The organism is Shewanella electrodiphila (assembly GCF_023283985.1).
GTDB classification, from domain to species: domain Bacteria; phylum Pseudomonadota; class Gammaproteobacteria; order Enterobacterales; family Shewanellaceae; genus Shewanella; species Shewanella electrodiphila.
The window spans coordinates 576,713-634,383 of record NZ_JAKIKU010000001.1 but is presented as its reverse complement, the minus strand read 5'-3'; the positions used below and the strand labels follow the sequence as shown (position 1 = coordinate 634,383).

Below are 57,671 nucleotides of genomic sequence, written 5' to 3'. Positions count from 1 at the left end.
GATCAATCCATAACTATTGACGATATGGCAGCTCGTGTCGGTATGAGTAAAACCGTCTTTCATCGAAAATTTAAAGAAGCAACCACTATGTCACCCATTCAATTTTCGAAACTAACTCGCTTGAATAACGCTGCAATGAAGATTGCTAGTGGCGCAAACGTAACTGAAGCGGCAATGCAGGTAGGCTATGTGAGCTCTTCGCAATTTAGCCGTGAGTTTAAGCGACAGTATGGGCAATCCCCAAAGCAATGGAGCAACACAAACCTATTGTAGCTTTATAGTATGCTGATTAGTTCAGCAAAGAAGTGCTATCTGACATTAATAAAAGTACGTCAATGTGAGCATGCTTGTTCAGTGAAGAGTATCTACTCTAAGCAGAAAAGGGGCAAAAACGAGTTACTAGCATCAGATTTGTACTTCATCAGTATTGGCTCTGTTAATGAGAGTCGTCACTTCAATCTAATCCATTGCCTGCCGCTGGGATGTTCAGGATGAACGGAATGTCGCGATCACATGGATGTGAAAAAGCGGCCTTTTGTGCAGATACATCCAAGACACGCCGTAAACACATCCCTGTGGGCTCTGCGAAAACATCCATGTTTTCGAAGGTCTTGAACGCATCTACACTGGGTTTATTGTCTCTTCGATTTGACTGCATTGGTGATAATTTAAAGAGCTAAAGCTAGTAGAACTTACATTTAAAAGACTCCATTTGAATTGAGGCAAGTAAGAGAATCGCGTGAGTCCAGACATGGATGTCTGGCTAGCTTTCGAGGGGAAGGGTCACTCCTTGGCATCCATGCCATCGTGACATTCATAATTCCATTTACTTCAGACACACCATCGTAAGCGTTAGTGATTTTGTAGCTTGCCGAAGCGGACTCAAAATGAAGTTGAAAGCTGGATGATTCTCCGTTGGAAATTTTTCTGTTTAAATTTCGTCGGAGCTGCGGGGCCTAATTCTTTAATAAAGAGTAAAGAGGGAGTCGCAGTTCACTCCCTTTTAGTCTGGTTTGGGCGAAGCGCCACGACTTTGATTTTTAAATGATAACTTCAAAATTTGAAACAAGTTTTAGGGCAAAAACGAGTTACCAGCATCTGCTTTGAAAATAATGATGGGTGTCTTAATTGTTTTAATTGCCTTAGTAAAGCAACCCGCTTCGACGACTTTACTGAAATAGCGTATTGCACATAGATGATCCAACAGGCTTCCCCATCAAATAAATATCTGAGTAATTATCACCCCCATTATTGTCTTTAAAGCAATAGTGATTGGTTTTTTTCCATATATATAACCTGATTAAAACAAGTAATAATTGGTTTAACTTAAACATTGCAACTATGACCTTGTTGCAGCGTGATACAGACTGGACGTTAATTGCGCTTTGCAGGCAAAAGAAACCACCTTCACGTTTATGATGGAAACTTATTTATGATGACTTTGCACGGTTTTGCCGCTAGCAACTATTACAACCTAGTGAAACATGTACTGCTACACAAAGAACTACCGTTTGAAGAAAACCTAATTTACGGTGGTAGTGATGAGTTAATGGCAATTAGTCCTGCCGGCAAGATTCCTGTGGTCACAACGGCTGAAGGCCTTCATATTTCAGAGTCGAGTGTGATTTGTGACTTTATTGAAGAGACCTACCCTGACAGCCCTCTCTACCCTGTCAATGCCACAGAGCGAGCGGTTGTGCGTCAAATTATGAAAATAGCAGAGCTTTATTTTGAACTACCAAGCAGACGACTAATACCTTATGCATTGTCAGGCACCGCAGCGCCGGAAACGGTTAAAGCGGAAGTTCGCCAAGTATTAAACCGTGGAATAACAGCCTTAAGTCGCTTGTGCCAGTTTTCACCTTGGATAGCAGGTGAACAATTCACCATGGCTGACATCTATGTTTATTACGTAAACACCATCGTTAGCGCTTTTGGTTCTAGCCAACTTGATTGGGACATACTTGCAGAGGTGCCTGGTATGAAAGATTGGAACGCTTCAATGAGTCAGTCCGCCATTGCTCAAAGCGTTGAGGCAGATCGCCTGGCAAACATGCCCGAGTTTCTCCAAAAGGTAAAAGCTCAGTTTCAAGCAGCAAATGCTGAATAGTGCTTAGCGATAAAAACAACCAATACTAAAATATTGACTTAAATTAATTACCAACAAATTACGGCCAATACAATCACGTTATTGGTTCAACGAATTTAGTTATTTGCAGGAGCAAAACGGCATGAAAGATACCAACATTCAACTGACTTCAACAATCAGCCAAGATAATAAATTAACCCTGGCTTTAAAAGACATCGAGATGCCACAACCTTCTGCCAATGAAGTGGTTATTCGCATTGAGGCAGCACCATTGAACCCGTCAGATTTAGCCGTTTTGTTCAGTGCTGCTGATATGACAACTGCGGCTGAATCAGGCTCAAAGCAAAGCCCTGTCATTACAGCTGATGTTCCCGCTAAATTCATGCCTGCGGTTAAAACCCGAGTGGGTAAGGCAACTCCAGTTGGCAATGAAGGTGCTGGAACTGTCGTTGCAGCAGGTTCATCGCCTGCGGCGCAAGCATTAATGGGTAAGACTGTTGCAGTCATTGGTGGTGGAACTTATCGTCAATTTATATGCGCTAATGTGCAAAGCTGTTTAGAGTTAAAACAAGGCACTACGGCTAAAGAAGGCGCATCTTCTTTTATTAACCCACTTACCGCATTAGCGATGGTTGAAACCATGCGCGCTGAAGGCCATAAGGCCATCATCCATGCGGCAGCTGCGTCTAACCTTGGTCAAATGTTAAACCGTATTTGTATTGCCGATGGCGTCGATTTAATTAACATCGTACGTAAAGCAGAACAAGAAACGCTGTTGCGTGATATGGGCGCAAAATATGTTGTTAACTCAAGTAGTGATACCTTTCTTGCTGACTTAACTGCAGCAATTATTGAAACGGGTGCAACGATTGCGTTTGACCCCATTGGTGGCGGTCAATTAACCAGTGATATTCTTAACTGTATGGAAGTTGCTGCGGCGCGTGATATGACAGAGCACAGCGTATATGGCTCAGACATTTTCAAACAAGTTTATATTTATGGCGCATTAGACCGTAGACCTATTACGCTAAATCGTAACTTCGGTTTTGCATGGGGTATCAATGGGTTCTTGTTATTCAATGCACTCGGTAAACTAGGAACTAAAACGGTGATTGCGATGCGCCAACGCGTTGCAGAAGAGATCAGCACCACTTTTGCTAGCCACTACACACATGAAGTGTCATTAGCAGAAGTATTAAAATTACAATCGATAGCGTCTTATTCTAAACAAGCGACTGGTGAGAAGTACTTAATTACACCTCAAGGATAATCAGGCATTAACTGATTGAATAAAAGCAGAGGACGATTATAGAACTCTGCTTTTTATTTGGTAAGCTCTCTTTTCTGAGCACGGCACCAATTAGAAAAAGTAGTTAAAATGCCTAGAATTGAAATGTGATGAGCTAATACTCTAGCTTGGAAAGGGACAAACGAGTTACCTGCACCTGCTTTATAATTCATCAGTATTGGCTCTGTTACTGACAGTGATTACTTCAACCTAATCCATTGCTTGGCGTAATAAATGTATAGAATATAAAAATGCACCAACCACATGGTCAATGATGTTCCCAACATCATAATGACATTTCCCAAATCCCTATGGGCCAGATATGAACAAGCGACCTTATCTGCAAATACAACTACGACACGCTGCTTTGTTCATATAAGTTAACAGTCTCTGAAAGTACAAGCCTCTGAAAGTAAAAGTCACTTAAAGTAAAAGCCCTTAAAGTAAAAGCCTCTGAAAGTAAAAGCCCCTTAAAACTCGGCATCACAAATAATCTCCATATTCTACGACCCATTCGGCATCCATGAATCTCTCATCACGCGTCAACTTGGAACATAGTTGCATAATAGTCATTGATTTAACTCTTCACGAATAAATAATCCCTTTTTGCAATTTGCAAAACGCAATAACAAGCATCAAAACCGTGTTGCAAACAGCAATTAACCTCATTGCAAACAGCAAACCATCAAACAAAACCGAAAACTAAAACCGATAAACCCCTGATTCATAACGATATAAAATCTGGCACGCTAACTGCAATATCTAATTACAAGCACAAGAGCGTCATTTCAATCTAGGAGCACGTTATGAAATTTGAATTAAAAGTTGCCCAACATGCCAGCGTAGTGACCCTACCAATCAGAATGTTTATGGCGCACACACCGACTTATAGAGCGGCCCTTATCGATTACATCAATAGAGGTCATACCCGTTTAGTCATTGATATGCAGCACCTTGAATATATCGATTCCAGTGGATTATCTGTGCTGATTTCAGCGCGTAATCAAGCGCTGAACTATCAAGGAAACATTGTTCTCCTTTCACCATCACCCGCAGTGAGATCATTGATTGAATTAACCCGTTTACATCATATTTTTGAAATATTTGAAACTGAAACACTGGCGTTAGATTTTTTACGTCACAGCAGCATTGTTGAAGAGTCTGACTTTGATAAAAGAGTCATCGCCGATTTAGCTAGCTAAATAATGTCAAAGAAATTTGTTCTAAACCGTTCTAAACTCAACGTAAAGGGAATGACGCAATGAAAACGATTAATACATTAATTTCAGTCGCTATGATCGCAAGTTTAACCGCTTGCGTTACCCCTTCGCAGCCAGCACAACAAGACGTTTGTGATTTAGAAAAGCAGTTAACAAGTTGTCATTATTTTGGCCAGCAAACGCCTTATAACAGAAAAGTCAGTGCGGTTACCTCAAACCACACAACCTTTCCTACGGCGCCGATATTTGGCAATAAAGCCATGGTAGTCGATACAGAACAAGCATTGTCATTATCTGTTGGTGATAAAGTTTCAATTAACATTTTGAACGGCGAAGAGTTCAGTAAAGATGTTGAAGTCGATGCCGATGGTAATATTTATCTACCCTACTTACCTGCCATTGCAGCAAAAGGGTTAACCCTTAAACAGTTAAACCAATTAATAAATGACTTATTGATAGATGAAAACTTAATGCTGGCACATGCGGTGCGCATCAGTATTTTACCTATCAGCTGGGCACCGATTGAAATCACCACTTCAGGTGCGGTATTTGAGCCCGGCCAGCATATGATCAATAAAAAACTACCAATAGAATTAAAAGATGACGGTAGCAACTATGCCGGTGATCAGGCGATAAAACGTAGTGTCGGCGCCGCAGTAAAATCTTCAGGTGGTGTTCGCCCTGATGCCGATATTTCAGCGATAAAAGTGATTCGTGATGGGCAGGTTTTCAATATGGATTTACGTGGTATGCTAACAGGTGAAAAAGTACCCAGTATGACATTAATGGCTGGGGATCATGTCCATGTTCCATCAACACATTCTTTTAATGATCAACTCGCTAGACCATCGCAATTGACAGCACCAGGGATTAGGGTATTTATGTCAAACTTAACGCAGCCAGCAAGCTCAAATAGCCAATCAGCGGTTGATCGTGAAGCAACTCGTTTCCCTTATGGTACCCGTTTATTGAATGGCGCCATTGCAGCAAACTGTGTCGGTGGCGCGCAATCAACCAATGCTAGCCGTTACGTCATATTAGTTACTAAAAACCCACTATCTAACCAGATTGATATTGTTGAACGTTCTATTGATGGACTGATTCAAAGTGCATGGAATGATCAATCAAACCCAGTATTACTCCCTGGTGACGGGCTTGCCTGTTATGACTCACGTGTGACCAATATGCGTGAAATTGCCAGAACAGTAACAGAGCTAGTGGTACCAACAACACTTATTGGATGGTTGTAAGGAGTGAGTAATGAGCCGGATTCATGATGAAAAAAAGACTCAGAACAGCACGGATAGCACACCTAGCAACCCGGCCATTGAGCAAGCTATTGCAGCAAGCGCAACTGATTCAGAACAATCAAAAGATAATGGGCACTACACTGCAGATGAAACCGTTGAGCAAACCAGTTTCTCTGAATTAGCCTATCTATACTGGATTAAGCGTGCAACGCTAGAAGGCAGTAAATTAACCCCAAAGCTGCGTAAGCGTCTATACCTTAAAACAGCGTTTGGATCTTTATTGATAATCTGGGTATTTGCAGCCATTTTTATCTACCTTGCGCCAACAAACTATGTCAGTAAATGGGTATTAATTCTGCCTGGGGCTGCAGCGGGTTCATCGCTGAGTTTAGATAGCTTAGGCCAGGCAAGTACATCAAGTATTTCACCTTATATGAGCTCAGCAATTGATCCCCGTGAGAACTATAAAGCGATTTCGATGAGTACCTTGCTGATGGAAAGTGCAGCCCATTACCTTGATCTACCCACATCGGCAATCAATAAACCCAAACTTAAGTTACCAAGCCAAACAGGTTTGATGGAATACAGCGTAAAAGCAGCAACGCCAGAAGCTGCACAAGAGCGCGGCTGGGCAATGTATCGCTCATTACAAAATATCTTAACTGACTTACGCGCAGATGAAATCGGTTTACGTGAGGTTGGCATTAAAAGAGGCCTTAAAAGCTATTCAACTCGCGTAAAAGAAACCCAAAAGCAATTACTTGATTTTCAATCTGAACGCGGTTTAGTCACGCTAGATCAATTTAAAGAGTTGGCGATTACTATCGAGCGATTAAGGCACAGTAAAGTCACCATTTTAGCTGAACTTGAAGGCCTTAATGCCAGTTATATTTTGTATGAAAACCATTTAGGCATTACAGATGCCCAAGCTGCTATTTTATTAAAATTGAACAACGACAAACTATTCCAACAGTTAGTTGAAAAACATAATGCGGCAAACACCCAATATATAGAAAATGCAGGTCGCTTAGGTACAAGGCATCCAGTGTTGGTGTCATTGCAGGCTGAGTTAGATAGTATTTTAAAAAGCATGAAACAACGGTTTAAAATCATTATCGGTTTTCAAGATGATGACTTACTTAACCTGTTAACCCTTAATGATGTCGATGGCCGCGCGGAAATGATGCAAGAATTCATCAGCATTGCATCAAACCGTAACGCGACACAGTCTGAAGTCGACTCATTAACCTCACAGATCAATACCTGGGAGCAACGTCTGCAGCACAGTAATGATGACGCAGCAAAACTTGCCGACTTACAACGAGAACATCAATTAGCCTCTGCAGTATTAACTTCTGCAATGGCAAAAATGGATGTAGGTAAATCGGATATTTATACCGCTTACCCAATGTTGCAATTATTATCAGCGCCCAGCTTGCCATCTTCTCCCGATAAGCTTGCCGTCATTCTTATTGCGTTCGGCGGATTGTGCGCCTCATTCATGTCACTAGTAGGATTATGCATTTTATGGATTCGCAAACCATTACTGCGGAAAATGTTGACGAAAAAATCATCTACAACTGCATAAGTTTTAGTTACTTATTTTGGTTGTTAGGTGCGTTATATGTCATTGCACCAGTGATTGCTTGGATTCTATTTTTACGCTTACTTTATAAAAAACTCGCTCGCCAACCAGCGTCGCGCATTAGCATTAGCCATTATGTTTGGGTGTTGGGCATGTGGGTCATGTTAATCGCATTGGTAGTCGGCCATCTGCAATTTGGCCTTGGTACGGGCAAATTAATAAAATCATCAATCGGTTGGGCTAAAGGCTGGGCGTTACTGGCAATATTTCCACTTATTGGTTGTATGCCTATCAGACCTGAAATCATTTATCGCGCCAGTTGCCGCGTTTGTAAGCATACGGTAATTCTATTCCCTGTATTTGTAATGGCTTGGGCAGTTGGATTACCCAGCACGTTATATGTTTCGCCATTAAGTATTATTGGTGGCCCCGGTCCTGAGTTTTTCAGCGTGAGTTTATACGAAATCGACCCTGGTAGCGGTGTGCCCCGCTGGCGTTTATTCACTCCATGGGCACCTGCTTTAGGCATGTTAGGTAATTTATATTTTATTTTTGCCTTACAAGAGAAAAACCAAAAATGGAAACGATGGGGTCTTGCTGGCAGCCTGCTCATGATTTTAATATCGCAATCACGTTTAGCTATTGCGTGCTATTTAGCCTTAATTGGTTTCTTCGCAACCTTACGTTTTGTTCGCTCTCCTTGGTTGTACCTATTACTCGCTCCTGTCATGTTATTTGTTGGGGTCATCGGTGAATCATTGATAACAAAAATAGAGCAAAGTATTACTGCGGTAAAAGCAGCGCGAGCAGGTTCCACTCGTGTCAGGCAATCATTAGCAGATATCGCTGTTGAGAGATGGATGAACGAAGCCATCTATTTCGGACATGGGATTGTCGAACGTGGGCCTCATATGGTGGAATACATGCCAATTGGCTCTCATCACACTTGGTATGGGTTATTGTTTGTCAAAGGTGTAGTAGGCGCTATTGCATTAGCGATTCCAATGTTAATCACCTTTATTGCTTTGCTAGTAAGGTTATTTACCAATCCATTGGCAAAAGTGGGTATGGCCATTTTAATGCTGCTAGGTTTATACACCTTTGGTGAGAACTTAGAAATTTTAGCTTATTTATTTTGGCCTGGTTTAATCGTACTGGGTATGGCTTTAAGGGCGGAAGAACCAGAAGATGTCTATAACAGAGCGCAAAACCTTGAAGAAGCTTAAAAGCTTCATCCAATATAAAGTGAACACCGCTTGATACTCATCATTTATGATACTCATCATTTATAAAGGTCGCTTAGTTTGATGGATCAAATATTCACTTTTCATCATGAATATTTGATTTGACGAACAGCTAAAAGCAATCAACATAGAACGCCTAACTAAGTGAAAGTATTAGCTAGGCTCGATTATCTATGCTGAGCAAATTATAGAATAGTTAATACCTGCTCTTTTGCTAAGCGTGATTTAGGTAACTTAGCATTGTAATCTTCTTCGCTATGATGATAACCAATTGCCAGCGCCACCTCACATTCAAATCCACCGAGTTCTTCGGCAAATATTTGATTAATCATTGCACTATCAACCCCTTCCATTGTGGTTGAGTCAATCCCTAAACGCGCCAATACATGTAACGTATTACCAAGCGCTAAATAGGTTTGCGATTTAGTCCAAGCAGCATTATTACCCTGCTCGTCAGTATTTAAGTCAACAAAAGCAAAACCACCAAATGCAGCCTCTCTATCTTCAGGCTTGGTACGATTATCTACAATCCCTTTATCAACAACTTGTGCATAATCATCACGGGTATAGTGCGGGTTATGGGCAAACAAAATTACATGGGAACAAGCCTTGATATGAGGCTGATTAAACTGGAATTTATTAGCAAAAGTATCATGCATTCTTTGCTTTGCTGCATCACTTTCAATCACAATAAATTTCCAAGGCTGTGAGTTAATTGACGATGCAGATAAACGCATCGCTTCATATATCACTGCTAAATCATCTGCTGAAACGCGCTTGATTGGATCGTAACGCTTTGCTGTGTAACGGCTACTTAAATCATTAATAATTGGATGGGTCATAATTTGCTCCGTGTCTATCTTGTTGCTTCATAATTCGTTATTTATTTTAAGGCTTGGGTTTAAACGCTTTGAGTTTAAAGGATTTGGGCTTTACCGCTCATAGCTTTAGAAATACCGGCTTGATAATTAACGCCATTTGATTGAACAACCCATGCTCGCGAACTGCTCTTCAGGGCCTTTACCTGTATCTGCAATCATTCGCATCGCATTGAATAATTCTGGGGTACGATGGTTGCTGTCAGCCATTTTTGCATCGTCTAATCGACCTCGATATTGCAACTCACCTGCACTATTGAACCCAAAGAAATCAGGCGTACATACTGCATTGTATTGCTGGCCAACACGTTGATTTTCATCAACGAGATATGGAAATGTAAAACCATGTTCTTTGGCGAACTGTTTCATGTTTTCTGGAGAATCTGCAGGCACAGCTAAGTAATCGTTAGACATCACAGCTAATACGTTTATGCCTTGCGCCATTAAGTGCCTTGTATCTTCAGCAAGTATAGCCCCTATGCGCTTTACATAAGGGCAGTGATTACAAATAAACATGACTAATAAGCCCTTTTCGCCTAAATGCTCACTCATGGTAAAAGACTCACCGAATGCATCTTTTAATGTGAACTCAGGTGCTTTCCAGCCAAAGTCACAAATTGGGGTATCTAACAACACTGCCTTCTCCTTAAAATCACATTCATGTGGGATTGATATAAATATTAGATTGTTGATTAAATCCCTTAGCGTAATTTAAATAAGCACATACAATCTGTAATATGCAATTAGCTTACGACACTTAAATAAGTGCAATCAGCTAAGTGCATTCGAGCTTAGTACTCTTTTGAGTTAAACAAACTAAAACTAACCTGTTATCGGTGTCGATTAAACAGGTTAATGTTTGAAATACTTTCTCATTTCATTTGATAATCGAGCAAGTTTCTACCGCAATGCCATCTGAGAATGGATGTAATCGCACCATTCAATCGTGTCTCTTTCAGGGACTTCTGTTTGACCTCTAACGCCAAGCTTAAACTCAATCACAGATTTCCATTCTTCAGATCCAATATCTGGTCCGTGCCCTTGCCCATCACCTGTTAGTAATTCCTGTTCAATTTGATTGAAAAATTGCTCATTACAGTGGTGTTCTTGTTTTATTGCAGTATCACTTTGCTCAACTTGTTTGCTAATACCCTCTTTTACTACTGAAGGTTCACTGCAAGCAGATAACAGTGCTGCGCTCACTATCACACCAATAACTAAAGTTTTCATATCACCTCAAAGTCCATCTGATTTGCACTCAATTTAGCTTATCAAGTCCATATTGTTTCAACATTAATCCGAACTATTGGGCTAAAAGCGCCACATCTTATACCAGCTTAAAACGACACTTTTTCGCACTCAAACCATCATGTTTGCATGTTGCAATCTGCAACCGTGCTCTCTCAAATTGCTAAAACAGAAATTAACCAGCATCCACAAATAACATATAACCGATATAAAACAATAACTTAAAAACTGGCACGATAACTGTAATACCTAAGTATCGACGCAGTTTGTATTAAGCTTCAATCAGCAAATTGCAATTCATTAATAAGGGTAGCGGTTATGCAAAACATCACCAAGCTTCAAGTTGAACAGAAGCAATCGCTGAAACAAAAGCTAGCACTTAATGAGATGCTAAGTCATGGCATTCGTTCATTAGGTAAAAACCTTTTGTGGTTAGCGAGCGCACAGTTCAGTGGTCGAGTGGTGAGATTAGGCGCAAGTGTTATTACCGCACGTTTACTTACTCCTGAGATATTCGGTCAAGTTGCCATAGTGCTAACTTTGTTCGAACTAATCTGTACTCCAACAAGACGTATTACCTCAGCTGCGTTAATTCGTATGAATGATGCTGACTTTAGCGATAACTTAGCCAGTGCCAATTCAATTAACTTTGCATCTTGTATTAGTGCATTCGTATTAATGAGCTTAATCAGCTTGCCGTTAGCTTATTACTATCAAGACAGCCAGTTAATACTGCCTATTTTATTTGTCGCGAGCAGTTACTTATTGCTTCCATTTGGCATGCTGTACGCCACCGTAAATTTACGTAACAACAATATGCGTAAAGTCGCTAGCGCTAACCTTTGGCAAACCATTGGTGATGGTGTGTTAACTGCAGTATTAGCGTTAAGTGGTTTTGGTATATGGGCCATTATCATCCCTAAAGTGGTCATGGTATTTGTGTGGATTTACATCCATAAAACTGCAACGCCGTTACCTGTGTTTACCCAAGCAACATCAATAGCGCGTGTAAAAGCATTATTAAACTTCAGCGTACCAGTAAGTTTAAGTGACTTAATCAATACCCTAAGACAGAGCATCGATTATCTGGTCATTGGGTATTTTATGGGAGTTGAAGCACTAGGCGTTTACTTCTTTGCTTATAACGTGAGCTTAGGCGTCAGTTTAGGTTTAGTGCAAAGTTTCGGCACCGCTTTTTACTCACACCTTTGTAGTGATAACGATGATTTAAGTGTGCAATCTGCACAGCAAAAATACCGTAACAGCGTTATTGCAATCACAGCAATTGCAGCGCCAATCATCATCTTACAAACCAGTTTAGCCCCACTGTATGTCCCCTTTGTATACGGTGAGCAATGGTTATCAACTGATGCACTAGCCGTTTTTATTTTCTTATGTTTGAGCGGGTTAGTTCGCCCAATGGCAGAGGCTGCAAGCCAGCTACTACTTGCCAACGGCCATAGTCGCTTAAATTTCAATTTGAATATCGCTATCACCGCTTTGCTAACACTGGTCATCAGTATTGCAAGCCAGTTTGACTTAACCACAGTCGCACTGAGCGTGATGGTGACTTATTTAATCATCATGCCTTGGCTTTGCTGGTACAGCAGCCGCATCTCATTTAGTCAATCAACTGTTAAACACAGTTAAGGAAAACACTATGACTCCAAGAATCTCAGTAGTAATGCCTGTTTATAACGTTGAAAAATTTGTTAAAGCGGCAATCGAGTCTGTACTAAGCCAGACATTTGATAACTTTGAATTATTGATTATTGATGACCGTGGTGATGACCGCAGCATTCAAATTTGTAAGCAGTTTATAGGCGATCCTCGTGTGCATATTATTCGTCATGCAAAGAACAAAGGATTAGCAGCTGCGCGAAATACAGGTATCCGTCATGCGTTAGGTGAGTTCATCGCTTTCATCGACTCTGACGACTTATGGCATTCTGAAAAGTTGGCTCGTCATGTACAGCATTTAGATAATGACAGCCAAATCGGTGTGAGCTTTTCTCGCTCAAGCTTTATCGATTACGACGGTAAATTTATCGATTTTTATCAAATGCCTAAACTGAATGATATCGATGCAGCACACTTACTTTGTCGTAACCCTGTAGGTAATGGCAGTGCGCCAGTCATTCGCCGCACAACACTTAATGACATCCGTTATCAGTCAATGAGTACAGCTGAACGTTATAGCTGTTATTTCGATGAAACCTTCCGTCAATCAGAAGATATTGAATGTTGGTTACGCATTGCTGCTACGACATCGTGGAAAATCGAAGGTTTACCAGAGCCTTTAACCTATTACCGCTTAAATCATGGCGGCTTATCAGCTAACTTACTGAAGCAGTACGCATCATGGGAAAAGATGATTGAAAAAGCGCGAGACTTTGCCCCGACATTACTCGCACGTCATGAAAAAGCCGCTAGAGCGTATCAATTACGCTACCTTGCAAGACAAGCGATTCGTTTAGGTGATGGTAAAGCAGCAGTTGAATTAGTGAATAAAGCGATTGCAACATCACCAAGTATTTTACAGGCTGAAACAGGTCGTACAGTGACCACTTTAGTTGCTGCATATGCACAATGGATAATGCCAGCCTGGGGTTATATCGTAATCGAGGGAGTGGGACAAAAATGCATTAGTATCATACAAAAAATGCGTATATCCCGTGACGGTGTCACCAATGAGTTCATGCAAGATAATAAGTTTTAATCTACTTCATGATAAATAACTTATTAATAAAAACCTGTATTCACTATCCTAAAAATGACTTTGCAGTGTGGTTCGCATTCTGCAAAGTCAGTGTTTAACCTGAAAAACTCATTTTAAAAACCTTCAACAGAATCACATATAACCCCATAAAATCAGTTAATTAAAAACATTGGAACACTTCCTGCTATATCAAGGTATCTGATTAAAAAGCATTATTGTGAGGCTGCCGATGAAAACAACACACTTAGATAAAAACCAAGATAACCCACCTATCGCTATTTTAATATTTGATTGGGTCATCGCGCTATACATGATGATTATCGTCAGTCCAATTTTAGTGTTCAAAACTTTAATGCTAGCTTGTTCAAAACAGCCAGTATTTGAAACCCTTTACATTCACTCTGATAACAAAGAAGTGCCTATCTATCGTTTTTCTCAAGGTCGATTTAAATCATTACCTTTGTTTTACAGTGTTTTAAAAGGCGATATTGGTTTACTAGGCAGTGCGTTTGAGTACGCTGTGTTTGAATCAAGCCAAGACAACAGCCGTCCAGGAATGTTATCGGTTGAGCAAATGCAACGTCGTATGGGGATCCAACATATCGATTCAGGTTCACAAGCATCATCGGGTTTAATTCATTACATCATTAATATTCTTAAGTGTTTATTCAGCAAACTGGTCGTTGTCTCTACTCAGCTTAATTACCCCGCTCAATTTAATTTATTAGGGGTGAATATCGATAACAACACCATGAGCGAAAGTGTGGATTTACTTATTCGTTCTGCTCAATCAACAACCACAAAACAATTTGCCTTTGTAAATGCGGATTGCCTTAACCTTGCAGCAACTAATAAAGATTACCGCAATACCGTAAATCAGTGTGACCAAGTTTTTGCAGATGGTAGCGGAATACGTATCGCCTGTCAGTTACATCATATTGGCCTTAAAGATAACGTTAATGGCACTGATATGTTACCGCTGTTGTGTGAGCAAGCGGCTAAGCAAGGTATAAAAATATTCTTCTTAGGCGGTCAAAACGGCACAACTGATGAAGCGGCTGCCAACCTTCGCAAACAGTTCCCTAACCTTGAAGTGGTTGGTTGTCATCACGGTTATCTAAATAAAGAAAATGAACAACAAGTGATTGAGCAAATAAACCAGTCCGGAGCTCAGATTTTGCTAGTTGGTATGGGCGCACCAAAACAGGACCAATGGATTCATGATCATAAAGCTGAGCTGAATACTGGCGTAGCTATTGGTGTCGGTGGATTGTTTGATTTCTTTGCTAATAACGTATCAAGAGCACCCGTTGCCCTAAGACAAGTGGGTATGGAGTGGATTTGGCGTTTAGGCCAAGAGCCAACACGAATGTGGAAGCGATATGTTATCGGTAATCCATTATTTCTTGCTCGTGTATTAAAGCAAAAACGTTCAAGTAATATGCCTGTGCACTTTGCGAATACAAGCAGCGCGAATACAAGCAGCGCTAATTCAAACCACTCTACTAAAACTAAACAATCACAGCCGGTGCTATCGGGGTTAGGCCAAACCAACACACAGAATAAACGTCGTTGGTATTTCTTTGGCATCAAATGTGGTCAATTTGCAAAACGCACATTTGATATTGTGGCCGCTAGCATTTTGCTAATCGTATTAGCACCGTTATTCATGTTCACTGCGTTAAGTATTCGTATTGAGTCGAAAGGTGCGATCTTTTTTTCACAGGTACGAAGTGGCCGAAATAACCAACCTTTTACCATGTGGAAGTTTCGCTCAATGTATATTGATGCTGAAGAAAGACTAGAAAAAATCAAACAAAACAATGAAATGCAAGGTGGCGTCTTATTTAAAATGAAAAAAGACCCACGTATTACCACCATAGGTAAGCTCATCCGCAAAGCGTCTATTGATGAGTTGCCACAGCTTTGGAACGTGTTAATTGGCGATATGTCATTAGTTGGCCCAAGACCTGCACTACCTAATGAAGTAAGCCAATATCAACTAAGTGACCGTCGCAGATTGGGAGTTAAACCTGGTATTACCTGCATTTGGCAAGTAAGCGGACGTTCAGATATTCCTTTTGATAAGCAAGTAGAACTAGATATTGATTACATCTACAAGCAATCACTAAGAGAAGATATCAGCTTGTTATTGAAAACCATTCCAGCAGTACTTTTGGCGCGTGGCGCCTACTAGGAGATGTTATGCAGGCTATCGTATTTGCAAACAGAAACGGAAATGAATTAACCCCTTTAGATCAACACTATTGCCCAGCTTTGTTGCCTGTCGCTAATAAAGCCTTAGTGGAATATACCCTAGAGGATTTAGCTTCTGCAGGAGTGACAAATGTAAAAATGGTTATCAGCCACGACGCTATAAAAATTGAATCGCAAATAGGTAATGGTGAACAATGGGGCTTAAACATTGATTACTTTTTAAGTAAGCCAGAAGAACACGTTAACAGTGTGCTATCACGTATGAGTATTGATAAAACCGCACAAGCATTAGTTGTACGTGGTGATATGTTACGTAGTCCTTGTTTAGCGCGTTTCATTGAATTCTCACGCTTAATGCCATCAAAGTTTGTACATGCAAAAATGGCGCAGCGTAACCCTGCAATGATGATGCTACCTGCTGGCTGGAAGCATAACCAATTATTAAATTGGCCATTAGAAACGACCGAAGTTGATCATACAAACAGTGTGGCACAGGTACTTCATGGGGAGTGCTTTTATATTGATAGCCTAGCAGCGTATGTAGCCGCTTCAAATTATGTGATAAATAGTCAGGATTTTTGTGTTAAAGGCCGCACAATTAATACCAATCAGCCACAGAGTTGTTTAGTGGTTGAAGCTCAGTGTCAGCTACCTGATTTATCAGAAACCGATGTATTTGGCGCTATTGGTGAATACACCAAAGTATCCAGTAAGGCACAACTTTCTCAGGGCATTGTGGTAGGTGAATATTGTTTTATTGAAGATAGCCAAATCCAAAATAGCATTATCTTACCTAACACCTATGTCGGGCCTCAATTAAGTGTTGAAAACAAAATTATCTCACAAGATCTCATTATTGATCCGCAAACCAACAGTTGGAGCAAAGTTGAAGATCAAAGCTTAATAGCAAAGTCGACTCAAGAAGCCACTAACTACAACGGCATTTTTCAGCGTGCAGTATTAATGTTCCTATACCTTTTATTATCGCCTTTGTTAATCAGCCTTTTCTTAGGTTCATTAATACTAAAACCCAAAAAACCTATCGTATCTGAGACCGTAATTAATAACGAACAACAAGCCGTAAAGGCGCATAAATTCAATATTGATAGTCCTGGTTTTGCTTTATTACCGCAGATTTGGCTAGTGATTAAAGGCGACTTGAACCTGTTTGGCGCTTCAACTAAATACCAAAGTAAAGCTGATGATTCAACGACCTATGGCGTATACGGCCCAGTACAACTTAACTTTGATGAATCAACCCCGATTGAAGAAGTGAAAATGGTTGAGATGGAATTTGAGCAATCTAAAAAGCCATTGTATCTAGTGAACATGTTGAAAAAACAATTTGATAAGTCCAATCCCGCAATTGAAATGAAAAGCTAACAACAACTTATTGATATAAATCGACTCACATTTTTAGTCTCGATAAAGGAATAATATTATGAAAACCATTATCACCTACGGCACATTTGATTTATTTCACTTTGGTCACGTTAGACTACTTGAGCGCTTAAGTAAGATGTGCGACCAATTGATTGTGGGCGTATCAACTGATGAGTTTAATGCACTTAAAGGCAAAGCAGCTTTTTTTAGTTACGAGCAACGCAGTGAAATTATTAATGCCTGTAAATATGTATCTCGAGTAATACCTGAAAATAATTGGCAACAAAAAGCTCAGGATATTGAGCACTATGATGTTGATATATTTGCTATTGGCGATGACTGGAAAGGACAATTTGATCACCTAGCAAGTCAGTGTGAAGTGCTCTACCTAACCAGAACAGAAGACATCTCAACCACTGAAATTAAAAACAATTTAAGCACCACTATGAGCTAGGAATCATTGAGACTAGAAATATAATTGTGATTATCAAATATTCATCTTGGCTCAGCAAAAATAAATGCTATCTTTGTATTTAAAGGATTTTTATAGTCACGGAGAGATTATATGAGCCAATTCATTGTTAATTGTATTAGATATATCGTGACGCAATCTTTGTACTTTATTGGCGGTTTTTGTCCTCGCTCCCGCAAAGCTGTGATGGGATGCTATAAGAATAAATTTGCAGATAACAGTAAGTATTTATTCTTACATTGGCAGCAAGCATTAACCATAAGGGCTATTTGGATTAGTGGCGATAAAGTACTGGTAAACCAACTAGTTGAGCAAGGATATGAAGCGTATACAAGATGGAGTTTTAAAGGCATTTATCATGCTTTAACGGCTAAATATTATGTGTACAACAGCTATATTGGCGATATTAATCAATATTTCGCCAGGGGAGCAATAAAAATAAATCTGTGGCATGGCTCACCATTAAAAAGAATTGAATTTGATATCAATAATGGCCCACTTTTCAAGGTTTATCATCCACAAACACTGCACGATAAATTCATTTCAGCAGCGCAGTACCATCAACAAAAAGTTCGGCCTGATCATATGATTGCACCGAGTGATTTGGTTGCACGCTTATTTGCTGGTGCCTTTAGAATTAGCGAGCAACAAATGATATTAACAGGCAACCCTCGCACTGATTACTATCAAGCTTACAATAAAAGTAACAATCAAGGTAACAATCAAGGTAAGAATCAAATTCAAAAGAGTCAGCAAAATATACCGTTACCCGATCAGCAATCATTAATCGACGAATTGAAACTCATCAATAACGTCAAACAAGTGATACTCTACGCGCCCTCATGGCGAGATAGTTCAGCATTAACAACAGACTCATCAAACAAAGCAGCAAGCGCCAACCCTTACGTTAACGCTATCGACTTTACTGCATTGTCAGCCTCTTTAGTCGACAACAATCAATTACTGCTATTCAGGCTACACCCGAATGAAGCTCATCTGGCTAACGATATTCAACATTTTCCCAATATCATCAATATTTCTGATTGGCAGGATACTTATGAAATCATCAATGATGTTGATCTGTTAATCACTGACTACTCTTCTTTATATATTGATATGTTGCAAACCAAAGCGGATATTGTCTTTTTCCAGTTTGATCAACAAGCCTATCAGTCCGATAGCCGACAATGTTACCCGTACGCAGATGATTTACCCATGGCAGGAGAAGTGTTCACAGAGTTTGCGCAGCTGAACCTTTACTTGAGTAATTTAAGCCAAAACACCAATATTAGTTCATTAACAAACAAAAAAAATAGAACTGAATTAGCTCAGCTCTATTGGCAATATCAACACAATGATTGCTTCAAACAATTGGATAAACTCGTCAGCGCATAAGCTCACAGCGTTACAATTATTATAACTTTTGATTATTTTTAAACTCATTTGTGGACAGAAATGAGTTTGCAATTAGCCTTGGCTCATGTGCCATTTGATTGAAAAATAATTAAGTTTACTCTGACCCCACTTGTTTTGACTTTCATCCTCACATCCATTTCATTATCCCTGCGGGTAGCTTCGATAAAGCGAAAAAACAGTGGAAAAAACACAAGGGTAAATACCTGTTTAACGCCTTTAACCTGGCCAAAGTGTGGCGAGCAAGATTGCTAACGCAACTAACCGATAAGCTCAACATCAAGATACCAACCTCAATCCCCAAAAAGTGGGTGGTTGACTGTCAACACGTTGGCAAAGGGCTGCCTGCACTAAAGTACCTGTCGCGATACCTTTATCGCGGCGTAGTACCCGATAAAAATATCGTCAGCAATATCGATGGCCAAGTGAGCTTCGAGTATCAAAATAACCAAACCCAAGCCACTGAAATACGTACTTTACCCACTGTCGAATTTCTATGGTTGGTACTGCAACATGTGCTGCCGAAAGGCTTACGGCGAGTGAGAGATTATGGATTACTCAGAGGAAGTGCTGCCAGGCTACGGCAAAGAATACGCTTGATGTTAGCCGTTGCTGGTACCGTGTTTACGCCGCTCGAAAACACCACTAAAACTCAAGCCATACGACCTTGCCCTTGTTGCCGACAACCGATGATATTTATGGGGGTGCATGAACGACTGACAAGCTTTCTTAGACGAAAACCAACGACACCTAACGCCACTGTTTAAGCCGAGGAATTAGAAAGTTAACACTTAAGATGCAGAACAATAAAAGTATCAGGAGGTGCTAAGGTATTGATATTTTGAGGTAACGAAATTAGCTGGCGATGCTAAGGGATCGATGCGGCTAGTGAAAAATGTAACTGCTCTGCACACATCGAAAAAGCGTAAGTTCTTACGCCGATATTTACACTATAAAGGTATCACTCGGGCTTGTTCAACACTTGGGATAAGGACGCGGCTACGCGCGGCCTATCCTTATCTGTTAGGCAAATAGGCTACCGAGCATTAATAATGCCATGAAAGTTACAAGTTTTGTAAAAGCTACAACCCAGAAGCAATCGATTAAATTAGCGTTAGTCACTTTCATTAATAAGTAAATAAATAAACAAAGACTTAAAACCCAACCAATAGTTGGGATTAAAGCGACAACAGAAACAAGAGATACTATTACCAATAAAGCTTTAAGATCTGCTTTAACAAAAGATAGTTTTGTTGCCACATACATACACAATGAAGTAATTATTACATCGATACAAAATATTATCGAAGAAGTGCCCAAACTCGTTATTCCTCGATTTGCCTAACGCCCAATTAACGGGCTAAAAATTGTGGGCTAAAATGGAGCGAAGCGAACTGCCCACTGTTTTTAGTCCTGTTGAATTGCTTGTTATAAGCCATTTACTCATGACCTACAATACGTAAACCACGTTTAGTTTTTAGAATTTTAAAATGACCAATTGAGTTAAGAATATCTTCAATTTGTTGAATATTTTGCTCGAAGTTTAAAAATGGCACTTTTGGCTGGATTGGATCTTTAGCAATGATTGGTATCTCCAACCATTCAATTCTTCGATAGGCAAAAGGCCCAACAATTAGCCCCGTATCACCAACAAATTTATCCATAAGTGCATCTGATTTGATAAATCTATCTTGAAATTCAGAATCTAAATCTACAAATTTCCAATAAGCTACTCTAACCTCTACAGAATCTAAGGCCGTAAATAACTTGCGCCATTTTGCATTAGACATATGAGACACTTCAAATTTTAGTTTAATTAATTTTTTGAGTTCTTCTTCGATTCTAGCGGGCAATGCAAATATCCTGATGGCTTATAACGCCCCAATAAGGGGCTAAAAATTGTTTGCTAAAATGTGTAGCGAAGCGAAACCGAGCAAACTGTTTTTAGTCCCGCTTAATTTTCTTGTTATGTGTAATTTACTCTAAAGCCTCAGCAATCATTTGAATATGCCACTCTTTTGTATTTTGCCACATTTCATCAGTTAAGCCATTATGTGACCAAAAGACTACTTGCCCTGACTTATTCAGGCAGTAGTAATCAGAGTTGTCTTCACAAATTGGAAGCAATTCATCGGGAAGTTCATAGAATTTTTTAGCATCTGCAATTGCGGAATAGATATCAAGGTGACTTTGAGCGTTATTGATTTCTAGAGCTTCCATTGGAGCATTTCCAAGATCATAACCAGATTTGATAAAGTCGATATAATCGTTTGGAAACGTAAAACCTAATTTCTGTTGAGCCTCAGAAATTTCAATATCGCTTGGTGGTTTAAACTCAAAACTTTCCATTTACACCGAATCCTTGATTACACATAACGATCATAGTTCATGAGCCGTAGGTCTCATGTAACGGGTTGTTCTTTACTTCGGAGAGAGGAGGTTATCGCTACTCAATCCGTGAGTTCATATTCCATGCCCTTGGGGCTTAATTGAAGCCCCCCTGCGGCGTGAGGGAAGCATCGCTTCTTTACTTGAAGTCAATTGCAGGTCTCTTTAAAAGCTACGCTTTACGAGCCTTAGCAAGTGCCTTCAAGCTACCATAAAATAGGCGTTTCTTCCATCACGTTTGGTTCTATCTACTCCCTCGGCTAGACTAAAATATCACTTCTTTTTACTAAAAAATCGTCTACCGCAGGTCAAGAACAGCTTATTAGCGAGAATTCCGATAAACACCCCTAGGCTACTTACCAACACTCAATCACTTTTCAGCTTAATTTATTAATAATTTTAATAACTTAACAGCCATCAAAATTTAAATCAATCGACTAAATAGTGGATAAAACCGAGAATAGAGATAACCGAGAATTACCTTGGGTCGTTATGTAAATTTTTCAATAATAAAATGTATATTTTTCAACAATATAAATTTTTTCGGTTGGTAAATCCGAGAACTTTTGGCTTTTACATAACGAGAAGCAAATGCTGTCAATTGCTGCATTTTAATTATAACTGTATATACACACAGCTATAATTAAAAGGCTAACAAACTTTGGGACAAAAGCGTTTTAAGGTTACCAATTCTATACTTCATTTATATTGGCTCAGTTACAGCAGACCATTACTTCTATCTAATCCATTGCCTGCCGCTGGGATGTACAGGATGAACGGAATGTCGCGATCACATGGTCAATGATTTTCCCTACATCATAATGACATTTCCCATATCCCTATGGGTCAGATGTGAAAGAGCGACCTTATGTGCAGATACAACTGCGAGACGCTGCATTCTTTATATAAATCAAAAGGTCCATGTAAGCTCTGCCAAAACATCCATATTTTGGTCATATTTGTTCCCGACAAAAAATGACATTCCCGCCATCCTTGGCAGTCAAAAGCTCGCTGCTGCATCTACACTGGGATTATTGTCTCTTCGATTTGACTGTATTCGTGACAATTTAAAGAGCTAAAAAGATCTAGTTCTAATTAGCTAGAAGATTAAATTTGAATTGAGGACGCAGAGAAAATAGCGTGAGCCTGACAGGACGTCAGGCTAGCTTTCGTCGGGCCATGGAAGGCCCATCGGAAGCGTTAGCATTTTCGAATAAGGTCGAAGTTATCAACAAACGAAGTTGAAAGCTGGATTAATCCCCGTTGAAAATATGCGCTTTACAGCATTTTTCGATAGGGGCGGCAGGGTGATCCAAGAGGGTATTGCTGTTGATACCCTCTTGGTCGGGTGTGGGTGGAAAATCCACGACTTTGATTCAGATTTAAATTTAGATTTAGATTTAGATTTAGATTTAGATTTAGATTTAAGTTTAGATTCTATTCAAATATATAAATCATTAGCTAACGAAAGCTGCTAAAAAATCTTGGGGCATAAACGACTTGCCCCTACCCCGTTTCGACCAGCATAAAGTGCCAGAAACTATCAATAATCGCCATAGTGAATACACAGTCACAGTGAAACTAGCCGTTGTTAACTAACGCAATAATGACAATAAATCGTCCGCATTACCTTGCCATTGACTCTTGGCACTACCCGCTAAAATACTGTCAGCTAAGCTTTGTTTATGCTGCTGCATTTCTTGAATTTTCTCTTCAACTGTTCCTTGGGCAATCAACTTATAAACAAACACAGGATTTAGCTGCCCTATGCGGTGCGCTCTATCAGTTGCTTGCTTTTCAGCTGCTGGGTTCCACCAAGGATCAAAGTGGATCACAGTATCTGCAGCGGTTAAGTTAAGCCCTGTTCCGCCAGCTTTTAAACTGATCAAAAATACGGGTACTTCACCTTCTTGGAATGCATCAATTTCAACCTGACGATTACGGGTTTGCCCAGTGAGCTTACTGTAACTAATCCCCATATTGATAAATTCTTGCTCGATAAGCGCAAGCATCCCAGTAAACTGACTGAATATGAGTATCTTACGCCCCTCTTCCACCATTTCAGGCACGTTTTCAGTTAGCCAAGTTAGTTTGGCATTATTCTCAACATGTTGAGCTTGTTCGAGTTTCACTAAGCGTGGATCACAACATGCTTGGCGTAGCTTAAGTAATGCATCTAAAAATTCAATATGACTACTTGAAACACCTTGTTTAGCAAACAGTTCACGCAGCTTTTTCTCCATCACTAAACGGATACTTTCATATAAATTACGTTGGTCTTTTTCAAGCTCAAGCGTTTGCACGATAATGGTTTTTTCAGGCAGTTCCGACATCACTTCAATCTTAGTACGGCGTAATAAGAAAGGCGCAATACGGTTAAGCAAAATCGCCGATTTTTCAGTGTCAGCTTGCTTTTCAATCGGTCCTCTAAACTCTTTGTTAAAGTAGGCGTGCTGACCTAAAAGCCCGGGTAAACAAAAGTCCATTAACGACTTTAATTCACCTAAATGGTTTTCAAGCGGCGTACCCGAAAGGCATAATCTGAATTGGCCTTTAAAGGTTTTCAGCGCTTGAGTCACTTTTGCTTGGGCATTTTTGATTTGCTGCGCTTCATCTAAAATGATGTGCTCAAAGCTGTATTCACTGTAAACCATTTCATCGCGCAAAATTAATGGATATGTGGTCACAATGACATCAAAATCTTCAATTTTATCTAACAGTGCTTGGCGTTTGTTGCCATGTACCACCAGCACTTTTAAATCTGGGGTAAATTTCTGTGCTTCTTTATACCAATTACCGACAAGGCTGGTAGGACAAACAATCAGGCTGGGTCTGGTTTTCCCAGAGGTCGTTCTTGCTGGAGTATTTAAGCTGGTACTCGCTGCAAATGCTTTCATCTGTTTTGCTTTTAACAAAAATGCTAGTGTTTGAAGCGTCTTACCTAAGCCCATATCATCGGCAAGGATCCCGCCTAATTGGTACTCTTTCAGGAAACAAAGCCAATCATAGCCTTGTTTTTGATAATCACGTAACGTGGCATTTAAGCCTGTTGGTAACTCAACAGCTTGAATACCTTTAAACTCTGACAATTTAGTCGCAAGGTGCCTGACGCGCTCACCGTTTAATAAACGGATATCACTTTCGGATAACTCATTGAGTAAGTCAGCTCGGTTACGTGGTACTTCCAGTAAATCGCCGCCGCCTCGTTGAAACAGTTCTTGGATTACCGAAATCAAAGGTTTAATGGTTTTGGCTTTTATCTTCACAAATCGGCCATTTGGCCCTGGTAGGATAAGTTCTTGCTCATCATCAGGCTCGCCATTTTGCTGTAGCCAACGAGCAACTAAACTCAATAAAGGCACGCTTTGGCCTTCGATATCCGCATTCAGTGATAATGAGAACCAACCACTGTCTTCATCGTCATCTAAATCGACTTCGATGTCTGCATCAATAATGTTGAGATCAAACTCAGGAGCAAACTCAACTTCATAACCTAAGTCTTCAAGGGTCATAATCCCAAACGTGGTTAATTGCGCCCATTCGTTTACCATTTCAGGCATCAAACCTAGACTATAAAAACAGGCTGAATGATTGGTATAAGTTAATAAACTATTATCAATGGCCTGTAACTGCAGGCTTTGTAAACATGCTATTGCTTGTGCTTCACCTTCTAGTTCTCGATGAATTTGATATTGCACCTTACCTTGTTTAATTAAGCTGATTTTCTCACGACTCACTTTACCTGCAATCGCAATATCACCATAAGCAAACTCAAGTTGTAATACTGGTTGAAGCACCGCGCTGTCATTGAGCTGCACCATGGTAAAGGTTAATTTTACCTTTAATGGATCTTCAATCTCATGAAACTCTATCTCACTGGGAACAGGCACACTTTTAGGCGAGAAATGACGTAGCATTTTGTCGCTGATCGAGTCGACCTTATCCAGCGGCACTGGCGGCATTTGTTGTAATAGCTTGAGCTTTTCAACAGTTAAATCCGTTGCAACTGCGCCAATTTTTAAATAGTCCAAATCAACGAACATCGGCGGACAAGTGGCAATAAATTCCCAGTTGTCTAATTCAGGCATGCTCATACTAATTTGCGTATGACGTGCATCAGTTTCTTGCCAAACAAAATCGGGAGCTACGGGATGTGTTATTGCTAATGGTGTGCGGCTCTCTTCCCAAAAACATGTGCCTAATTCCAGCATTTTGTTCAATGCTAATGCACAAATTTCACCTTCTAGATAAATCTTTGAGGCACTTTTTGAAGAAGATAATAACAAGCTGATTATCTGGCTATCTTCAGGGTTAATCCACCAAGGAAGATGATACTTAACATCGTTTAAGGCGACTTTACTGCCTTTGTTGTATTGGCCTTTCTTATTCAATTTGCTGCGCTTGAAGTCAACAAAAATGCCATGATGATCGCTAGATAAAGAGAAGATGATACGATCTTTTTCTTCATCCTCTTCTTCGACTGGATTAATAAGATCTTGTTTTTCTAACTGCATTAACCACTGACTTAAGCGTTGCTCTTCAACGGGCTTTTTGTCAATTAGGGCTAAGAGTGCTGCTGCAACATGTTTACAGTTGCTTGCAACAGGACAAGAGCAGTGAGATTTCATCACAATTTTATGGTTCACGTTAACCAAGGTTATATCTTGTCGATAAGGCTCGATCGCAGAGCCCACCACGTAAGATTCAATATTATGATTCTCTTGGCTTGCATGTACTTCAAGTACACGCCCTTCAATTAGATAGTTCTGTGCTTTTTGAAGTTGAGCAGAAGAAAATAACTTAGCAATAAGGTCTAAGCTAATTTTAATTGGAAGATTAAATAATTTGGCCGACATGCACTATTCCATACAAGCTGTAGCAAGAAAAATTGGCTACACAACAACGAACGTAACCATCCATTGTATGGAAGAAGATGGCAAAATTCTACTGTATTCGGCCATCTTCAAAAAAAACCATCACCCTTGTAATAAATACTCTTCAGCAGTTTCTATTGCACGGGGTTTTCCCACTAACATAATGATGTCTTTACGTTGAAATACCCAATCCTCAGGCGGAGGACTAATTTCCTCTCCTTTTCGCCTTACAGCGCGTATTTCAACCCCTAACTCAGACCATGGAATAGCCGTCAACGTCTTACCTACCGCGTTAGAACCTGTATCTAAAGACACCGCATGCAATAACTCAAGGGTAAAGTCGGTTTCTGCCCCTGTAAAAAAGCCGTGCAGATATTGATAATGATTGCGTCGTTCTGATTCAAGACGCTTAATAATTCGCGGCAAAGGTACACCACATTTATAAAGTACCTGTGACACAAGCATCAAACTGCCTTCTAGTTTTTCGGGGATAACTTGTGTTGCGCCCATTTCCTTTAAGCTATCAAGCTCCGCATCATCTGTGGTTCGGACAAGAATTTTAGTCTCTGTGGCAAGCTTTCTCGACAATGCTAAACAATCTTCAACTTGCCTTGATTCGCCAAAGGTAATCACCACCATGCTGGCGCGGCGAATACCAATTTGTTTTAGCAGACCCATTTTACAAGCATCACCGAAGAATACGGGCTCACCAGCAAGTTTGGCTTCGGACACACGTTTAGGATCTAAATCTAACACCACAAAAGGCACAGCCTCTGTTTTTAAAAAGCGGGCAATGGTCTGGCCCACACGGCCATAACCTAAGATCAATACCAAATCGCCGTCTTCTGGTGGTGGTAATTGAAACTCATCTTCTATTGTCGATTTTTTTGATGTCTTACCTTCAATCTTTTGCGCAATGATAAGACTATTTCGAACAAGCCATGGCGCTATCGACATTGAAAGCACCGCAACCATGACAAATATCGTGCTCATCTGAGTTTCAAGCAGTTCATAATTAACCGCTAGCGCCAGCACGACAAAACTAAATTCGCCTACTTGTGCAAGGCTGATAGCCGTACTTAACGCTACTTTAAATTGCTCACCACCCAGTTTAAGGATCCCAAACACCACTATGGTTTTAGTTAATAACACCGCAATTAGGATCAATAATATTTGCCACCAAAATTCAGCGACAATTGAGAAATCAAGCAGCATACCAATGGAAATAAAGAACAGACCCATTAACAAGTCACGAAACGGTCTTATATCGGCTTCGAGTTGACGGCGATATTGGCTTTCACCTAATAGCATGCCAGCAATAAATGCCCCAAGCGCCATTGATAACCCAAGCCACTGAGTAAACGCACCCGTCACTAATACAACAACCAAGGTTGAAAGAACAAAAAGCTCGTTTGAGCGAGAGCGTGCAACTTCATCAAATATGCGCGGTAGGATCCACTTACCAAAAGACATTAAACCAATAAACGCTAAGATCCCTGTCAGCATTCCCCATGCAATTTCAAGAAAGCCTATCGGCTCGCCGTTGGTTGATAATAGCGGTAATACAATCAATAAAGGCACGACGGCAATGTCTTGAAACAACAGCACACTGACCGATAGCTCGCCATGCCGTCTTCGCATCCAGCCTTGCTCATTGACTAGCTTAAGGACAATTGCAGTTGAAGAGAGTGCCACTGCAGAACCAATCACCACAGCTGAAATCATGTTTTGCCCAAATAGCAAAGCCACTAACCCTGCAATGAGTGCAGTAAAAGTCACTTGCGCACTACCTAAACCGAATACTGTGCGCCGCATTGACCAAAGTTTAGGTACCGAAAACTCAAGCCCTAAACTGAACATCAGTAATACCACTCCAAGCTCAGCCACAGAGTGCATTTGTTGTTGAGTAAACCAATGAAAACCACTAGGGCCGCTCACAACACCTGTCAGTAAATAAGCAAGAATAGGCGGCAACCCAAATCGTCGAAGTATTGAAATTGCCACAATAGCAATCACCAACATTGAGAGAATATGGATAAAAATGCTGTGCTCCATAAATACGTGTTCTCCGAGTCAAAAAATCAACGATTAAAGAAACAGTCTATTAACAAAGTAATTCATTAACAATAACTATATGAAAATAAGGTATAAAAAATAGTAGGCGCACTTTTTGCATTAGTTACACAAGTTAATAACAAACGGTTCACCACTTTTTGCAGGAAGCAATCATTGAATGAGGTACTAACAATGGATTACGCAATTGCTTCACAGCCATATCCAGAACAAAACTGGGGTAAATCAGCGTCTTATACAAAATATAACAGCGCTAACTCAGAACGTAATTTGATGAATATCCTGCAGCAAATGCATTCGAGTTTAGACCCTAGAACAGTGTTTGCCAGCTACGGCAAAACGCTCGGCCAACTATTGCCGATCCAGGGGTTGCAACTTAATCAACAGCTCAAACTTAACTGGGGACGCTGTCATGGTTTAAACCAACAACGTGTTATCAGTGGGTTTGGTGAGCCATACAGCATTAAATATTATCTAACAGCGCCGTTAACACCGAGCCAAACACTGCAATTAAACGAACTTGAATCTTTGTTTTCTCAGCCATTTTTTAATGCGATTAAATTTGATCAAATGTCTAATAAAGCCATGTTTGATGCGTTGACCGGTTTAGGCAATCGTTACTACTATCGCCAAACCATTAAAAATGCATTGGCGAGAGCTAATCGTAACCAAGGTGATATTGCTTTGTTAGTTTTAGACTTAGACAATTTTAAAAGTCTAAATGATAAACATGGTCACAAGTTAGGTGACACTGTATTGTCTGAATTTGCGGAATTAATCAATGAAGCCATTCGCAATACCGACCAAGCGTTCCGTATTGGTGGTGATGAATTTATTATTATAGCCCAAGGAAATGAACTCGAAATGACACCTTTGTGTCAACGCATTATTGCAGCAATGGCTGAGCACCCATTAATGCATGCTTTTAATGTTCAGTGCAGCATCGGTGTGACGGATTCGACCGTTTCAAATGTGCAAGATAAGTTATATGAAGCCGCTGATAAAGCGCTATATAGTGCGAAAGCTGCAGGAAGAAATTGCTTTAAAATGAGCAACAAAAACCTTTAACTGGATATGCGAATTAGTATATCCAGTAGTTAAGAGGTTTTATTAAACTAAGTGCATTGGCTTTATCGTTGAGATATTAAGACGTAAAAACAAATCCCAATGTTTGCTGCTTGGCTAAATAACGCTTATCGACCCAAAGTCCCACTGCAGCAACAAGATTATCGTTATAGAAAACCAGTGGAATTTGACTTCTGATCCAAGGCGGCACGGCAAGTTCTTGCCATATTTTTTTAAGCTCACGTCCTTTATCTCTAAAATGAGGCTGACAACGTGTACTGCCTTTAGCGCCGAATACCACACTCACTTGTTCAACATTAGGCAGCCTTAACCGCACTCCATCTGTTACAACATTCACCTTCAAACGATTAATGCCAGCTTCAGTGCTTATTAGCTCAGAGCTCGGTAACTCAGAGCTCTGTAACTCAAAAAGATCACCCGAAATAAGCTCTGACTGAGGCTTAGTAACAAAATTGACCAGTTTATCTGTAATCAGCTTCTGATCTTTCGCCAATTCAGCCAGCTTAATTGCAGGAACAATATAAGCTTTACCTGCAAAACGCTTTATTGAATAGTCGCCACAATGCACATCGACTTTGGCATCATCAGCGGCATATAGCACTTGTTCTAGTACTTGCTCCAGCTGAGACTGGGATGGCAAATTAAACCCTTGAGATTGAATGTAGCCCCGAAGTAATAAGCTTTGCCATTGAGTCGATTGCTCTCGCAACTCTAGTAATTTAAAAGCGGAATAGTGACCAGCGCCTGAATCATCAATAAATGCCGGTAAGCGATTATTCACTTCTTGCTCGATAACTTGTTGCTGTTGAGCACACAAGTTAGCACTTCTTGAAGCGGTGACTGCTATGCTTGGCCAACGTTGTTTCAAACGTGGAATAATATCTTGGCGTAAGAAGTTTCGATCAAATTGCTCGTCTTGATTACTTTCATCTTCAATGTGTTTAAGCTCCACAGATGCAGCAAATGATTCAATTTGCCCTTTTGAGACATCCAGCAATGGCCTAACAATCCAGCTGTGTTGATTAAAAGGCTGAATGACCCCCATAGCTGCTAAACCTTTAGGCCCTTGCCCACGTTTTAACGCTAATAACAGTGTTTCAAGTTGGTCGTCTTGATGATGAGCTGTAAGTAATATATCGGAAGGATTAAGATACTTTTTAAACACGTTGTAACGTGCTTCTCTCGCTATTGCCTCTAAACTTTTACGCGGCGCTTTAGTTAAATTAACCCGTTCAATTTGAATAGGTAATTGATACTTGGTAGCTTGAGAAATACAGTGTTCAATCCAAGTATCTGCATTAGCACTTAAGCCATGATGTACATGAACTAATAGACAAGGAATATGAGGGTTTTTCTGCGCAAACAAACTTAACCCATACGCTAAGCATTCCGAATCAACACCGCCACTGTAAGCTAATACTAACTTCGCTGATTGATTGCCCGAAGCTTCGGCAGTCACAGGCTCAGTTGCTATAGCCTGTGTTTGCATTAAAGGTAAGGTATAACGCTCAAGAGCCTGACAAATATCATTCACTGTCATCTTAGTTCATTCCATAAGTAGCAGGCTCAAAGACACGGTTCATTAAGCAATAATCATCATTGAACATATTAATCAATTAAAAAACAATTTTCACATTATTAGAGCCGACTAAGCTTTCAATGGCTAACATCAGTTCATCAGTTGGATTCACCCGCCATTCATCACCTAGGGTTAACTGCCCCGCCGCTTCTTGCTGCTGATAATGAATAATCACCGGTACACTGCCATTTTTCCATGGTGATAATGCCTGTTCGAACTGCTCAAGCCAAGCTTGATTGATGTCATCAGCGGTAATATTAATTTCTACCGCATTAGCAAAATGACTGCGAGCCTCGCCTATTTCGATGATATTTCGGGCGGTCATACGATTACCGCCAGCAAAATCATCAAAGCTAACTTCACCCTCACAAATCAAAATCTTATCTTTTTCTAAAAGGTGGTTAAATTTTTCAAATGCTTCAGTAAATAGCATGACCTCTAAACGCGCACTTTTATCATCTAAGGTGACTAAGCCCATTTTAGAACCACGTTTAGTAATCATCACTCGGGTAGCAATCACTAACCCTGCCGCTTTCATGGTTTTGCCGCGATCAGTTGGGTGAACATCTTTTAAACGACCTGAAGTGTATTGCTTTAACTCTTTTAAATACTGGTTGATTGGATGACCAGTTAGATATAATCCTAACGTATCTCGCTCACCTTCTAACCATATCTTGTCAGGCCAAGTTGCACATTGCACAAAGTTTTGTTTGTTGTCTTCAGGCTCTGAATTTAATAAGCCAAACATATCATTTTGGCCAATGGCTTCAGCTTTAGCATGTTGTGCTGCGGCTAAAATCGCTTCTGGCAAGGTGGCCATCATCGAGGCACGATGTGGGCCTAAGTTATCTAATGCGCCGGCGCAAATAAGCTTTTCAATCACACGCTTATTCAGCTTTTTAAGATCAATACGTGCACAGAAATCAAATAAATCGGTAAAAGGTCCATCTTTACGCGCGTTGAGAATGGACTCTACTGGGCCATCACCTACACCTTTAATCGCACCAATACCATAAACAATATTAAGGTCATCATCGACGGTAAACTTAAACAGGCCTTTATTCACATCAGGTGGAATAAGCGGTAGCCCCATTCGTTCACATTCATCGACTAAGATAACAATTTTATCAGTGTTATCCATATCTGCAGACATTACCGCAGCCATAAATTCAGCAGGGTAATGGGTTTTGAGCCATAGGGTTTGATATGACACTAAAGCATAGGCTGCTGAGTGAGATTTGTTAAAACCGTAACCTGCGAATTTTTCAACCAAATCGAAAATTTTCATCGATAAGGGGCCGTCTACACCGTTGTTGATCGCCCCTTCTTCGAAGGTGCCACGCTGTTTAGCCATTTCTTCTGGTTTTTTCTTACCCATTGCACGACGAAGCATATCTGCTCCACCAAGGGTGTAACCAGCAAGTACCTGTGCAATTTGCATTACTTGTTCTTGATACAAAATAATGCCGTAGGTCGGTTCTAACAGCTCTTTTAATGACTCATGCTGGTATTCAGCATCAGGGTATGACACCTCTTCACGGCCATGCTTACGTTCAATAAAGTTATCTACCATGCCCGATTGCAGTGGGCCTGGACGGAAAAGTGCAACCAGTGCAATCATGTCTTCAAAACAATCGGGCTGAAGACGTTTAATCAAATCTTTCATTCCGCGTGATTCTAACTGGAATACCGCGGTAGTTTCGTAGCGTTGCAATAATCTGAATGATTTAGGATCGGTTAAGCTAATAGATTCAATTCTTACCGGATCTTGTCCCACTTTTTCTAGGCGTGGATTAATCATTTGCAGTGCCCAGTCAATAATCGTTAGGGTTCTTAATCCCAAGAAATCGAATTTAACTAGACCCGCGGTTTCTACATCATTCTTATCAAACTGAGTGACTGGGTTTAAACCTTCAGCATCGCAATATAGTGGTGAAAAGTCTGTGATGACGGTTGGCGAGATAACAACACCACCGGCATGTTTACCCGCATTACGTGTCACGCCCTCTAAACGGCGACACATATCAATTAGTTCGCGTACATCTTCATCTGCGCTATAAGCTTCAGGAAGCGATGGCTCTACCTCAAATGCTTTTGTCAGTGTCATCCCTGGTTCTGCCGGGATCATTTTCGTGAGGCGCTCAACAAAACCATATGGATGACCGAGCGCACGACCAACATCTCGTACAACTGCTTTTGCAGCCATGGTGCCGAAGGTAATAATCTGCGATACAGCGTCACGTCCATATAGTTCGGCTACGTGATCAATGACTTCATCACGACGATCCATACAGAAATCGACGTCGAAATCGGGCATTGAGACACGTTCAGGGTTTAAGAAACGCTCGAACAGTAAATCATATTCTAGTGGATCTAGGTCGGTAATTTTAAGCGCATAAGCCACCAGTGAACCCGCACCAGAACCACGGCCAGGTCCAACGGGGATATCATTATCTTTACCCCATTGAATGAACTCCATTACGATCAAGAAGTAACCAGGGAATCCCATCTGGTTAATTACTTTCAATTCAATATCAAGGCGTTCATCGTACTCTGGACGTTTTTCTATTCGCTCTTGTTCATCTGGAAACAAAAACTCGAGTCGTTCCTCTAATCCCTTCTCTGAAATATCAACGAGGAAATCCTCAATAGATAAGTCACCTGTTGGAAAGTTAGGTAAGAAATACTCATTTAGACGAATCGTCACGTTACAACGTTTAGCTATTTCCACAGTATTGGCAATTGCCGACGGGATATCAGCAAATAGTTCGCACATTTCTTCTTCTGTGCGCAAATATTGTTGTTCACTGTATTTTTTAGGGCGGCGAGGATCAGCTAAGGTGAAGCCGTCATGAATGGCGACCCTAATTTCATGGGACTCAAAATCATCGGCCTTCAAAAACACAACTTGATTGGTTGCGACGACTGGCAAATCATTTTCTGAGGCGAGTTTAACCGCCATATGTAAATAGCGTTCTTCGTCGGGACGCCCTGTTCGAATGAGCTCTAGAAAATATCGATTTTCGAAATGAGTTTTATAAAACTCGACTAACTCAGTCACTTGAGTTGTATTATCTTTTAATAGCGCCTTACCGACATCGCCCTCTTTTGCCCCTGAAATTAATAAAATACCTTTATTAAATTTCACCAACCACTCTTGGTCAATTACAACGCGACCATTAATCTGACCACGTAAGTAGGCTTCACTGATCAACTGAGTCAAACTCTGATAGCCATCATTATCTAAGGCAATGATGGTTAGTGCGCAAAAGTCGTCATCAAAACCTGGCACTTTCATCCAAAAATCGGCACCGACAATCGGTTTGATGCCCGCGCCATGACAACCACCGTAGAATTTAACTAAACCACAAAAATTATTTTGGTCGGTTATGGCTAAAGCCCCCATTCCAAGCTCTGAAGCTTTAGCGAGAATAGGTTTAACTTTTGCCACGCCATCAGACATGGAAAAATCACTGTGAACACGAAGGTGGACGAAACGAGGATCGGACATAGATTATAATATCTTTGAAATGCGTGATTAAAAGGAAAAACCGCTGACCAGATTAGCAAACTAACCCAGTTTATAATAGTGAATTATCAATATTGCGATGTCGAGATTGATTTTTAAATGAGCTGAAAAACATTTACTCTATCCATCTGTATTAATTAGAGTAACAGCTCATCCGACTTATATTAAACGTAGATATTTGATTGAGAATTAACTTTTATTTAAAAGCGCCATCACTGGTTTAAAGCTCTTACGATGCTCATCTAAAATCCCGTGGGCCTCAAGTGCTTCAAAGTGAGCTTTTGTTGGGTAACCTTTATGATTGGCAAATCCATATTGAGGATAACGCGCATCAAGCTCAGTCATTTCTTTGTCTCGAGTTACTTTAGCAATAATTGATGCTGCACTGATAGCTGCAACGAGTCCATCACCTTTGATGATTGCGTGACTTTGAATGCCAAAGTCTGGAGAACGATTACCATCAACCAATACACGCTCTGGAGTAATTGTTAACCCCGCAACTGCACGTTGCATTGCTAACATGGTTGCATGGAGAATATTTATCTCATCAATTTCAGCTGGTGTTGCTCGCCCTATGCTAATCGCTAAGGCTTTATCCATGATTTCGGTAAATAAAATGACGCGGCGTTTCTCAGACAGTTTTTTCGAGTCATTTAATCCAGTAATCGGATTGTTAGGATCTAATATAACTGCAGCGGTAACAACGTCCCCTACTAGTGGGCCACGACCGACTTCATCCACACCAGCAACTACACCACGGCTAATATATTCAACTTGTTCAGGTGTAATGCCTTTTATCACCGCAGGAATTCTACTCATGACACTTTCTCTTGTGATGGGTTATTATTTTGGATAATGGTTCGTTAGTGCTCGTTTATCACTTTAATTACTGCGTCGGCAGCTCGGTCACTCGCATTACAACGAAGTGTTAGGTGCATCTTTTCAAACTCTGCTTTCAAAGGTGCAAAATCGATATTCAATTGTTCAATTACTGCTGCGGCAATATTATGTTCATTACATTCGTCTTGGACAACTTCCGGAATTAAAGCGCGATCGGCTAATAAATTGGGTAGCGAATAATGTTCAAGGCTCATCAGTCTTTTAGCGATACTATATGTCAGCCCATTCACGCGATAAGACATGACTGTCGGACGTTTAACTAGCATAGCTTCTAAAGCTGCAGTACCTGATGCTAATAATATTGCATCTGATGCTGCCATTACTTCACGAGACCGCCCTTCAATCAATTCGATTTCTAAGTCAGGAGCAAACTCTTTAAGCGCGGCAACAAATTGTTCTCTGCGAGCTTGATTAACTAATGGCGTGACAAACTTTATATCTGGATATTTCTGTTTAACGATGACAATCGCCTTGATAAAAGGCTCTGCAAGCTGTTTAAGCTCACTACCACGAGAACCTGGCAATACCGCTAGGTACTCAGCGTGAGGATCTAATCCGAGTAATTTGCGTGCAGCAAGTTTGTCACTTTCCATTGGAATATCATCAGCCAATGTATGACCAACAAAAGTGCAAGGCACTTGGTACTTATCGTAAAATGCTTTTTCAAAAGGCAGTAGCGACAATACCATGTTAGTGGCTTTCGCTATTTTAAAGATTCGTTTTGGACGCCAAGCCCAAACAGATGGACTGACATAATGAACAGTTTTAATACCTTTATTCTTAAGCTTTAGCTCAAGACCGATATTAAAATCAGGTGCATCGATACCAATAAAACAGTCAGGTTTCGCTTGGCATATTTCTTCAATTAGCGTTGCCCTAACCTTGAGTAATCTTGGTAATCGCCCTAGGACTTCAACAATCCCCATCACAGCAAGCTCTTCATAAGAAAAAAAGCTTTCAAAGCCTAATGCTTCCATCTGCGGGCCGCCAATGCCGATAAATCGGGCATCTGGATATTGTTTTTGCAAAGATTTAATTAATCCTGCACCTAAAATATCGCCGGAGATTTCTCCGGCGACCATTGCAAATATACGAGGGGTATTATTTGTCATTATGTATTCTATCGAATGATCCCACGAGATGAGCCATTAATAAAATCAACCATACCTTTAACGTATTCATCAGTTTCAGCATCTTCTGTGATTTCAGCGAGTGCTTCTTCGATGGTTAAGTTTTTACGGTACAGCGACTTATAAGTACGACGGATTGCATGTTGGGTTTCTTTGGTAAAACCACGACGTTTAAGACCTTCAGCATTTAAGCCTCGAGGAATCGCCGGACTACCTGCAGCCATTACAAACGGAGGTACATCCTGGAAAATAGTTGATGAGCCAGCAGTAAAAGCATGCGCACCAATATGCACGAACTGATGAACGCCAGTCATTCCACCCAAAATAGCCCAATCACCAACATGAACATGACCTGCGATAGATGCATTATTTGCCATGATGATGTTGTCACCTAAGACACAGTCATGAGCAATATGCACATAAGCCATCAATAGGTTGTTTGAACCAATACGGGTTTCACTGTTATCTTGAATTGTGCCGCGGTGAATAGTTACGTTTTCACGGATAATATTATTATCACCCATGATTAAGGTCGTTGGCTCACCGGCATATTTTTTATCCTGACACTCTTCACCGATAGAAGAGAACTGGAAAAAGCGGTTACCCTTACCAATGACACTAGGGCCTTTGATAACAACATGAGAACTGACCCAAGTGTCGTCGCCAATTTCAACATCTGCGCCAATATAACTCCATGGGCCAATGGTGACATTATTGCCAATTTTTGCGTCAGGGTGTACGAATGCTAACTTATCAATCACTTGTTGATCTCTCTACGTGCACACATGATTTCGGCAGAACAAGCTAGTTCACCATCTACGAATGCCTGTCCTTCGAATACACCAATCCCTCGGCGCTCTTTAATCATTTTGACATGAAAATGAACTTGGTCACCAGGAGACACAACGCGTTTAAAACGCGCCTTATCGACACCAGCTAGCAAATATAAAACATCTGGTGAAGGCTCAGGGCTCATGGTCTTGAATGCCAATAAACCTGTTGCTTGTGCCATAGCTTCAATAATAAGAACACCAGGCATAACAGGCTTAACTGGGAAGTGACCTTGGAAAAATGGTTCATTAAACGTCACGTTTTTAATCGCATGCAAAGATTCACCCACGGTATAATCTAATACACGGTCAACTAACAAAAATGGATATCTATGAGGAAGATACTGAAGAATTTCTTCAATATCCATTGTATTTAATTGGTTTGACACGCTTAATTCCTCGCAATGGCTCTGTCGAGCCATGACTTCTAATCTTTGATTTTCTTTTCAATCGTTTTAACACGATTGAATAATTCGTCTAAGTGGCGAAAACGAACAGTATTACGACGCCACGTCTTGTTATCCATTGCAATTGTAGCAGATGAATACAGACCTGGTTTACGAATATCACTAGTTACATTGGTACCACCAGATACTTGAGTCCCGTCAACGACATTTAAATGCCCTGAGACACCACAGCCGCCACCGAAAATACAATACTTACCGATTTTTGTGCTACCAGCAATAATTGTGGCACCCGCAATTGCAGTATTGTGGCCAATGATACAGTTATGTGCAATTTGCACTTGGTTGTCGATTATCACACCATCATGAATTTCTGTAGGAGAAAGTGCGCCACAATCAACAGTTGTTCCTGCACCGATCTCGACTTTATCGCCGATTCTCACTCCACCAGTTTGCGGTATCTTAATCCAGGTACCTTTTTCATTAGCGTAACCAAAACCATCAGAACCGATGATAGAACCTGAGTGGAAAATACAATCCTGACCTACAATGACATTATGGTAAAAAGTAACATTCGCTTTTAAGCAAGTCCCAGAACCAATAATAGATTTTTCTCCGACAACAGAGCCTGCACCTATTTGAACATCATTGCCAATAATGACATTTGCGCCCACGACAGCATTGGCAGCAATAGCCACACTATCGCCTAATTGAGCAGAAGGGTCGATTTGAGCTGACGGATGAATGCCAGTAGTCACTTTAGGTGTGGTATCGAGAAGTTGAGCTATCCGGGCAAAGCCGACATAAGGATCTTTCAAAACTAAAGCATTACCTTGGTAATCTTCAGCATCTTTTTCACTCAATAACACCGCACCAGCTTGAGAAGCCTCAAGCTGTGCACGGTACTTACTATTGGCTAAAAAAGAAAGTTGATCTTGAGTCGCATCTTCTAAGGTCGCTACACTGGTTATGACCAATGATTCGTCACCTTTTATTGATGCGCCCAACAGCTGACCAAGCTCTTTTAAAGTCACAGTTTTCATTAGTTGCCTTTACTTAACACTTGAACAACTTTATCGCTGATATCAGCGTCAGGCTTAACGTAAATAACGGCACCACGTTGAAGAACGATATCATATGATTCTTTTTCAGCGATGGTGTCAATAGCCTGTTGAACTTGAACTAACAGCTTGTTTTGCTCTTCACCTTGACGACGACGCATGTCTTCATCTAGTGCTTTGCCTTTAAGTTGGAAGTCTGATTTTAATGACTCCATTTTACGAACAAGATCTGTTTTTTGGCTTTCGCTCATCAACGCACCGTCACGTTGCTGCTTTTCAACCATAGTACGCATTTCTTCTTGCATTTTTTGTACTTCAGCAACTCGATCACCAAATTCAGTTTTTAGTGATTGTGAAATTTGTTCACGTTGAGGTAGTTGCTCAAAGACTTCGCCCATATCAACCACAGCAATTTTTTCAGCATGTGCCATCATAGGTGCACTTAAAAATGCCATTGTTACTAACGCGCGATTTACCATCTTTTTCAAAATAGACTCCTTGTTATGATCAGCAAAACTTGCCGAATATATTTGTTTTAGAATGTTTTGCCAATATTAAACGAAAATATTTCAGTTTCATCATCTTCGTATTCTTTAATCGGCCAAGCCAAGCTAAACACCATAGGTCCCATCGGTGATAACCATTGAACACTCATACCCCAAGAGGCACGGATTCGACTTGGGTCACTATAATCTTCCAATTTATCAAACTCATCGGCTGGAAGATATCTATACGAGTCATAATCAAACTCGGTATCCCATACGTTACCAGCATCAACGAAGAAACTAGTACGTACTGAATTAGAATAAGCCTCATCCAAGAACGGAGTTGGAACAATCATTTCCATACTGGCAGTCGCAATGGCGTTACCACCAATAGAACGACCAGAACTCACTTGAATTTGGTTAGGCTCACCAGGTAAAGAACAGCTGTCACCAGATGGATCCGGTGCACATGGTTCACTACCACGGTAGAGATAGAATGAACGTGGGCCAACAGAGTTAGACTTAAAGCCACGTAATGAACTACTACCACCAGAATAATAGTTTTCCCAGAATGGTAAAATTTGATCGTTCTGGTTGAAGCTACCATAACCATTCGCGTAACCTAATCGAGCTCGTGTCAATAATACAAAGCCGTGATTTCGGGTTAATGGTAAATAGAAGTTAGTATCTAAATCTGTTTTAAAATACTGCAAATCTGAACCAGGAATTGTCGCCTTAGCACTAAAGCGCTGTGACGAACCATCAGTTGGGAACGTACCACGGTTTAACGTACTACGAGACCAGCCGCCATTCATCTCAAAGTTATCAAAACTTAAATCAGCATTAGGATCATCTGACTCACGATATACATTATAAAAACGCAATGCTTGTTCATATGCTGAAATTTCTGAAATCGAGTTATGACGATAACCAATGCCACCATTTAAGCGGTTATATTCATTGATCGGAAAACCTGAGTTTAACGCGATGCCGTATGATTTGTTTTTATAGCGCTCAAGGTTAGCCTCGTTTGCATCAAATTCATTCCAGTAAATACTCCCGCCTAAACTCACGCCATCTTTAGTGAAATATGGGTCAGTATAAGAAAAGTTAACATTTTTAGAGTACTTGTTAGTATTCAAGCTGACACCAGCCTGATTACCAGTACCTAAGAAGTTACTTTGCTGAACACCAAACTGAAGACTCAAACCAGACTCAGTACCGTAACCCACACCAGCATTAAACGAACCTGAAGGTTGCTCTTTGACATTAAATGCAACGTCAACTAAATCATCGCTACCTGGAACTTGTACAGTCTCGGTATCTACTGTTTCAAAGTATCCCAAACGGTTTAAACGCGCTTTTGATTGCTCAACTTGCGCCGAGTTCAACCATGCACCTTCCATTTGGCGCAGTTCACGACGCATGACTTCATCTTTAGTAACCGCGTTACCACTGAAGTTGATTGAGCGAACGTAGACACGCTTACCTGGATTAACATTAATATTTAATGAAACCTCTTTGGTTTCGTCGTTAATTTCTGGGAAAGTTTTAACTTCTGGGTATGCATAACCAAAACGGCCTAAATATTTACTGTACATTTCTTCGGTGAAAGTCACATCACCGCCGTTGTACATATCGCCTTCTTTGATTGGCAAAATAGCCTTCATTAACTTTTCGCGGCCCATTAGTTCGCCGGTTAAGTTAACTTCAGACACTTTATATTTTTCACCTTCATCAACATTGATGGTGATATAAAGTCCCTTTCTATCTGGAGTCATTGCAACTTGAGTCGAACTGACTTCAAATCGAATATAACCCTGATTATGATAATAGGTTTTAACCGTCTCTAAGTCAGCTTGAAGCTTTTGTTTTTGATAACGGCGTTCACCGAATAAATCCCACCAAGCCACATAATCTTTAAGCTCAAGTAATCCGATAATTTCAGAGTCTGAAAATACTGAGTTACCCACCACGTTAATTTGGCGAATTTCAGCCGCTAAGCCTTCAGTGAAGTTGAATTTAAGTTCAACACGGTTACGAGGTAAATTGATAACTTCCGCTTCAACTTTTGCACCGTATTTACCCACACCGTAATAGAAATCCTGTAGGCCTTTTTCAATGCCAGATAACATGGTTCTATCAAGTGACTCACCGATCTTAATTCCCGAGCCATCCAAGCTTTCTTGAAGCTGCTCATCTTTAATATCTTTGTTACCTTCAAAGGTAACTGCACTGATTGTTGCACGTTCTTTTACAGTCACAATCAATACGCCGTCTTCACGGGCAACATTGATCGTTTCAAAGTTAGTGGAGGCGTACAAGCTTTTAATCGCTTGTTGTAATTTTACTTGGTCAACAGTATCGCCCACTTTAACGGGGAGACTTAACAAGGCAGCACCTAGTGCAACTCGTTGTAAACCATCAATCTGGATGTCGGTCACTTCAAATGGTTGGAAAGTCTCAGCCACACCATTGCCTGAAAATGACGCGCCGACTAAAATCATCGAGGCAAAAAGTTTATTCAATCTCATAGAGCACTTCTAATTATTTGTGTTCCCTGCTCAGAGTCTGGAAAAATCGTTAAAAAGCGCAACGCTCATTAACAACAGCAGCATAGCCGCACCAAACCTGAATCCTATATCCTGTACCTTCTCTGGTACAGGCTTACCCGTAATCACTTCGATAAAGTAATACAGCAAGTGTCCCCCATCAAGCACTGGCAAAGGCATTAAGTTTATGATGCCTAAGTTCACACTGATGAGTGCGATAAACCCGAGAAAATACACCAATCCATAGTCAGCACTGGTACCAGCACCTTGGGCTATAGAAATCGGACCGCTCAAGTTTTTCACCGACACATCGCCGGTAAATAGTTTTCCAATCATTTTAAAACTGACAACCACCAGTTGCCATGTTTTATCTGCAGCAGCTGTAAAGGAATCTACTATGCCATACTCAAGCTGGAAGCGCATACTTTCAGGCCAATCTATTTGAGTCGGGCTAACACCTACAACGCCAATTGTTTCCCCATTAGCATTTGTCTGCGCCTGAGGAGTAACAATGATGGTCTTTTGTTTGTTTTCTCTTAGAACAGTTAGTTCTACATCTTTGTCCGCAGACGTTTGTATCACATCTACAAAACCATTCCAATCTTGATAAGGCTGACGATTAATTTCGAGGATTTCGTCGCCTAAAGCTAACCCTGCCATCTCAGCAGCACTGCCTTTAGTAACCAAAGCAATAATAGGTTCAATACCTGGGCGATAAATACCCAATCCCATTGCTGTAATCGGTGACTCTTTATCAGGATCAAATTGCCAATTTCTGATATCCAGCTGATACGTTGTCACTTGAGCTTGTTCTTGTGCTGAAGTATTTTGTGCAGATAAAGAAAGCGGCATTAGGCTAATATCCAGCTCTGTACCACCTATATGACTCACCAATGCAAGGTTAACTTCTTCCCAGTTTCTCACCTTTTGCCCTGACACTGAAACAATTTGCATAGGTTCTTGCAGCTGAATTTGTGCCGCAGGTGTATTCGCTCTTGTTGTATCAATGACAGGCTTCAGGGAAGATACACCAATCATGTACATAATGTACAAGGCAACTATCGCGAACAAAAAGTTAGCAATGGGCCCCGCTGAAACCACAGCAATACGTTGCCAAACAGTTTTACGATTGAAAGCTTGATCTTTCAACTCATCAGGTACGTCTTCAACACGTTCATCCAGCATTTTGACATAGCCACCCAATGGCAACATCGCAATGACGTATTCAGTTCCATCTTTGCCTACTTTGCGCCATAAGGTTTTACCAAAACCAATAGAAAAACGTTCTACTTTGATACCACAACGACGTGCGACCCAAAAATGTCCGTATTCATGTGCAGTAATCAAAATACCCAGTGCGACAATAAATGACCCTAGGTTCCAAAAAAAATCGAACATCGTTCTCCTACGAACTAGTTAATTGCTTTGATTGCTTCTTTAGCGATAGTACGAGCTTGTGCATCTAAACTCATAATATCTTCGATACTGCTTAATGAAGATTGAGGCGTTTTTTCTAAACAAACCTCGTTAATGCGAGCAATATCCGTAAATTTAATTTGTTGCTTTAAAAATGCGTCAACGGCTATTTCGTTGGCAGCATTTAACACTGTTGTTGCTTCTTGGCCTTTTTCGCAGGCTTGCATTGCCAGTGCTAAACAAGGGAAACGATTATAGTCAGGTTCACAGAAGCTTAATTCTCGGACTTTGAAAAAATCCAAAGGTTCAACTCCAGCGTAAATTCTTTCAGGAAAAGACATACAGTGAGCAATCGGTGTACGCATATCTGGGTTACCCATTTGCGCGATAACCGAGCCATCTAAATACTGCACCATTGAATGAATGACACTTTGAGGATGGATAACAACTTTGAGTTGTTCGGCATTGGTATTAAACAACCAACGAGCCTCAATAAACTCAAGACCTTTGTTCATCATAGTCGCTGAATCAACTGATATTTTAGGTCCCATTGACCAATTAGGGTGATTACAAGCTTGAGCAGGGGTCATCGCATCTAACGTCGCAAGATCTGCTGTTAAAAATGGTCCACCTGAACCTGTCAGCAAAATATGCGAAATACCCGCAGCGGATAAATCACATTGGCCAAGATTTGATTGCACTTCTGCTGGCATGCATTGAAAAATCGCATTGTGCTCACTATCGACTGGAAGTAACGTGGCGCCACTGTCGCGAGTCGTATTCATAAAGAGCTCACCGGACATTACCAAGGCTTCTTTATTGGCTAACAATACCCTTTTACCTGCTTTTACAGCTGCAAAAGTAGATCTTAGCCCCGCTGCGCCAACAATTGCTGCCATCACAGTATCAACACTGGATGAAGTCACTAAGCCAATCAGTTCATCTTCACCAGTAATAACTTCTGTCGCAAGGTTAGCTGGCAACATTGACTTAAGTGTTTTCGCAGCTGTTGCATCCACCATATGAGCAAAACGAGGCTGATGCTTAATACAAAGCGCTAACATTTTATCCACGCTTGAATTGGCCACTAGGCCATAAACCTTAAACTGCTCAGGATTATGACTCATCACACTTAATGTGCTGCTACCAATCGAGCCCGTGGCTCCAAGAATAACCATATTTTGCATGGTAAATTAAATCCAGAACGCTAGGTAAATAAAGGTAAAGACAGGTAATGCCGCTGTTAGGCTATCCATTCTATCTAATACACCGCCGTGTCCAGGTAAGATTTTTCCTGAATCTTTAATGTTGGCAGCACGTTTAAACATGCTTTCAGATAAATCACCAAATGCAGAAGCAACGGCTGTGATTAAGGTAACTGCTATCACTAAACCTAACTCTTGTTCTGGGGAGTAATACATCACACCAATAACAACAGCCATAGTCGCGGCTAAACCACCACCTAAGCCTTCTAAAGTCTTATTTGGGCTAACATTTGGCATTAGTTTATGTTTGCCCAATGAGCGTCCAGCGAAATAAGCACCAGTATCAGCAGCCCAAACTACTAACATGACTAAAAACACTAAACTAGCACCAAAGTATGGGTCAACGTTTGCACTGATTGATTTAAGGGTAATTAACGATACAAAACAAGGGATAAGTGTCAATTGGCCAAACATGGATTTAAGCATGTGGCTGTCTTTCCAGACGCTACCACTTTTAGGAAAGCTAAATACTAATACTGTACTAACAATCCACCAAAATAGACCAATGGTAATAATGGCAAAATAAATTGGGTGCAATTGCCCCTTAAGCCATAAACTCTCGACAGGGACAAAGAAGTTAAGCGCCACTAGAATAAGCGAAACAGTGACTGTAAATGTCCACTGGGTTGCAGTGCAATTAGGGTCAATAAAACTACCCCACTCTTTTGCACCAATCATAAAGACAGGGATTAATACCCAAGCAAAGTACTCAGTAGGAAGGAAGAATATGGCGCCAATCACTAATGGAAGTAACCATAACACTGTAATAATTCGTTGTTTTAACAAAGCAAAAGCCTCTTAAATATTTTTAAATAGCACGTATTTCTTCGATTTGACTACCCGTCAAACCAAATCTACGTTGCCTACTGGCAAAAACAGCAAGGGCATCTTTAAATGCCTGCTCATTAAAATCTGGCCACAAAGTCTCAGTAAAGACTAATTCCGCGTATGCAGCCTGCCATAAAATAAAGTTACTAATACGGTAATCACCGCCTGTACGTATCATCAAATCAACTTCATTTTGCTCATTCATGCAAAGCTGTTGATTTAATGTTTCTTCAGTCAAATCACTTGATTCAATTTCACCTTGAGCGACTTTATCTGCTAGCTTTTGAGCCGCTTGTAAAATATCCCAACGCCCGCCGTAATTTGCGGCAACATTGAGAACCAACCCTGTATTTCCTGCTGTTTGTTGTTGTGCTTTGTCGATCTGTTTTTGTAAACGTGCAGAAAAACGACTGATATCCCCAATGATATTTAATCGAACTTGATTATTGTGTAACAGTTTTATTTCTCTTTGTAAGACAGAGAAAAATAATTCCATTAATAAACTGACTTCTTTATCTGGTCTACGCCAGTTTTCGCTTGAAAAAGCGAATAAGGTTAACGACTCAATACCCAGTTGACTGGCGACACTCACAGCGCGGCGCACTGCTTTAACCCCAGCCTTATGACCAAACACTCTTGGCTTTCCTTGTTGCTGAGCCCAGCGACCGTTACCGTCCATAATTATAGCGACGTGTTTAGGAAGCGACTGCTTAACCACATCAGAAAGTTGACCAGGCAAAATTTCCGACGATTCTATATCAGCACTCGATTGTGTTTTTGGCTCATATCCAACAGTGGATGACATCTATTACAACCCTTTCAAATAGACAAACGCCGTGTAGTATAACCTTACACGGCGCTTTAACTCTAGCTTTGCTAGGACGAGAATTAGACTTCCATCAATTCTTTTTCTTTAGCAGCTAAAATTCCATCAATATTTTTGATACTTGCGTCGGTGAACTTCTGAATTTCATCTTCACTACGACGAACATCATCTTCAGTACACTCTTTCGCTTTTTCAAGCTTTTTGATTTCACTGATAGCGTCACGACGTACATTACGTACGGCAACACGACCATTTTCAGCTTCACCACGTACTACTTTAATGAAATCTTTACGACGTTCTTCAGTTAATGCAGGCAATGGGATACGCATTGCGTTACCCGCAGTCATTGGGTTAAGACCCAAATCAGAACTCATGATCGCTTTTTCTACAGCTTGAACCATAGTCGCATCGAATACGGTTACATTTAGGGTACGAGAATCTTCAATACCAATATTTGCAACTTGCTTAAGCGGTGTCATTGAACCGTAGTAAGACACTTGAATTGAATCAAGTAGGCTTGGGTGAGCACGACCAGTACGTACTTTAGCCATTTGGTTTTTAGTAGCATCAACACACTTGTTCATACGGTCTTGAGCATCTTCTTTAATTGTATCAATCACGATAAATATCCTTTTGGTCACAAATACTTATAATTTGAACGACTCTCTGAGAATGGCACATAGATTTTACTATGTCGACAGTCGTACAAATGAAAATTGTCAGCTAAAAACTAACCTATTAAGATTTAGTTTTAATATGCGTGCCTTCTTCTTCACCCATGATAACACGACGTAAAGCACCAGGTTTATTCATGTTGAAAACTAAGATAGGCATGTCATGGTCACGGGCTAGCGTAAATGCAGCTAAGTCCATCACCTTAAATTCATTTTCTAATACTTCATCATAAGTTAATGAATCGTATTTTACAGCTTCAGGGTCTTTCATAGGATCAGCTGAGTATACGCCATCAACTTTTGTTCCTTTTAATACCACTTCCGCTTCAATTTCAATACCACGTAAACACGCAGCTGAATCAGTTGTACAAAACGGGTTACCTGTACCAGCAGCGAAAATAACAACTCGGCCAGACTTTAATAAACTGATTGCCTCTGCCCAATTATAATCGTCGCACACACCTTTTAAAGGAATTGCAGACATCAAACGAGCATTGACATAGGCACGATGCAAAGCATCACGCATTGCTAAGCCATTCATTACGGTTGCAAGCATACCCATATGGTCACCAACAACACGGTTCATACCAGCTTGTGCTAAGCCTTCACCACGGAATAGATTACCACCACCAATAACAACCCCAACTTGAATGCCAAGTTCAACTAACTCCTTTACTTCTTGCGCCATACGGTCAAGAACTTTAGGGTCAATACCGAAGCCTTCTTCGCCCATTAACGCTTCGCCGCTTAACTTTAAAAGAACGCGTCTAAATGCAGGTTTTGGATTGGTGCTCATAATTTTTTCCTAATTATAACAAAACCGCAGCGGTTGCTGCGGCTTTAGGGTATGAAGAGATGTTTAATTACGCTTTTTTAGTAGCAGCAATTTGTGCAGCAACTTCTGCAGCGAAATCTTCTTCTTTCTTCTCAATACCTTCACCAACTTCTAAACGAATGAAGTTAGTTACTGAAGCGCCTTTCTCTTTAAGAATGTCGCCAACAGTTTTCTTTGGTTCCATGATGTAAGCTTGGCCAGTAAGAGAGATCTCACCAGTAAACTTCTTCATACGACCGATAACCATTTTCTCAGCGATTTCTTGAGGCTTACCTTCGTTCATCGCGATTTCTACTTGAAGCGCTTGCTCACGAGCAACAACATCAGCAGGTACATCAGTTGGATTAACGAATTCAGGCTTAGAAGCAGCAACATGCATAGCGATGTGCTTAAGCGTTTCAGCATCAGCTTCACCTGTTACAACAACACCGATACGGTCGCCGTGACGGTAAGAAGCTTGATCAGCACCATCGATGTATTCAACGCGACGAACGTTGATGTTTTCACCGATTTTAGCGACTAGCGCAACACGAGTTTCTTCGAATTGTGCTTTAAGATCTTCAATAGATACTTTAGAAGCAGCTGCAACAGCTAGTACTTCATTAGCAAACGCTAAGAAGTTACCATCTTTAGCAACGAAGTCAGTTTGACAGTTAACTTCTAATAAAGCTGTGTAACCTTCGCCACCTTGAATAAGGATAGTACCTTCAGCAGCAATGTTACCTGCTTTTTTAGCAGCTTTAGCAGCACCACTTTTACGCATGTTATCGATAGCTAGCTCGATATCACCGTTAGTTTCAGTCAATGCTTTTTTACAGTCCATCATGCCAGCGCCAGTGCGGTCACGAAGTTCTTTAACTTGGGCAGCAGTAATTGCCATTGTTAAATCCTCTATTTTAATTCGTCTAATATTGCATTTAAAAACAGGGGCCCATAAGGCCCCTGCTCACCAATTTTTATTGGTTAATAAGGGGGATGGAAACCATCACGCCTTATTTAAACAGTTTCTACGAAACCGTCTTGCTCAGCTTGAACAGCTAAATCTTGACCGCGGCCTGAATTAGCAGCTGCAGCAACAGAAGAAGTGTACAAACGGATAGAACGCATAGCATCATCGTTACCAGGAACGATGTAGTTAACGCCATCTGGAGCAGAGTTAGTATCAACAACAGCAACAACTGGGATACCTAAGTTGTTAGCTTCTTTAATAGCGATATGCTCGTGGTCAGCACCGATAACGAATAATACGTCAGGTAAGCCGCCCATGTTTTTGATACCACCAAGAGATTTTTCTAACTTCTCTAGCTCGCGAGTACGCATTAACGCTTCTTTCTTAGTAAGCTTGTCGAAAGTACCGTCTACTGACTGGCTTTCTAGTTCTTTAAGACGTTTGATTGACTGACGAACAGTTTTCCAGTTAGTCAACATGCCGCCTAACCAGCGGTGATCAACGTAGTACTGGTCACAAGACATTGCAGATTCTTTGATAGCTTCGCCAGCAGCGCGCTTAGTACCAACAAAAAGGATTTTACCTTTTTTAGAAGCAACGTTGCTGATGAACGCTAGTGCTTCGTTGAACATTGGCACAGTGTGCTCAAGGTTGATGATGTGAACACCATTACGAGCACCGAAGATGAAAGGCTTCATCTTAGGATTCCAGTAACGAGTTTGGTGACCGAAGTGAACACCAGCTTGAAGCATGTCGCGCATTGAAACAGTAGTCATTTTATATACCTTAATTTGGGGGGTTAGACCTCCACGGATCCCATACCTTCGACTCTTGCTTGCTTAAAAAGCGCACTAAGAGCACCCCGAAGAATGTGTCGATACGTGTGTGATTTAGTATTTAGTTAAATTGCCATCTATAACATGTATAATGGCCGCCATATTTTACGCTTAGTGGAACAGTAAGTGAAGAAAGTATTTATACTTTATTCAAATTACAGCTTCATTAAGACTTAAACACAACGGCGCGCTTTATACCATAACTAGGTGTAAAGCACAAATTTTGCCAAATTTATTTGCGCCTTTTTTGACTGATATAACGGTAAGAGATAATTCATGAGCATAGTCATCAAGACAGCAGAACAAATCGAAAAAATGCGTGTAGCTGGTAAGTTAGCTGCAGAAGTATTAGAAATGATTGCACCTTTCGTCAAGGTAGGCGTAACCACAGATGAGCTTAACGACATTTGTGCAAAATTTACCGAAGAACACGGCGCTATTTCTGCACCGCTTAACTACCACGGATTCCCAAAATCCATTTGTACCTCTGTTAATGAAGTTGTATGTCACGGTATCCCTAGTAGCTATACATTAAAAGATGGCGATATCTTGAATATCGATATCACTGTCATTAAAGATGGTTTCCACGGTGATACATCACAAATGTTTTTAATTGGTGATGTGAGCCCAAAAGACAGAAGATTGGCTCGCATTGCTCAAGAAAGCTTGTACCTTGCGATTAAAAAAGTTCGTCCAGGGGTTAAACTAGGCGAAATTGGTACTGCCATTGAGAAATTTATTAAAGCCAGTAAATCAGGTTTAGATAAGTACTCAATCGTTCAAGATTACTGTGGTCATGGTATTGGCGAAGGCTTTCACGAAGAGCCACAAGTCGTACACTATAAAAATAATGACAACACAGTATTAAAAGCCGGCATGTGTTTTACTATCGAGCCAATGATCAATGCTGGACGTTACACAACTGTTTTAGATAAAGAAGATAACTGGACAGTAACCACTTCAGATGGTAAAAAATCAGCTCAATGGGAACATACATTACTTGTCACTGAAACAGGTGTTGAAGTTCTGACTTTGCGAAGCGAAGAAGACCTCCCAAGATCAATTTAACTTTTAAGTAAAAATAAGGACATCAATGAACACTGCGCTGGTAGCTAAAAACACGCTCATCGAATTTAACCAGCGCTTATTGGAGCAATTTACTGCTAATGAACCAATAACGGATCTCGTGCAGCAGCGTTGCCAATTTGTTGATGACCTTTTAAAACAAAGCTGGCTCAAATTTGATTTAAATAATCATCACATTAGTCTTATTGCCGTGGGCGGATATGGTCGCGGCGAGCTTCACCCCCATTCAGATATCGATCTCCTATTATTAACCCAATCAGATAGTGTCAGCCAACAAGCTAAAGATGCCATCAGTCAGTTTATTACCTATCTTTGGGATTCAGGATTAGAACTCGGTCACAGTGTTCGCACTATTAAAGAAACATTAGAGCAAGGTCAGCTCGATATCACTACCGCCACCAATTTACTTGAAGCCAGGTTGCTTATTGGCCAAGAGGCATTGTTCGATGAACTTTATGATGCCATTAGACAAGAAGATTTTTGGCCGTCTGATACTTTTTTCTTAGGCAAAATTGAAGAGCAGCACCAACGCCACCTCAGAGCAAATGCCTTTGACTTAGAACCCAATTTAAAATCATGCCCTGGCGGGTTACGTGATATTCAAACTGTCGCATGGGTTGCCATGCGCCACTTTGATGCGGCCTCACTATCTGAATTAGTTGCACACGACTTCTTAGAGCCTGTTGAGCTTACAGAATTTCTAGAATGTCAGGATTTTTTATGGCAACTGCGTTTTTGCCTGCACATGATTTCGGGACGTAACGAAAATCGATTGTTATTCGATTTACAAAGGCAAGTCGCCAGCATGATGGGCTTTGAAGATGGTACTCAGCTCGCTGTAGAGCAAATGATGAAGCGTTACTATCGCACGGTAAGACGTGTGATGGAGCTTAATGAAATGCTGCTACAGCTTTTTAAGCGTGCCACATTAAGCTTGTCATCTTCGTTAACCATTTACCCAATAAATGACAAGTATCAACGTCGTGGTCGATACATTGAAGTATTAGATGACCAGTTATTTGAACAACAACCAGAGCAAATTCTAAATCTATTTTTACTTGTTGCCAAAAACTCTAATGTCCGTCGAATATATGCGCCAACATTACGTCTATTGCGACAAGCTAGACGTCGTCTAAAAGACCCATTGCAAGATAACCCAGAATGCCGCAAGTATTTCATGGCAATTTTGAAGCACCCTCGGGGGATTGCCGCATTATCGTTAATGCACAAACATGGAATTTTATCTTCCTATTTACCTGCATGGCGTAAAATCGAAGGCCAAATGCAGTTTGATTTATTCCATGCTTATACGGTTGATGAACATACACATAGATTACTGCTAAATATTGAACGCTTTGCCCAACCCGATCAAAAAGATGAGTTCCCACTGGGCGCAATCCTAATAAATCAATTGCCAAAGAAAGGCTTACTCGTGTTAGGCGCCATATTTCATGACATCGCTAAAGGTCGAGGTGGCGACCACAGTAAATTAGGCGCCACTGATGCATTAGACTTTTGTAAGTTACATGGGTTAAGCGATCACGATGGGCGACTTGTGGCATGGTTAGTTGAAAACCATCTGGTGATGTCAGTTACCGCTCAGCGCCGCGATATTTCAGATCCTGAAGTGGTCGCAGTATTCGCTGATCGTGTTCAAGATGCAGTGCATTTAAGTTATTTATACTGCCTCACCGTGGCAGATATTTGCGCAACTAACCACAAAGCTTGGAATAACTGGAAAGGCTCTCTGTTAAGAGACTTATATTTTGCAACTCAGCGGGTACTATCTCGTGGCAAAGAAAAACCAATCGATGTGGCTGACAGGGTTCTTGAAATTCAGCAAAAAGCCCAAAAAGAATTATTAAGACGTGGCGTTAAACAAAAAGCGATTAATGAGCTGTGGAGCCGGTTCAAAGATGATTATTTTTTACGTCATCAACCCAATCAAGTGTCATGGCATACTGAAGCATTACTCAAACATGATAAACAGAAGCCACTCGTGTTAATTTCAAAGCACACGACTCGTGGTGGCAGCGAGCTGTTTGTTTACGCCAAAGACAAACCCAAGTTATTCGCCACTGTTATGACAGTGTTAGATAACAAAAATATAAATGTTCATGATGCTAACATCATGACATCAAACGATGACTTCGCCTTAGATACATTCGTTATATTAGAGCAAGATGGCGAACCAATCAGCCAACTTTCACGCATTCAGTCGATTAAAAAGTCGCTTGAAAAAAGATTGGCGACACAAAAATCTAAACCACCAAAGTTTAGAAAGATGTCACGAATCATGAAACCTTTTAAAGTTCGTACACAAGTGAGTTTCTTACCGGGTGCGAAGCATGATACAAGTATGATGGAGCTAATTGCGCTGGACACCCCTGGCCTACTCGCCAAAGTAGGTGATGTACTTTACCGCTGCGATATCACGTTATTATCAGCAAAAATTACCACCATTGGTGAAAGAGCAGAAGATTTCTTTATTTTACAAACAGCTCAAGGCCAAGCGCTCAACGAAGCTCAACAAACACAATTATCAGAAGCGCTTTCAGAGGCGCTTACTCAACCTTTACATCAATAAACACAATTTGGGAGAAAGTAATGGAGGCATTACGCCAACGCATAGAAGCTGCATTTGAGGCTCGTCAGGACATCACACCTAGCACGGTAGAGCCAAGTGTTCGTGCAGATATCGAAACTGTTATTAGCATGCTTGATAAAGGCCAAGCTCGCGTAGCAGAAAAGATTGATGGCGAATGGCATGTACACCAGTGGTTAAAGAAAGCTGTTTTACTTTCTTTCCGTATTTTCGACAACGAAGTTGTTGAAGGCGGTGACACTAAGTACTTCGATAAAGTGCCACAAAAATTCTCAGACTACACAGCTGAACGCTTTAAAGAAGAAGCTATTCGTGTTGTCCCACCAGCAACCGTTCGTAAAGGTTCATTTATCGGTAAGAACACCGTATTAATGCCATCTTACGTTAACCTTGGCGCATTCGTTGATGAAGGCACTATGGTTGATACTTGGGCAACTGTTGGATCTTGTGCACAAATCGGTAAGAACGTGCATTTATCAGGTGGTGTTGGCATTGGTGGCGTACTAGAGCCATTACAAGCAGGCCCAACAATCATTGAAGATAACTGTTTCATTGGCGCACGTAGTGAAATTGTTGAAGGCGTTGTGGTTGAAGAAGGCAGCGTAATTTCAATGGGCGTATACATTGGCCAAAGCACACGTATCTTTGACCGTGAAACTGGCGAAGTGCATTACGGCCGCGTACCTGCAGGCTCTGTAGTGGTTTCTGGTAACCTACCATCTAAATGTGGTACTTACAGCTTATACGCAGCTATCATCGTTAAGAAAGTTGACGCTAAAACTCGCGGTAAAGTAGGCATTAACGAATTATTACGTATCGTCGATTAATCGATAAAACACTGAGTATGATAAGTCATAACGACCACTAAGCACTCCGATGTTAACGTAAAAAGGCTCAGATGATACTGAGCCTTTTTTATTGAATTTTTGCCAACTAACAGCTTAAAACACGACGGTTTTGTTGCCGTACACCACCACTTGTTCTTCAAGCACTAATTGCAATGCTTTACTCAATACACTCTTTTCAACGTCACGGCCGTTATGGGCCATTTCTTCAGCGCTAAAACTATGATCAACATTAATCACATCTTGCTTAATGATTGGTCCTTCATCTAAACAGTTATTCACAAAGTGCGCTGTTGCACCAATAATTTTAACCCCCCTTTCCCACGCTTGGCGATAAGGCGATGCGCCAATAAATGCCGGCAAAAATGAATGATGAATATTGATAATGGTATTTGGAAACTCTGCAACAAACTCAGGGGTTAGGATACGCATGAATTTGGCCAGCACGATATAGTCAGGCGAATAATGTTTTATCTTTTCAAGCATCGCTTGTTCATGTTCTTGTCTATCAAGCCCTTGATGACTCACATAATGAAACGGGATATCAAACTTCTCCGTTAAGCCTTGCAAAATGTCGTAATTACCAATGACAGCCGCAATTTCGACGTCTAAACCACCGTAATATGACTTCATTAGAATATCACCTAGGCAATGAGCTTCTTTAGTCACTAATACCACAATACGCTTCTTACCGGCATCAACTAACTTCATGTGGTTTTGTTCTGGTAAAACTTGACGAAGATCTGCCAATAACGCTTCATCATTAATCTTGCCTTCTAACACGGTACGCATGAAAAAACGGCCTTGCTGATGATCAACAAATTCGGTGTTTTTGATAATGTTTAGCTGATGAGCAAAACATACCCCTGTGATGTTCGCGATTAATCCTTGAGCATCTTCACAATCAGTAATTAAAATTTTCCGAGGTAATGGTGTCGTTGCAGTTTCACTTTGTTGACTTAAAGGGGAGTTATTCATAATTACACTACTCATATCAATAATATTAAACGCTTATAGCCATTCATTAATAACACAGCATTTGAGAAAATAAATATTCAGGAATATATTTTTATGATTGCGAAGTAAATAAGTGCCTTGAGATGGGATATGCATAAAAATATGACTTAAAGATGATAATTCTATAATTAAACTTGAATTTTACTGACGAGTGTCGAGATATTTCTGCAATAGCTTTCTTAAGCTTTCTGCTTTAGTACCAAATACGACTTGTACCCCCTTGCCTACTTTAATCACGCCCTTTGCTCCCAGTCTCATCAATCTAGGCTTATCAACTAGCTTAGGATCGACAACCGCAATACGTAATCGAGTTAAACAAGCATTCAATTCAACGATATTATCAGGTCCACCTAAGGCACTGATCATTGATCTCAAACTCTCTTTATTTCCATCGTCGTCAAGCTCTAACCGACCAGGTGTCTTCAAATTAAAAGCTAAAATACTGACTCTAAAAATAAGGTAGTAAATAAAGGCCGTTAATGGCCCTAAAAACCAGAACCAACTGGTATTGCTGGACTGAGCAAACAATAAACTGAAATCAATTAACCCATGGGAAAACACCACACTATGGTTAACATCAAGTAAAATACAGACGGTATAAGCAAGCCCAGTTAATATGGCATGAATAACAAATAACACTGGTGCCACAAACATAAATGCAAACTCAATCGGTTCAGTTATGCCCGTAAGCCAACTTGTAGCTGCGGCTGATAACATAATGCCGGCAACACGGTTGCGCTCTGATTTATCTGCGCAGCGCCAAATCGCTAATGCAGCAGCAGGTAAGCCCCACATTTTAATTAAATAGCCACCAGCTAAATTACCCGCTAACGGATCGCCTGCAAGATAACGTGCAATTTCACCACGAACCATTTTTCCTTCATGAAAATACTGACCCACTTCAAGATAAAAAGGTGCATTCCAAATATGATGTAAACCAAGAGGGATCAAAAAACGTTCAATGGTGCCATAAACACCGAAGGCAAGTGCGGGATCTTGATATACTGCCCAAAGCGATAGTGAATCAATATAGTAAGCTAACGTTGGCCAAATATGAGCAAGTAAAAAAGCCAGAGCAATTGTGAAAGGAATAATGATTAACGCGGCGCTGCGCTGGCCTTCAAAAAAAGAAAACATCGCAGGCAACTTAACATCCTGACTTAACCGAACAACAAAACAGGTTAACGCGCCAACAAGAATACCGCCTGCAATACCTGTATCAATGGTGTCAATTCCCCATATTGGCTGGGAGTTTAACTCATAAATAGCAGTAAATGCTCCTAGGCTAGATATAAAGACCCCGTAGCCAAACACTGCAACAAATGCTGCAATGCCTTGATCTTTACAAAAACCTATCGATATCGCCACCGCAAAAAGCAAAGGCATCATAGTAAAAATGAGGTTACCAACAGCGGAGAAAACCGTCGCCAGCTCTGCTGGAATAAAAGGGAGTGGATTAAATGATAAACCTAGCATTACACCGGCAGCGGGTAAAATGGCAATAGGAATAAGCAGAGCCTGACTCAGGCGCTGGGCAAACTTAAACCATTGCTGGCTAAGTCGTCTTAACTGGCGAGTGATTGAACTGCCGCGTGCCAAGCTGGTATCCATTGTATCGCTTCAGTTTCAGGTTCCATGGTTTCGCATGCATCAATCTCTAATGTCTCAGTGAGTTTTTTTGCCCCAAGTTCAGACAATAACTCATCAAATTGTTTAGCGGCACCACAAAAGGTTTCATAACTTGAATCCCCAAGACCAATGATACTGTATTGCAACTTAGGTAAATATGGCGCCACTGATTTCAGCTCACTAAACCACTGGGCAATATCATCCGGTAAATCGCCTTGCCCGGTCGTTGAAGTAACGACAATCAATAACTCATCTTCACTGGGCACATAACCAGTTAAATCGGCTGGCTGCAGCAGATTAGCCGTGAAATCTAATTCGGCAATTTTATCGGTCAATGTTTCAGCAACAAATTGAGCACTACCGTATACCGTCCCAAACACTAAATTAACTTTTTCCATGATATACTTCTCTTTAAGTTAACTGACTTCTATAATTCATTTAGCAGTGCGCTGCTTTATGAGGTTAATAACTTCACCATACTGTATTCTAATACTAGGCTGCAAGTATGAAATACAAACAAAAGTAATAACTTACCCATTCGTTAAGGTTACTGTTATGCGTCAGGCCAACAGGCACAGATTGTTTAAACTGCAACACAAATCAGCCCATATTCGCCGTAATTTTTATTTTCGTTGTGAGCAACAAGATACCAGTGAACCTCTGGCAAAAATTGAAGAGTTTGAAAAACTTAAATCGGTATTGCTAGAACATACTAAAGTGCCGCTTAAGGCCAGTTAGTCCGTTTTAGTCCAATAGTCGCGGTTGTTATTGGCTCGTTATTGACAGTCATGAAATCGACCAAAGAATATTGAAAAAAAGAGATATCCCTGACAGATATCTCTTTTTATTATTCAACTTTTTCTATTTACTATTTACTATTTACTAAACATTTAGCACTAGGCAAGCAGCATAGGCTCTTCATCATTTAGTTGCTCTTGCCAACCAAATTGTTCAAAAACCGTT

Annotated in this window: 48 protein-coding genes and 1 pseudogene (2 of these 49 running past the window's edge); 20 read left to right on the top strand and 29 right to left on the bottom strand. The window is 40.6% G+C overall.

The genetic code is table 11. From position 1 onward, the window contains the following. The 7 genes from L2737_RS02775 to L2737_RS02745 form a co-directional block, all read left to right on the top strand. Positions 1-273: the final stretch of an AraC family transcriptional regulator gene (locus tag L2737_RS02775; RefSeq protein ID WP_248954693.1), read on the top strand. 606 nt of this gene lie to the left of the window's left edge; the window shows 273 of its 879 coding nt (coding positions 607-879); its start codon lies off the left edge, out of view; its stop codon occupies positions 271-273. A gap of 1,159 nt (positions 274-1,432) precedes the next feature. Then, entirely contained in the window at positions 1,433-2,110 is a 678-nt protein-coding gene (locus tag L2737_RS02770) for a glutathione S-transferase family protein (RefSeq protein ID WP_248954692.1), read from the top strand. A 121-nt stretch (positions 2,111-2,231) separates the two neighbouring features. After that, complete coding sequence (locus L2737_RS02765) at positions 2,232-3,359, top strand: zinc-binding dehydrogenase (protein WP_248954691.1); 1,128 nt, start codon at positions 2,232-2,234, stop codon at positions 3,357-3,359. 824 nt (positions 3,360-4,183) lie between these two features. Continuing rightward, positions 4,184-4,579 (top strand): STAS domain-containing protein, encoded by a 396-nt coding sequence (locus L2737_RS02760; protein ID WP_102527913.1) that lies wholly within the window; start codon positions 4,184-4,186, stop codon positions 4,577-4,579. A 59-nt stretch (positions 4,580-4,638) separates the two neighbouring features. Next, positions 4,639-5,847, top strand: coding sequence for a polysaccharide biosynthesis/export family protein (locus L2737_RS02755; RefSeq protein ID WP_102527912.1), 1,209 nt, complete (start codon positions 4,639-4,641; stop codon positions 5,845-5,847). Positions 5,848-5,857: 10 nt separating this feature from the next. Beyond that, positions 5,858-7,435, top strand: a complete 1,578-nt coding sequence (locus tag L2737_RS02750; protein ID WP_248954689.1) for a GumC family protein — start codon at positions 5,858-5,860, stop codon at positions 7,433-7,435. Next, entirely contained in the window at positions 7,375-8,658 is a 1,284-nt protein-coding gene (locus L2737_RS02745; protein WP_248954688.1) for an O-antigen ligase domain-containing protein, read from the top strand. Before L2737_RS02750 ends, L2737_RS02745 begins: the two co-directional genes overlap by 61 nt. Before the next feature lie 203 nt (positions 8,659-8,861). Here the strand turns inward: L2737_RS02745 and L2737_RS02740 are convergent, their stop codons facing one another. From L2737_RS02740 to L2737_RS02730, 3 genes are all read right to left on the bottom strand, one after another. Continuing rightward, complete coding sequence (locus L2737_RS02740; RefSeq protein WP_248954687.1) at positions 8,862-9,518, bottom strand: nitroreductase family protein; 657 nt, start codon at positions 9,516-9,518, stop codon at positions 8,862-8,864. Between the two features lie 126 nt (positions 9,519-9,644). Next, the gene (locus tag L2737_RS02735) at positions 9,645-10,190 is read right to left on the bottom strand and encodes a thioredoxin family protein (protein ID WP_248954686.1); all 546 of its coding nucleotides are present in this window, start codon (positions 10,188-10,190) and stop codon (positions 9,645-9,647) included. 264 nt (positions 10,191-10,454) lie between these two features. Beyond that, entirely contained in the window at positions 10,455-10,784 is a 330-nt protein-coding gene (locus L2737_RS02730) for a hypothetical protein (RefSeq protein WP_248954685.1), read from the bottom strand. A 336-nt stretch (positions 10,785-11,120) separates the two neighbouring features. On the opposite strand from L2737_RS02730, the gene L2737_RS02725 reads away from it, so the two are divergent. The 7 genes and pseudogenes from L2737_RS02725 to L2737_RS02695 form a co-directional block, all read left to right on the top strand. Then, on the top strand, positions 11,121-12,452 hold the full coding sequence (locus L2737_RS02725; protein WP_248954684.1) for an oligosaccharide flippase family protein: 1,332 nt from the start codon (positions 11,121-11,123) through the stop codon (positions 12,450-12,452). A gap of 10 nt (positions 12,453-12,462) precedes the next feature. Next, positions 12,463-13,521, top strand: coding sequence for a glycosyltransferase (locus L2737_RS02720; RefSeq protein WP_102527906.1), 1,059 nt, complete (start codon positions 12,463-12,465; stop codon positions 13,519-13,521). A 229-nt stretch (positions 13,522-13,750) separates the two neighbouring features. After that, positions 13,751-15,718 carry a WecB/TagA/CpsF family glycosyltransferase gene (locus tag L2737_RS02715; RefSeq protein ID WP_248954683.1) on the top strand — a complete coding sequence of 656 codons (1,968 nt, stop codon included), beginning with the start codon at positions 13,751-13,753 and terminating at the stop codon, positions 15,716-15,718. Positions 15,719-15,726: 8 nt separating this feature from the next. Further along, complete coding sequence (locus tag L2737_RS02710) at positions 15,727-17,121, top strand: sugar phosphate nucleotidyltransferase (protein ID WP_248954682.1); 1,395 nt, start codon at positions 15,727-15,729, stop codon at positions 17,119-17,121. 58 nt (positions 17,122-17,179) lie between these two features. Next, the gene (gene tagD, locus L2737_RS02705; RefSeq protein WP_229372382.1) at positions 17,180-17,575 is read left to right on the top strand and encodes a glycerol-3-phosphate cytidylyltransferase; all 396 of its coding nucleotides are present in this window, start codon (positions 17,180-17,182) and stop codon (positions 17,573-17,575) included. A 111-nt stretch (positions 17,576-17,686) separates the two neighbouring features. Then, positions 17,687-18,988, top strand: a complete 1,302-nt coding sequence (locus tag L2737_RS02700) for a CDP-glycerol glycerophosphotransferase family protein (RefSeq protein WP_248954680.1) — start codon at positions 17,687-17,689, stop codon at positions 18,986-18,988. Between the two features lie 137 nt (positions 18,989-19,125). Continuing rightward, positions 19,126-19,773 (top strand): annotated as a pseudogene (locus tag L2737_RS02695) (IS91 family transposase); the annotation flags it as partial. A gap of 256 nt (positions 19,774-20,029) precedes the next feature. Here L2737_RS02695 and L2737_RS02690 read toward each other — a convergent pair. From L2737_RS02690 to L2737_RS02680, 3 genes are all read right to left on the bottom strand, one after another. Next, the gene (locus tag L2737_RS02690) at positions 20,030-20,326 is read right to left on the bottom strand and encodes a hypothetical protein (RefSeq protein ID WP_248954679.1); all 297 of its coding nucleotides are present in this window, start codon (positions 20,324-20,326) and stop codon (positions 20,030-20,032) included. 119 nt (positions 20,327-20,445) lie between these two features. Further along, positions 20,446-20,859 carry a DUF6678 family protein gene (locus tag L2737_RS02685; protein ID WP_248954678.1) on the bottom strand — a complete coding sequence of 138 codons (414 nt, stop codon included), beginning with the start codon at positions 20,857-20,859 and terminating at the stop codon, positions 20,446-20,448. 124 nt (positions 20,860-20,983) lie between these two features. Next, a complete protein-coding gene (locus L2737_RS02680; RefSeq protein WP_248954677.1) occupies positions 20,984-21,355 on the bottom strand; it encodes an SMI1/KNR4 family protein in 372 nt (123 codons plus the stop codon). A gap of 1,280 nt (positions 21,356-22,635) precedes the next feature. Here L2737_RS02680 and L2737_RS02675 point away from each other — a divergent pair. Next, positions 22,636-22,872 (top strand): hypothetical protein, encoded by a 237-nt coding sequence (locus L2737_RS02675; protein WP_248954676.1) that lies wholly within the window; start codon positions 22,636-22,638, stop codon positions 22,870-22,872. 117 nt (positions 22,873-22,989) lie between these two features. On the opposite strand, the gene L2737_RS02670 is transcribed toward L2737_RS02675, so the two are convergent. Both L2737_RS02670 and L2737_RS02665 read right to left on the bottom strand, forming a co-directional pair. Next, positions 22,990-26,250 (bottom strand): DEAD/DEAH box helicase, encoded by a 3,261-nt coding sequence (locus L2737_RS02670; protein WP_248954675.1) that lies wholly within the window; start codon positions 26,248-26,250, stop codon positions 22,990-22,992. A gap of 120 nt (positions 26,251-26,370) precedes the next feature. Further along, positions 26,371-28,323, bottom strand: coding sequence for a monovalent cation:proton antiporter family protein (locus L2737_RS02665; RefSeq protein WP_248954674.1), 1,953 nt, complete (start codon positions 28,321-28,323; stop codon positions 26,371-26,373). Between the two features lie 192 nt (positions 28,324-28,515). On the opposite strand from L2737_RS02665, the gene dgcS reads away from it, so the two are divergent. Beyond that, the gene (gene dgcS, locus L2737_RS02660; protein WP_102527898.1) at positions 28,516-29,409 is read left to right on the top strand and encodes a diguanylate cyclase DgcS; all 894 of its coding nucleotides are present in this window, start codon (positions 28,516-28,518) and stop codon (positions 29,407-29,409) included. 76 nt (positions 29,410-29,485) lie between these two features. On the opposite strand, the gene tilS is transcribed toward dgcS, so the two are convergent. From tilS to rpsB, 17 genes are all read right to left on the bottom strand, one after another. Then, positions 29,486-30,967: a tRNA lysidine(34) synthetase TilS gene (tilS, locus tag L2737_RS02655; RefSeq protein WP_248954673.1), complete on the bottom strand. Its 1,482-nt coding sequence runs from the start codon at positions 30,965-30,967 to the stop codon at positions 29,486-29,488. 76 nt (positions 30,968-31,043) lie between these two features. Beyond that, on the bottom strand, positions 31,044-34,517 hold the full coding sequence (dnaE, locus tag L2737_RS02650) for a DNA polymerase III subunit alpha (RefSeq protein WP_248954672.1): 3,474 nt from the start codon (positions 34,515-34,517) through the stop codon (positions 31,044-31,046). 207 nt (positions 34,518-34,724) lie between these two features. Then, positions 34,725-35,354, bottom strand: coding sequence for a ribonuclease HII (gene rnhB, locus L2737_RS02645; protein WP_248954671.1), 630 nt, complete (start codon positions 35,352-35,354; stop codon positions 34,725-34,727). A 44-nt stretch (positions 35,355-35,398) separates the two neighbouring features. Beyond that, positions 35,399-36,547, bottom strand: coding sequence for a lipid-A-disaccharide synthase (gene lpxB, locus L2737_RS02640; protein ID WP_248954670.1), 1,149 nt, complete (start codon positions 36,545-36,547; stop codon positions 35,399-35,401). Positions 36,548-36,555: 8 nt separating this feature from the next. Continuing rightward, complete coding sequence (gene lpxA / locus L2737_RS02635; protein WP_229367437.1) at positions 36,556-37,326, bottom strand: acyl-ACP--UDP-N-acetylglucosamine O-acyltransferase; 771 nt, start codon at positions 37,324-37,326, stop codon at positions 36,556-36,558. Beyond that, positions 37,323-37,784 (bottom strand): 3-hydroxyacyl-ACP dehydratase FabZ, encoded by a 462-nt coding sequence (gene fabZ / locus L2737_RS02630; protein WP_220753863.1) that lies wholly within the window; start codon positions 37,782-37,784, stop codon positions 37,323-37,325. Before fabZ ends, lpxA begins: the two co-directional genes overlap by 4 nt. Positions 37,785-37,822: 38 nt before the next feature. Continuing rightward, positions 37,823-38,842 (bottom strand): UDP-3-O-(3-hydroxymyristoyl)glucosamine N-acyltransferase, encoded by a 1,020-nt coding sequence (gene lpxD / locus L2737_RS02625; RefSeq protein WP_248954669.1) that lies wholly within the window; start codon positions 38,840-38,842, stop codon positions 37,823-37,825. Beyond that, on the bottom strand, positions 38,842-39,339 hold the full coding sequence (locus tag L2737_RS02620; RefSeq protein ID WP_102527890.1) for an OmpH/Skp family outer membrane protein: 498 nt from the start codon (positions 39,337-39,339) through the stop codon (positions 38,842-38,844). The genes lpxD and L2737_RS02620 overlap by 1 nt, the downstream gene beginning before the upstream one ends. Positions 39,340-39,395: 56 nt before the next feature. Then, a complete protein-coding gene (gene bamA / locus L2737_RS02615) occupies positions 39,396-41,879 on the bottom strand; it encodes an outer membrane protein assembly factor BamA (RefSeq protein ID WP_248954668.1) in 2,484 nt (827 codons plus the stop codon). A 30-nt stretch (positions 41,880-41,909) separates the two neighbouring features. Next, positions 41,910-43,295, bottom strand: coding sequence for a sigma E protease regulator RseP (gene rseP / locus L2737_RS02610; protein WP_248954667.1), 1,386 nt, complete (start codon positions 43,293-43,295; stop codon positions 41,910-41,912). A gap of 14 nt (positions 43,296-43,309) precedes the next feature. Next, complete coding sequence (ispC, locus tag L2737_RS02605; protein ID WP_248954666.1) at positions 43,310-44,500, bottom strand: 1-deoxy-D-xylulose-5-phosphate reductoisomerase; 1,191 nt, start codon at positions 44,498-44,500, stop codon at positions 43,310-43,312. A 6-nt stretch (positions 44,501-44,506) separates the two neighbouring features. Next, complete coding sequence (locus tag L2737_RS02600) at positions 44,507-45,364, bottom strand: phosphatidate cytidylyltransferase (RefSeq protein ID WP_248954665.1); 858 nt, start codon at positions 45,362-45,364, stop codon at positions 44,507-44,509. A 22-nt stretch (positions 45,365-45,386) separates the two neighbouring features. Continuing rightward, positions 45,387-46,211: an undecaprenyl pyrophosphate synthase gene (uppS, locus tag L2737_RS02595; RefSeq protein WP_248954664.1), complete on the bottom strand. Its 825-nt coding sequence runs from the start codon at positions 46,209-46,211 to the stop codon at positions 45,387-45,389. A gap of 83 nt (positions 46,212-46,294) precedes the next feature. Next, complete coding sequence (gene frr / locus L2737_RS02590) at positions 46,295-46,852, bottom strand: ribosome recycling factor (RefSeq protein WP_102527884.1); 558 nt, start codon at positions 46,850-46,852, stop codon at positions 46,295-46,297. Positions 46,853-46,970: 118 nt separating this feature from the next. Continuing rightward, positions 46,971-47,702 carry a UMP kinase gene (gene pyrH, locus L2737_RS02585; protein ID WP_102527883.1) on the bottom strand — a complete coding sequence of 244 codons (732 nt, stop codon included), beginning with the start codon at positions 47,700-47,702 and terminating at the stop codon, positions 46,971-46,973. Between the two features lie 67 nt (positions 47,703-47,769). Then, entirely contained in the window at positions 47,770-48,621 is an 852-nt protein-coding gene (gene tsf, locus L2737_RS02580; protein ID WP_102527882.1) for a translation elongation factor Ts, read from the bottom strand. 116 nt (positions 48,622-48,737) lie between these two features. Then, positions 48,738-49,466, bottom strand: a complete 729-nt coding sequence (gene rpsB, locus L2737_RS02575) for a 30S ribosomal protein S2 (protein WP_102527881.1) — start codon at positions 49,464-49,466, stop codon at positions 48,738-48,740. A 336-nt stretch (positions 49,467-49,802) separates the two neighbouring features. Here rpsB and map point away from each other — a divergent pair, with 336 nt between their 5' ends. The 3 genes from map to dapD are packed head-to-tail and all read left to right on the top strand — an operon-like array spanning position 49,803 to position 54,044. Beyond that, complete coding sequence (gene map, locus L2737_RS02570) at positions 49,803-50,594, top strand: type I methionyl aminopeptidase (protein ID WP_248954663.1); 792 nt, start codon at positions 49,803-49,805, stop codon at positions 50,592-50,594. Positions 50,595-50,619: 25 nt separating this feature from the next. After that, positions 50,620-53,199 (top strand): bifunctional uridylyltransferase/uridylyl-removing protein GlnD, encoded by a 2,580-nt coding sequence (glnD, locus tag L2737_RS02565; RefSeq protein ID WP_248954662.1) that lies wholly within the window; start codon positions 50,620-50,622, stop codon positions 53,197-53,199. A gap of 20 nt (positions 53,200-53,219) precedes the next feature. After that, positions 53,220-54,044, top strand: coding sequence for a 2,3,4,5-tetrahydropyridine-2,6-dicarboxylate N-succinyltransferase (dapD, locus tag L2737_RS02560; RefSeq protein WP_102527878.1), 825 nt, complete (start codon positions 53,220-53,222; stop codon positions 54,042-54,044). A gap of 114 nt (positions 54,045-54,158) precedes the next feature. On the opposite strand, the gene purU is transcribed toward dapD, so the two are convergent. The 3 genes from purU to L2737_RS02545 form a co-directional block, all read right to left on the bottom strand. Beyond that, complete coding sequence (gene purU / locus L2737_RS02555; protein WP_229367445.1) at positions 54,159-55,040, bottom strand: formyltetrahydrofolate deformylase; 882 nt, start codon at positions 55,038-55,040, stop codon at positions 54,159-54,161. Positions 55,041-55,220: 180 nt separating this feature from the next. Beyond that, positions 55,221-56,690: a PTS transporter subunit EIIC gene (locus L2737_RS02550; protein ID WP_248954661.1), complete on the bottom strand. Its 1,470-nt coding sequence runs from the start codon at positions 56,688-56,690 to the stop codon at positions 55,221-55,223. Then, positions 56,645-57,106: a flavodoxin gene (locus L2737_RS02545; protein WP_248954660.1), complete on the bottom strand. Its 462-nt coding sequence runs from the start codon at positions 57,104-57,106 to the stop codon at positions 56,645-56,647. The genes L2737_RS02550 and L2737_RS02545 overlap by 46 nt, the downstream gene beginning before the upstream one ends. 157 nt (positions 57,107-57,263) lie before the next feature. Between L2737_RS02545 and L2737_RS02540 the strand changes: the two genes are divergently transcribed. Further along, positions 57,264-57,446 (top strand): hypothetical protein, encoded by a 183-nt coding sequence (locus L2737_RS02540; RefSeq protein WP_102527874.1) that lies wholly within the window; start codon positions 57,264-57,266, stop codon positions 57,444-57,446. Between the two features lie 158 nt (positions 57,447-57,604). Here L2737_RS02540 and truC read toward each other — a convergent pair whose 3' ends face one another. Next, positions 57,605-57,671: the 3' end of a tRNA pseudouridine(65) synthase TruC gene (gene truC / locus L2737_RS02535; RefSeq protein WP_248954659.1), read on the bottom strand. The gene runs 782 nt beyond the window's last position; only the last 67 of its 849 coding nucleotides appear in the window; its start codon lies beyond the right edge, outside the window — the gene reads right to left on this strand; the stop codon is at positions 57,605-57,607.

Coding starts and splice junctions, on each gene's coding strand:
- L2737_RS02770 (WP_248954692.1), top strand. CDS start 1,433: ATGATGACTTTGCACGGTTTTGCCGCTAGCAACTATTACAACCTAGTG.
- L2737_RS02765 (WP_248954691.1), top strand. CDS start 2,232: ATGAAAGATACCAACATTCAACTGACTTCAACAATCAGCCAAGATAAT.
- L2737_RS02760 (WP_102527913.1), top strand. CDS start 4,184: ATGAAATTTGAATTAAAAGTTGCCCAACATGCCAGCGTAGTGACCCTA.
- L2737_RS02755 (WP_102527912.1), top strand. CDS start 4,639: ATGAAAACGATTAATACATTAATTTCAGTCGCTATGATCGCAAGTTTA.
- L2737_RS02750 (WP_248954689.1), top strand. CDS start 5,858: ATGAGCCGGATTCATGATGAAAAAAAGACTCAGAACAGCACGGATAGC.
- L2737_RS02745 (WP_248954688.1), top strand. CDS start 7,375: ATGGATTCGCAAACCATTACTGCGGAAAATGTTGACGAAAAAATCATC.
- L2737_RS02740 (WP_248954687.1), bottom strand. CDS start 9,518: ATGACCCATCCAATTATTAATGATTTAAGTAGCCGTTACACAGCAAAG.
- L2737_RS02730 (WP_248954685.1), bottom strand. CDS start 10,784: ATGAAAACTTTAGTTATTGGTGTGATAGTGAGCGCAGCACTGTTATCT.
- L2737_RS02725 (WP_248954684.1), top strand. CDS start 11,121: ATGCAAAACATCACCAAGCTTCAAGTTGAACAGAAGCAATCGCTGAAA.
- L2737_RS02720 (WP_102527906.1), top strand. CDS start 12,463: ATGACTCCAAGAATCTCAGTAGTAATGCCTGTTTATAACGTTGAAAAA.
- L2737_RS02715 (WP_248954683.1), top strand. CDS start 13,751: ATGAAAACAACACACTTAGATAAAAACCAAGATAACCCACCTATCGCT.
- L2737_RS02710 (WP_248954682.1), top strand. CDS start 15,727: ATGCAGGCTATCGTATTTGCAAACAGAAACGGAAATGAATTAACCCCT.
- tagD (WP_229372382.1), top strand. CDS start 17,180: ATGAAAACCATTATCACCTACGGCACATTTGATTTATTTCACTTTGGT.
- L2737_RS02700 (WP_248954680.1), top strand. CDS start 17,687: ATGAGCCAATTCATTGTTAATTGTATTAGATATATCGTGACGCAATCT.
- L2737_RS02680 (WP_248954677.1), bottom strand. CDS start 21,355: ATGGAAAGTTTTGAGTTTAAACCACCAAGCGATATTGAAATTTCTGAG.
- L2737_RS02670 (WP_248954675.1), bottom strand. CDS start 26,250: ATGTCGGCCAAATTATTTAATCTTCCAATTAAAATTAGCTTAGACCTT.
- L2737_RS02665 (WP_248954674.1), bottom strand. CDS start 28,323: ATGGAGCACAGCATTTTTATCCATATTCTCTCAATGTTGGTGATTGCT.
- dgcS (WP_102527898.1), top strand. CDS start 28,516: ATGGATTACGCAATTGCTTCACAGCCATATCCAGAACAAAACTGGGGT.
- tilS (WP_248954673.1), bottom strand. CDS start 30,967: ATGACAGTGAATGATATTTGTCAGGCTCTTGAGCGTTATACCTTACCT.
- dnaE (WP_248954672.1), bottom strand. CDS start 34,517: ATGTCCGATCCTCGTTTCGTCCACCTTCGTGTTCACAGTGATTTTTCC.
- rnhB (WP_248954671.1), bottom strand. CDS start 35,354: ATGAGTAGAATTCCTGCGGTGATAAAAGGCATTACACCTGAACAAGTT.
- lpxB (WP_248954670.1), bottom strand. CDS start 36,547: ATGACAAATAATACCCCTCGTATATTTGCAATGGTCGCCGGAGAAATC.
- lpxD (WP_248954669.1), bottom strand. CDS start 38,842: ATGAAAACTGTGACTTTAAAAGAGCTTGGTCAGCTGTTGGGCGCATCA.
- L2737_RS02620 (WP_102527890.1), bottom strand. CDS start 39,339: ATGGTAAATCGCGCGTTAGTAACAATGGCATTTTTAAGTGCACCTATG.
- bamA (WP_248954668.1), bottom strand. CDS start 41,879: ATGAGATTGAATAAACTTTTTGCCTCGATGATTTTAGTCGGCGCGTCA.
- rseP (WP_248954667.1), bottom strand. CDS start 43,295: ATGTTCGATTTTTTTTGGAACCTAGGGTCATTTATTGTCGCACTGGGT.
- ispC (WP_248954666.1), bottom strand. CDS start 44,500: ATGCAAAATATGGTTATTCTTGGAGCCACGGGCTCGATTGGTAGCAGC.
- uppS (WP_248954664.1), bottom strand. CDS start 46,211: ATGTCATCCACTGTTGGATATGAGCCAAAAACACAATCGAGTGCTGAT.
- pyrH (WP_102527883.1), bottom strand. CDS start 47,702: ATGAGCACCAATCCAAAACCTGCATTTAGACGCGTTCTTTTAAAGTTA.
- tsf (WP_102527882.1), bottom strand. CDS start 48,621: ATGGCAATTACTGCTGCCCAAGTTAAAGAACTTCGTGACCGCACTGGC.
- rpsB (WP_102527881.1), bottom strand. CDS start 49,466: ATGACTACTGTTTCAATGCGCGACATGCTTCAAGCTGGTGTTCACTTC.
- map (WP_248954663.1), top strand. CDS start 49,803: ATGAGCATAGTCATCAAGACAGCAGAACAAATCGAAAAAATGCGTGTA.
- glnD (WP_248954662.1), top strand. CDS start 50,620: ATGAACACTGCGCTGGTAGCTAAAAACACGCTCATCGAATTTAACCAG.
- dapD (WP_102527878.1), top strand. CDS start 53,220: ATGGAGGCATTACGCCAACGCATAGAAGCTGCATTTGAGGCTCGTCAG.
- purU (WP_229367445.1), bottom strand. CDS start 55,040: ATGAATAACTCCCCTTTAAGTCAACAAAGTGAAACTGCAACGACACCA.
- L2737_RS02550 (WP_248954661.1), bottom strand. CDS start 56,690: ATGGATACCAGCTTGGCACGCGGCAGTTCAATCACTCGCCAGTTAAGA.
- L2737_RS02545 (WP_248954660.1), bottom strand. CDS start 57,106: ATGGAAAAAGTTAATTTAGTGTTTGGGACGGTATACGGTAGTGCTCAA.
- L2737_RS02540 (WP_102527874.1), top strand. CDS start 57,264: ATGCGTCAGGCCAACAGGCACAGATTGTTTAAACTGCAACACAAATCA.